Origin of the sequence: Leucobacter chromiireducens subsp. solipictus, assembly GCF_016758195.1 — a bacterium.
Classification (GTDB): Bacteria; Actinomycetota; Actinomycetes; order Actinomycetales; family Microbacteriaceae; genus Leucobacter; species Leucobacter solipictus.
The window spans coordinates 1-57,671 of record NZ_QYAC01000008.1 but is presented as its reverse complement, the minus strand read 5'-3'; the positions used below and the strand labels follow the sequence as shown (position 1 = coordinate 57,671).

Annotated in this window: 48 protein-coding genes (1 of these 48 running past the window's edge); 32 read left to right on the top strand and 16 right to left on the bottom strand. The window is 68.8% G+C overall.

Annotated features, from left to right (window positions below; translation table 11 throughout):
- The 3 genes from purB to D3230_RS14165 form a co-directional block, all read right to left on the bottom strand.
- Positions 1-1,170, bottom strand: partial view of an adenylosuccinate lyase gene (gene purB / locus D3230_RS14175; RefSeq protein WP_202345709.1) — the 5' portion only. The gene continues 216 nt to the left of window position 1, outside the view; only the first 1,170 of its 1,386 coding nucleotides appear in the window; the start codon lies at positions 1,168-1,170; its stop codon lies beyond the left edge, outside the window.
- 327 nt (positions 1,171-1,497) lie between these two features.
- The gene (locus D3230_RS14170) at positions 1,498-1,995 is read right to left on the bottom strand and encodes a low molecular weight protein-tyrosine-phosphatase (protein WP_202345708.1); all 498 of its coding nucleotides are present in this window, start codon (positions 1,993-1,995) and stop codon (positions 1,498-1,500) included.
- Positions 1,996-2,029: 34 nt separating this feature from the next.
- Entirely contained in the window at positions 2,030-2,437 is a 408-nt protein-coding gene (locus D3230_RS14165; protein WP_202345707.1) for a phage holin family protein, read from the bottom strand.
- A gap of 81 nt (positions 2,438-2,518) precedes the next feature.
- On the opposite strand from D3230_RS14165, the gene D3230_RS14160 reads away from it, so the two are divergent.
- Genes D3230_RS14160 through D3230_RS14145 form a run of 4 tightly spaced genes read left to right on the top strand, consistent with a single transcriptional unit; the run spans position 2,519 to position 7,178 of the window.
- Entirely contained in the window at positions 2,519-3,628 is a 1,110-nt protein-coding gene (locus D3230_RS14160) for a histidinol-phosphate transaminase (protein ID WP_202345706.1), read from the top strand.
- Complete coding sequence (locus D3230_RS14155) at positions 3,625-4,809, top strand: thiamine pyrophosphate-dependent enzyme (protein WP_337249197.1); 1,185 nt, start codon at positions 3,625-3,627, stop codon at positions 4,807-4,809. The genes D3230_RS14160 and D3230_RS14155 overlap by 4 nt, the downstream gene beginning before the upstream one ends.
- Positions 4,806-5,807 (top strand): alpha-ketoacid dehydrogenase subunit beta, encoded by a 1,002-nt coding sequence (locus D3230_RS14150; protein WP_202345705.1) that lies wholly within the window; start codon positions 4,806-4,808, stop codon positions 5,805-5,807. Before D3230_RS14155 ends, D3230_RS14150 begins: the two co-directional genes overlap by 4 nt.
- A gap of 18 nt (positions 5,808-5,825) precedes the next feature.
- Positions 5,826-7,178, top strand: coding sequence for a dihydrolipoamide acetyltransferase family protein (locus D3230_RS14145; protein ID WP_202345704.1), 1,353 nt, complete (start codon positions 5,826-5,828; stop codon positions 7,176-7,178).
- A gap of 90 nt (positions 7,179-7,268) precedes the next feature.
- On the opposite strand, the gene D3230_RS14140 is transcribed toward D3230_RS14145, so the two are convergent.
- From D3230_RS14140 to D3230_RS14125, 4 genes are all read right to left on the bottom strand, one after another.
- The gene (locus tag D3230_RS14140; protein WP_202345703.1) at positions 7,269-8,273 is read right to left on the bottom strand and encodes a cation diffusion facilitator family transporter; all 1,005 of its coding nucleotides are present in this window, start codon (positions 8,271-8,273) and stop codon (positions 7,269-7,271) included.
- A 79-nt stretch (positions 8,274-8,352) separates the two neighbouring features.
- A complete protein-coding gene (locus tag D3230_RS14135; protein WP_202345702.1) occupies positions 8,353-8,574 on the bottom strand; it encodes a heavy-metal-associated domain-containing protein in 222 nt (73 codons plus the stop codon).
- A gap of 96 nt (positions 8,575-8,670) precedes the next feature.
- Positions 8,671-10,071 (bottom strand): amidase family protein, encoded by a 1,401-nt coding sequence (locus D3230_RS14130; protein WP_202345701.1) that lies wholly within the window; start codon positions 10,069-10,071, stop codon positions 8,671-8,673.
- A gap of 252 nt (positions 10,072-10,323) precedes the next feature.
- A complete protein-coding gene (locus tag D3230_RS14125; protein WP_202345700.1) occupies positions 10,324-10,776 on the bottom strand; it encodes a hypothetical protein in 453 nt (150 codons plus the stop codon).
- A gap of 81 nt (positions 10,777-10,857) precedes the next feature.
- Here D3230_RS14125 and D3230_RS14120 point away from each other — a divergent pair, with 81 nt between their 5' ends.
- Genes D3230_RS14120 through D3230_RS14100 form a run of 5 tightly spaced genes read left to right on the top strand, consistent with a single transcriptional unit; the run spans position 10,858 to position 15,013 of the window.
- Positions 10,858-12,081, top strand: coding sequence for a metal ABC transporter substrate-binding protein (locus D3230_RS14120; RefSeq protein WP_202345699.1), 1,224 nt, complete (start codon positions 10,858-10,860; stop codon positions 12,079-12,081).
- On the top strand, positions 12,078-12,863 hold the full coding sequence (locus D3230_RS14115) for an ATP-binding cassette domain-containing protein (RefSeq protein WP_202345698.1): 786 nt from the start codon (positions 12,078-12,080) through the stop codon (positions 12,861-12,863). The genes D3230_RS14120 and D3230_RS14115 overlap by 4 nt, the downstream gene beginning before the upstream one ends.
- The gene (locus tag D3230_RS14110) at positions 12,860-13,756 is read left to right on the top strand and encodes a metal ABC transporter permease (protein ID WP_337249196.1); all 897 of its coding nucleotides are present in this window, start codon (positions 12,860-12,862) and stop codon (positions 13,754-13,756) included. The genes D3230_RS14115 and D3230_RS14110 overlap by 4 nt, the downstream gene beginning before the upstream one ends.
- Entirely contained in the window at positions 13,753-14,619 is an 867-nt protein-coding gene (locus tag D3230_RS14105; protein ID WP_202345697.1) for a metal ABC transporter permease, read from the top strand. Before D3230_RS14110 ends, D3230_RS14105 begins: the two co-directional genes overlap by 4 nt.
- Entirely contained in the window at positions 14,603-15,013 is a 411-nt protein-coding gene (locus D3230_RS14100) for a transcriptional repressor (protein WP_202345696.1), read from the top strand. Before D3230_RS14105 ends, D3230_RS14100 begins: the two co-directional genes overlap by 17 nt.
- A 113-nt stretch (positions 15,014-15,126) precedes the next feature.
- On the opposite strand, the gene D3230_RS14095 is transcribed toward D3230_RS14100, so the two are convergent.
- Together D3230_RS14095 and D3230_RS14090 are read right to left on the bottom strand one after the other, a co-directional pair.
- Positions 15,127-18,891 (bottom strand): efflux RND transporter permease subunit, encoded by a 3,765-nt coding sequence (locus D3230_RS14095; RefSeq protein WP_202345695.1) that lies wholly within the window; start codon positions 18,889-18,891, stop codon positions 15,127-15,129.
- 182 nt (positions 18,892-19,073) lie between these two features.
- Complete coding sequence (locus D3230_RS14090) at positions 19,074-19,862, bottom strand: SGNH/GDSL hydrolase family protein (protein WP_202345694.1); 789 nt, start codon at positions 19,860-19,862, stop codon at positions 19,074-19,076.
- A gap of 100 nt (positions 19,863-19,962) precedes the next feature.
- Here D3230_RS14090 and D3230_RS14085 point away from each other — a divergent pair, with 100 nt between their 5' ends.
- The 9 genes from D3230_RS14085 to D3230_RS14045 all read left to right on the top strand — a co-directional run bounded on the left by D3230_RS14085 (position 19,963) and on the right by D3230_RS14045 (position 27,480).
- Positions 19,963-20,592 carry a hypothetical protein gene (locus D3230_RS14085; protein WP_202345693.1) on the top strand — a complete coding sequence of 210 codons (630 nt, stop codon included), beginning with the start codon at positions 19,963-19,965 and terminating at the stop codon, positions 20,590-20,592.
- A 197-nt stretch (positions 20,593-20,789) separates the two neighbouring features.
- Entirely contained in the window at positions 20,790-21,026 is a 237-nt protein-coding gene (rpmB, locus tag D3230_RS14080; protein WP_130453229.1) for a 50S ribosomal protein L28, read from the top strand.
- Complete coding sequence (gene rpmG, locus D3230_RS14075; protein ID WP_025134216.1) at positions 21,026-21,193, top strand: 50S ribosomal protein L33; 168 nt, start codon at positions 21,026-21,028, stop codon at positions 21,191-21,193. Before rpmB ends, rpmG begins: the two co-directional genes overlap by 1 nt.
- A 2-nt stretch (positions 21,194-21,195) precedes the next feature.
- On the top strand, positions 21,196-21,501 hold the full coding sequence (gene rpsN, locus D3230_RS14070) for a 30S ribosomal protein S14 (RefSeq protein WP_202345692.1): 306 nt from the start codon (positions 21,196-21,198) through the stop codon (positions 21,499-21,501).
- Between the two features lie 221 nt (positions 21,502-21,722).
- Positions 21,723-22,001 carry an HU family DNA-binding protein gene (locus D3230_RS14065; RefSeq protein WP_087012842.1) on the top strand — a complete coding sequence of 93 codons (279 nt, stop codon included), beginning with the start codon at positions 21,723-21,725 and terminating at the stop codon, positions 21,999-22,001.
- A gap of 104 nt (positions 22,002-22,105) precedes the next feature.
- A complete protein-coding gene (locus D3230_RS14060) occupies positions 22,106-24,097 on the top strand; it encodes a cytochrome c oxidase assembly protein (RefSeq protein ID WP_202345691.1) in 1,992 nt (663 codons plus the stop codon).
- 71 nt (positions 24,098-24,168) lie between these two features.
- Positions 24,169-24,759 carry a hypothetical protein gene (locus D3230_RS14055; protein WP_202345690.1) on the top strand — a complete coding sequence of 197 codons (591 nt, stop codon included), beginning with the start codon at positions 24,169-24,171 and terminating at the stop codon, positions 24,757-24,759.
- 175 nt (positions 24,760-24,934) lie between these two features.
- Positions 24,935-26,194 carry a flavin monoamine oxidase family protein gene (locus tag D3230_RS14050; protein WP_202345689.1) on the top strand — a complete coding sequence of 420 codons (1,260 nt, stop codon included), beginning with the start codon at positions 24,935-24,937 and terminating at the stop codon, positions 26,192-26,194.
- Between the two features lie 86 nt (positions 26,195-26,280).
- A complete protein-coding gene (locus D3230_RS14045; protein ID WP_202345688.1) occupies positions 26,281-27,480 on the top strand; it encodes an MFS transporter in 1,200 nt (399 codons plus the stop codon).
- Between the two features lie 43 nt (positions 27,481-27,523).
- Here the strand turns inward: D3230_RS14045 and dcd are convergent, their stop codons facing one another.
- Complete coding sequence (gene dcd / locus D3230_RS14040; protein WP_202345687.1) at positions 27,524-28,129, bottom strand: dCTP deaminase; 606 nt, start codon at positions 28,127-28,129, stop codon at positions 27,524-27,526.
- Positions 28,130-28,373: 244 nt separating this feature from the next.
- Between dcd and D3230_RS14035 the strand changes: the two genes are divergently transcribed.
- The gene (locus D3230_RS14035) at positions 28,374-30,482 is read left to right on the top strand and encodes a hydantoinase/oxoprolinase family protein (RefSeq protein WP_202345686.1); all 2,109 of its coding nucleotides are present in this window, start codon (positions 28,374-28,376) and stop codon (positions 30,480-30,482) included.
- Positions 30,479-32,251 carry a hydantoinase B/oxoprolinase family protein gene (locus D3230_RS14030; protein WP_202345685.1) on the top strand — a complete coding sequence of 591 codons (1,773 nt, stop codon included), beginning with the start codon at positions 30,479-30,481 and terminating at the stop codon, positions 32,249-32,251. The genes D3230_RS14035 and D3230_RS14030 overlap by 4 nt, the downstream gene beginning before the upstream one ends.
- Here D3230_RS14030 and D3230_RS14025 read toward each other — a convergent pair.
- The 4 genes from D3230_RS14025 to D3230_RS14010 form a co-directional block, all read right to left on the bottom strand.
- Positions 32,248-32,970 carry a GntR family transcriptional regulator gene (locus D3230_RS14025; RefSeq protein WP_202345684.1) on the bottom strand — a complete coding sequence of 241 codons (723 nt, stop codon included), beginning with the start codon at positions 32,968-32,970 and terminating at the stop codon, positions 32,248-32,250. The two genes, D3230_RS14030 and D3230_RS14025, sit on opposite strands and share 4 nt — an antisense overlap.
- 127 nt (positions 32,971-33,097) lie before the next feature.
- The gene (locus D3230_RS14020) at positions 33,098-33,868 is read right to left on the bottom strand and encodes an SDR family NAD(P)-dependent oxidoreductase (RefSeq protein ID WP_202345683.1); all 771 of its coding nucleotides are present in this window, start codon (positions 33,866-33,868) and stop codon (positions 33,098-33,100) included.
- A gap of 18 nt (positions 33,869-33,886) precedes the next feature.
- Positions 33,887-35,521, bottom strand: coding sequence for a flavin-containing monooxygenase (locus D3230_RS14015; protein ID WP_202345682.1), 1,635 nt, complete (start codon positions 35,519-35,521; stop codon positions 33,887-33,889).
- 51 nt (positions 35,522-35,572) lie between these two features.
- On the bottom strand, positions 35,573-36,478 hold the full coding sequence (locus D3230_RS14010; protein ID WP_202345681.1) for an alpha/beta hydrolase: 906 nt from the start codon (positions 36,476-36,478) through the stop codon (positions 35,573-35,575).
- A 326-nt stretch (positions 36,479-36,804) separates the two neighbouring features.
- Between D3230_RS14010 and D3230_RS14005 the strand changes: the two genes are divergently transcribed.
- The 4 genes from D3230_RS14005 (at position 36,805) to D3230_RS13990 (ending at position 42,393) form a co-directional block, all read left to right on the top strand.
- Positions 36,805-37,950, top strand: coding sequence for a substrate-binding domain-containing protein (locus D3230_RS14005; RefSeq protein ID WP_202345680.1), 1,146 nt, complete (start codon positions 36,805-36,807; stop codon positions 37,948-37,950).
- Between the two features lie 116 nt (positions 37,951-38,066).
- On the top strand, positions 38,067-38,789 hold the full coding sequence (locus D3230_RS14000) for an SDR family NAD(P)-dependent oxidoreductase (RefSeq protein WP_202345679.1): 723 nt from the start codon (positions 38,067-38,069) through the stop codon (positions 38,787-38,789).
- A 47-nt stretch (positions 38,790-38,836) separates the two neighbouring features.
- A complete protein-coding gene (locus D3230_RS13995; RefSeq protein WP_202345678.1) occupies positions 38,837-41,371 on the top strand; it encodes an ATP-binding cassette domain-containing protein in 2,535 nt (844 codons plus the stop codon).
- A 2-nt stretch (positions 41,372-41,373) separates the two neighbouring features.
- Positions 41,374-42,393 (top strand): ABC transporter permease, encoded by a 1,020-nt coding sequence (locus D3230_RS13990; protein ID WP_202345677.1) that lies wholly within the window; start codon positions 41,374-41,376, stop codon positions 42,391-42,393.
- Between the two features lie 46 nt (positions 42,394-42,439).
- Here D3230_RS13990 and D3230_RS13985 read toward each other — a convergent pair whose 3' ends face one another.
- On the bottom strand, positions 42,440-44,179 hold the full coding sequence (locus D3230_RS13985; RefSeq protein WP_202345676.1) for a sigma-54-dependent Fis family transcriptional regulator: 1,740 nt from the start codon (positions 44,177-44,179) through the stop codon (positions 42,440-42,442).
- Between the two features lie 178 nt (positions 44,180-44,357).
- On the opposite strand from D3230_RS13985, the gene D3230_RS13980 reads away from it, so the two are divergent.
- The 4 genes from D3230_RS13980 (at position 44,358) to D3230_RS16465 (ending at position 49,266) form a co-directional block, all read left to right on the top strand.
- Entirely contained in the window at positions 44,358-45,836 is a 1,479-nt protein-coding gene (locus D3230_RS13980; protein WP_202345675.1) for an NAD-dependent succinate-semialdehyde dehydrogenase, read from the top strand.
- Entirely contained in the window at positions 45,833-47,083 is a 1,251-nt protein-coding gene (locus tag D3230_RS13975; RefSeq protein WP_202345674.1) for an iron-containing alcohol dehydrogenase, read from the top strand. The genes D3230_RS13980 and D3230_RS13975 overlap by 4 nt, the downstream gene beginning before the upstream one ends.
- Positions 47,080-48,030 (top strand): 3-hydroxyacyl-CoA dehydrogenase, encoded by a 951-nt coding sequence (locus D3230_RS13970; protein ID WP_202345673.1) that lies wholly within the window; start codon positions 47,080-47,082, stop codon positions 48,028-48,030. The genes D3230_RS13975 and D3230_RS13970 overlap by 4 nt, the downstream gene beginning before the upstream one ends.
- Before the next feature lie 99 nt (positions 48,031-48,129).
- Positions 48,130-49,266 (top strand): helix-turn-helix domain-containing protein, encoded by a 1,137-nt coding sequence (locus tag D3230_RS16465; RefSeq protein ID WP_202345672.1) that lies wholly within the window; start codon positions 48,130-48,132, stop codon positions 49,264-49,266.
- Here the strand turns inward: D3230_RS16465 and D3230_RS13960 are convergent.
- Positions 49,263-49,922, bottom strand: coding sequence for a TetR/AcrR family transcriptional regulator (locus D3230_RS13960; protein WP_337249195.1), 660 nt, complete (start codon positions 49,920-49,922; stop codon positions 49,263-49,265). The two genes, D3230_RS16465 and D3230_RS13960, sit on opposite strands and share 4 nt — an antisense overlap.
- 182 nt (positions 49,923-50,104) lie before the next feature.
- Between D3230_RS13960 and D3230_RS13955 the strand changes: the two genes are divergently transcribed.
- The 4 genes from D3230_RS13955 to D3230_RS13940 all read left to right on the top strand — a co-directional run bounded on the left by D3230_RS13955 (position 50,105) and on the right by D3230_RS13940 (position 57,534).
- Positions 50,105-53,008 carry an MMPL family transporter gene (locus D3230_RS13955; protein WP_202345670.1) on the top strand — a complete coding sequence of 968 codons (2,904 nt, stop codon included), beginning with the start codon at positions 50,105-50,107 and terminating at the stop codon, positions 53,006-53,008.
- Positions 53,005-55,266 (top strand): YhgE/Pip domain-containing protein, encoded by a 2,262-nt coding sequence (locus D3230_RS13950; RefSeq protein WP_202345669.1) that lies wholly within the window; start codon positions 53,005-53,007, stop codon positions 55,264-55,266. The genes D3230_RS13955 and D3230_RS13950 overlap by 4 nt, the downstream gene beginning before the upstream one ends.
- A 319-nt stretch (positions 55,267-55,585) precedes the next feature.
- Positions 55,586-56,551 (top strand): quinone oxidoreductase family protein, encoded by a 966-nt coding sequence (locus D3230_RS13945; protein WP_202345668.1) that lies wholly within the window; start codon positions 55,586-55,588, stop codon positions 56,549-56,551.
- Positions 56,548-57,534 carry a hypothetical protein gene (locus D3230_RS13940; RefSeq protein WP_202345667.1) on the top strand — a complete coding sequence of 329 codons (987 nt, stop codon included), beginning with the start codon at positions 56,548-56,550 and terminating at the stop codon, positions 57,532-57,534. The genes D3230_RS13945 and D3230_RS13940 overlap by 4 nt, the downstream gene beginning before the upstream one ends.
- The last annotated feature ends 137 nt before the right edge of the window (positions 57,535-57,671 follow it).

The window sequence follows — 57,671 nt, the reverse complement described above, 5'->3', positions numbered from 1 at the left end:
CACGGTCTGGATGGCCTCGCCGAGCACCTCCCAGTTGGCATCGAGATCCGCCGCGAGCACCTCGGGTGCCGCGTCGATCTGGCCGAGCCCCTTGAGGATGTTGTCGAGCGCGAGGACGGAGTGCCCGAGAGCCACGCCGATGTTCCGCTGCGCCGAGGAATCCGTGAGGTCGCGCTGCCAGCGACTCGTGACGAGCGTCGCCGCGAGCGAATCGAGGAGCGCGTTCGACAGCTCGAGGTTCGCCTCCGCGTTCTCGAAGCGGATCGGGTTGACCTTGTGCGGCATCGTCGAGGAGCCGGTGGCGCCCGCGACGGGGATCTGGCGGAAGTAGCCGATGGAGATGTAGCTCCAGATGTCGGTCGCGAGGTTGTGCAGGATCCGGTTGGCGTGAGCGATGCGCGTGTACAGCTCCGCCTGCCAGTCGTGCGACTCAATCTGCGTGGTCAGCGGGTTCCAGTCGAGGCCGAGGCCCTCAACGAACTCCTGCGACACCTGCGCCCAGTCGGTGTCGGGATCCGCGGCGAGGTGCGCGGCGAAGGTGCCGGTGGCGCCCGAGAACTTGCCGAGGTACTCGATGTCGTCGATCTGATTGAGCTGGCGCTCCAGGCGGTACACGAACACGGCGAGTTCCTTGCCGAGCGTGGTCGGCGTCGCCGGCTGGCCGTGCGTGCGGCTCATCATCGGCAGCTCGCGGTACTCCTCGGCCTGGCGGGCGAGCTCCGCGATGACGGCCTCGAAGCGGGGGCGCCACACGTCGGCAACCGCCTGCTTCACGGTGAGCGCGTAGGACAGGTTGTTGATGTCCTCGCTGGTGCAGCACACGTGGGTGAGCTCGGAGAGGTGCGAGAGCCCCTGGGTCTCGAGGCGGGCACGCACCAGGTACTCGACGGCCTTCACGTCGTGCTGCGTGGTCTTCTCGGTTTCGGCGAGCTCGTCGATCTCGGCCTGGCCGAAGTCGGCAGCCCAGGCGCGCAGTTCAGCGAGCTGTTCCGGGGCGATCGGGGTGCCGCCGAGCAGCGAGTGCTCGGTGAGGTAGGCGAGCCACTCGACCTCGACGTGCACGCGGGCCTTGTTCAGGCCGGCCTCCGAGAGCGTGTCGCCCAGGGGCGCGACGGCGGCGCGGTAGCGTCCGTCCAGGGGGCTAATGGGCTGCGGGGGCAGGGGCGTCATGGCATCTCCGTGCGTGTCGGGGCGAGCGGCTTCGGCGTGGCGCTGCCGCCGGCACAGAAACGTGGGCGCGCGCGATCCGCCCCCATTCTCCCATGCCCCGTGTGACACCCGGGACGCCGCCCTGCCCCGCCCGAGGCCCCCGGCTCGCCCCACCCCACCCCACCCCACCCCACCCCGGCAAATTATCTTGACCGAGGGAAATAAGTCAGAAAATGGCTCGGCGCAGATAATTTGCCGGGGTGGGGGCGACTGCCGGGGCGACGGCTGCGGCTGTGGTGGGGGCGACGGCCGGGGTGGGGTCGACGGCCGGGGTGGGGTCGACCGGAGCTAGGGGCGCGGGTGGGGCGGGGCGATCCGGGAGCGGAGCTCGTCGAGCAGCACCGCGGCACCGCGCTCCACCTGCGCGAGGACCTCGTCGAAGGCCGCCTGGTCCGTGTAGTACGGGTCGAAGACGTCCGGGTCTGCCGGGCGCTCGGGATCGAACGCGGTGAAGAGCGCCACCCGCGCTGGATCTGCGCCGCGATCGAGGAGCACCTCCTCGTGGTCGCGGGCGAGGGCGATCAGCACGTCGTGGTCCGCGATGTCGGCATCGGTGAGCTGCGCGGCGCGGTGTGCAGAGCCGTCGTAGCCCCGCTCGGCGAGGGCGACCACGGTCCGCGGATCAGCGGGCTTGCCTTCGTGCCAGCCCTGCGTGCCGCGGGAACTCACCTCGATCCGATCGGCGAGGCCGGCCTCGGCGACGAGTTGGCGCAGCACCACCTCGCCCATCGGAGACCGGCAGATGTTGCCCGTGCACACAAAACTGACGCGAAGAGGAGTGCTCATGCCTCCAGTGTGCCCGAGTTCTCGCCGCCGCGAACTACCGGCCGCGCTTCTTGCGGGTACCGAGCAGGCTGTTCATGAGGCCCGACAGGAGCGACAGCACGAGCGCGGCGAGCACGCCCCACCAGAACCCGCCCACCTGGAGGCCGAAACCTGCGAGGTCCGAGAGCCACGCGACGATCGCGATCATGATCCCGTTCACGATGAGCCCGAACAGGCCAAACGTGATGATGTAGAGCGGGATCGAGACGAAGCGCACGATCCGGCCCAGCGTGCCGTTGACGAGCCCGAAGACGAGGGCCACGAGCAGCAGGGTGATCAGGTGACCGTAGTTGTCGGTCTCGATGGGCGTGATCCAGACGCCGTGGTCGCCGCTGCCGCCGACGATCAGCGTGGTGAGCCACAGCGCGAAGGCGCTGACGAGAATTCGGATGATCGCGCGCATACTGACATTCTCGCACCCCGAGCTGGGGGATCCGCCGACTGTATCCCTGCCCAGAAATACCCCCTCGATACACTGGGACTCATGAGCGACAACGCCCCGCCGCCGGTCCAGATCCGCGCCGACGTGCTCGCCACACCCGCGTATCGGCAGGGTGCGGCGCCCACGAAGGCGGGCTTCAAACTCTCGAGCAATGAGAACCCGTTCCCGCCGCTGCCCGGCGTGCTCGAGGCGATCGCCGAGCGCAGCGAGGTGAACCGCTATGCGGCCGCCGCGATGCCCGAGCTGCGCGCCCAGATCGGCGCGGAGTTCGGCGTCCCGGGCGATCACGTGCACCTCGCCGCCGGATCCGTCGCGATCCTGTACCAGCTGGTGCACGCCGCGGCCGGTGCCGGAGACGAATACCTGTACGCGTGGCCCAGCTTCGAGGCGTACCCCGCGCTCGGGCTCGCCTCCGGGGCGGTCCCCGTCGCGGTGCCACTCACCGCGACGGCCGAGCACGACCTGGACGCGATGGCCGCCGCGATCACGGAGCGCACCCGCGTGATCCTGCTGTGCACCCCGAACAACCCCACCGGCCCGGCGCTCCGCCGCACGGAGTTCGACCGCTTCATGGCGCGAGTCCCGGCCGACACCCTCGTGGTGCTCGACGAGGCCTACCGCGAGTTCGTCACCGAGCCCGACGCGGTGCGGGGCGAGGACGTCCTCGCCGCACACCCGAACCTCGTGGTGCTGCGCACCTTCTCGAAGGCCTACGGGCTCGCGGCGCTGCGCATTGGATACGGCGTGGGGGATCCCGCGATCTTCCGCGCCGCCGCGAGCGTCTCCATCCCGCTGTCGGTGACCGGGATCGCCGAGAGCGCGGCACGCGCCGCGCTCGCCCCGGAGGCGCGCGCCGTGCTGAGCGAGCGGATCGCCGTGCTCGCGGAACGCCGCGATCGCCTCGCGGCGGCGCTGCGGGAGCTGGGGGTCGCCGTGCCCGAGGCGCAGGGGAACTTCGTGTGGATCCCCGAGCGTGCCACGGGAGGCGTTCCCGACGCGCTCGCGCTCGCCGCAGACTTCGCCGCCGAGGGCACGCTCGTGCGCCCGTTTGCGGGATCCGGCGTCCGCATTTCCGTCGGTGAGGAAGAGAGCCTCACCGTCATCATTGACATCGTGCGAGGCCACCTCGCGCAGCTGGGAGGAGCCGCGTGACGCAGTCCGCACTCACCATTGACCTGCAGGATCCGGAACCGGTTCGCTTCCTCGACGACGCGGGCACGTACGCCCCGTCGGCCACCGCGGCGGAGTACGCGGAGGAGCTCGAGGGCGTGGGCGTCGCCGAGTTCCAGCAGTGGTACCGCGACATGGTCTCCACCCGAGCCTTCGACGTCGAGTGCACGCACCTGCAGCGGCAGGGCCAGCTGGCCCTCTGGGTGCCGAGCATCGGCCAGGAAGGCTGCCAGGCGGGCATCGGACGGGCGGCGGAGCCGCAGGATCACATCTTCCCGGCGTACCGGGAGCACACGATCGCACACATCCGTGGCGTTTCCCGCGTCGATCTCGCGAAGCAGTTCCGCGGCCTGACGCACGGCGGCTGGGACGTGACCGATCCGGCGCACGGGAACTTCCACCTGTACAGCCTCGTCCTCGGCACGCAGACCCAGCACGCCACCGGTTACGCGCTCGGTCAGGTGCTCGACGCGAAGCGGGCCGCCGCGGACACCGCGCTCGACGCGGGCGAAGCGGGCACTGCCACGGGCGAGGCGACGCTCGTGTTCTACGGCGACGGCACCACGAGCCAGGGCGACGCGAACGAGTCGATGATCTTCGCCGCGAGCTATCAGACCCCCGAGGTGTTCGTGGTGCAGAACAACCGCTGGGCGATCTCGGTGCCGGTGGCGCGCCAGTCGCGCACCCCGCTGTACCGCCGCGCGCTCGGGTTCGGGATCCGAGCCGTGCAGATCGACGGCAACGATCCCCTCGCCGCGTACGCGGTGGCGCGCCGCTTCCTGAAGCTTGCCCGCACGGGCCACGGCCCCGGCTACATCGAGGCGCTGACGTACCGGATCGGCGCCCACACCACCAGTGACGATCCCACGCGCTACCGGGAGGAAGACGAGCTGGCGCACTGGGAATCTCGGGATCCGGTGGCCCGGCTCGAGGCGCACCTGCGCTCCCTGGGGGTCACTGACGAGTTCTTCGCCGAGGTCCGCGAGACGGCCGACCGGGAGGCGAAGGCCGCGCGCGATGCGATCCTGCAGCTGCCGCCGCCCGAGCCCGACTCGATGTTTGCGCACGTCTACTCCGAGGAACATCCCCGGATCGAGGAGCAGCGCGCCTGGCTGGCGCGCTACGAGGCCTCATTCACCGAGCAGGAAGGAGCGGGCGCATGAGCACCGTCACCACGCTGAGCGAGCCCACCACGCTCCCGATTGCGCGGGCCATCAACGAGGGTCTGCGCGCCGCGATGGCCGCCGACGACCGCGTCCTGCTCATGGGTGAGGACATCGGCCCGCTGGGCGGCGTGTTCCGCGTCACGGACAAGCTGCAGGCGGACTTCGGCTCCGCCCGGGTGCTCGACACGCCCCTCGCCGAGGCGGGCATTGTCGGCAGCGCGATCGGCCTCGCCATGCGCGGCTACCGCCCCGTCTGCGAGATCCAGTTCGAGGGCTTCATCTTCCCCGCGTTCAACCAGATCGTCACGCAGCTCGCGAAGCTGACCAACCGTCACGACGGCGCGATCTCGATGCCGGTCGTGATCCGGGTGCCCTACGGCGGGCACATCGGCGCCGTGGAGCACCACCAGGAGAGCCCGGAGGCGTACTTCGCGCACACCCCCGGCTTGCGCGTGGTGGCCCCGTCGACCCCAAACGACGCGTACTGGATGATCCAGCAGGCGATCCAGTCGCCGGATCCGGTGCTGTTCTTCGAGCCGAAGGCGAAATACTGGCAGAAGGGCGAGGTCGATCCGACCACGCCGCTCGCGAGCCTCCACGAGACGCGTGTTGCCCGCACCGGAACCGACTGCACCGTGGTGGGCCACGGGGCGATGGTGACCACGCTGTTGCAGGCCGCGGAGATCGCCCAGTCCGAGGGCACGAGCCTCGAGGTCGTGGACCTGCGGAGCCTCTCGCCCATCGATTACGCCCCGCTGATCGCGTCCGTGCGCAAGACCGGCCGCCTCGTGGTGGCGCAGGAGGCGCAGGGCGGCGTGAGCCTCGGCAGCGAGATCGCGGCCACCGTCACCGAGCACGCCTTCACGGCGTTGCAGGCCCCGGTGCTGCGAGTGTCCGGCTACGACGTCCCGTTCCCGCCGGCACACCTTGAGGGGCTGTATCTGCCCGACGCGGACCGCGTGCTCGAGGCCGTTGACCGTACACTCAAGTATTAATCCGACGGAGGAGCCGCAATGAGTGAAATGTCGTTTCCGCTGCCCGATGTCGGCGAGGGCCTGACCGAGGCAGAAATCGTGTCCTGGAACGTCGCCCCGGGCGATCAGGTCGCGCTGAACCAGGTGATCTGCGAGATCGAAACCGCGAAGTCCGTCGTGGAGCTGCCGTCCCCGTTCGTCGGGACCGTCACCGAGCTCCTCGCGGCGCCGGGCGAGACGGTGCCGGTCGGCACGCCGATCATGCGTGTCACGACCGACGCGGCGGGTGCCGCGCCCGCGGGATCGTCGGAGTCGGCGCCCGCTGAGCCGGCCCCGGAACTCGTGGCCGAGGCGCGCGACATCGCGGCTGACGCGGCCGCGAGCGTTGAACGGGAGGAGCCCGCCGGGGCGGTGCTCGTGGGCTACGGCACCACCGGCACCGCGAAGTCGCGCCGGCGTCGTGGGGGCGAACCCCTGCTGCCCACCGCGGATGGCGTGCCCGCGGCGGTTGCCGCATCGGGGACGGGGGCCGGAGCGGTGCTCGCGAAGCCGCCGATCCGGAAGCTCGCGAAGGATCTCGGCATCACCCTGTCCGAGGTCGAGGGCACGGGCCCGTCCGGGGAGGTGCTGCGCTCCGATGTGGAGCGACAGGTGTCGCAGTCCCGCGTGTTCCGCAACCTCGAGACCCCGGAACCCTCGGAGATCCGCGAGGAGCGGATCCCGCTGAAGGGGATGCGCAAGCAGATCGCGAAAGCGATGGTCACGAGCGCGTTCGAAGCGCCGCACGTGGGGGTGTTCACCGACGTGGACGCCACGCGCACGATGGAGTTCGTGAAGCGGCTGAAGACCTCCTCCGATTTCGCCGGGGTGCGGGTGTCGCCGCTCCTGATCTTCGCGAAGGCGATGCTGTGGGCGATCCGGCGCAACCCCGAGGTGAACTCGACCTTCACCGAGAGCGAGATCATTCGTCACAACTTCGTGAACCTCGGGATCGCGGCGGCGACGCCCCGCGGCCTCGTGGTGCCGAACATCAAGGAGGCGCAGGATCTCAGCCTGCTCGAGCTCGCGAAGGCGATCGAGCAGCTGACGTTCACCGCGCGCGACGGCCGCACCCAGCCCGCCGAGATGGCGAACGGCACGATCACGATCACGAATATCGGCGTGTTCGGCATGGACTTTGGGACGCCGATCCTGAACCCGGGTGAGTGCGCCATCATGGCGATGGGGACGATCCGCGAGAAGCCGTGGGTGGTGGATGGCGAGGTGCGCCCCCGCATGGTGACGACCGTGGGGGGATCGTTCGACCACCGCATCGTGGATGGCGACGTGATCTCCCGCTTTGTCGCGGACGTCGCCTCGGTGCTGGAGGAGCCCGCGCTGCTGCTGGACTAGTGCCGCGCCGCCCCAACGGGCCTGGCTGTCATGCGCGGAGAGCGTGACACCCAGGCCCGTTGGCGTGTGCGGAGGGCTGAGCCCGGAGCGCTACGGGTGCGCCCCGCTGTCGCCGTGGCTCACCGGCTCGATCTGGATCGTCGAGTGGTCGACATCGAAGTGTTCGTGCAGGCACGCGCGCAGTTCGTCGAGGATGTCGTGATAGCCGCGCTCATCCCAGCTGGCGTCGGTCACCGTGACGTGCGCGGAGAATGCGGGAACGCCCGAGGTGATGGTCCAGGCGTGGACGTCGTGGACCTCGGTGACACCCGGCACCGCGAGCATGTGATCGCGGGTGGCGTCGAGGTCGAAGCCCTTGGGGGTGCCCTCAAGGAGGACCGCTGCGACCTCGCGGAGCAGGCTGATGGCGCGCGGGAAGATGAGGAGGGCGATGCCGATGGAGGCGATCTGATCCACGGTCGTCCATCCCGTGAACATGATGATGATCGCCGCCACCACCACGGCCACGGAGCCCAGCAGGTCGCCGAGAACCTCCAGGTAGGCCCCGCGGACGTTAAGGCTTTCCTTTTGGCCGGATCGCAGGATCAGGAGCGAGACAAGGTTCGCGAGACCACCAAACACCGCGGCCCACAGCATGATCCCGGACTCGATCTCGACCTCGGTGCCGAACCGGGCAATGGCCTGCACGAAGATCACGACCGCGATCACGCCCAGCACGATGCCGTTGATGAGCGCCGCCAGGATCTCGACGCGGAGGTAGCCGTAGGTGCGCTGCGAGGTGGCCGGAAGCGTGGCGATGAGGCTCGCGATCAGCGCGATCGCGACCCCGGTCGCGTCGGTGAGCATGTGACCCGCGTCGGCGAGGAGCGCGAGCGATTTCGAGATCAGCGCACCGATGACCTGGATGACAAACACGCTGAGCGTGATCGACAAGACGATGATCAAACGCTTGCGGTGCTTCCCGGTTGCGGTGCTGGCACCCTCGAGGCCGTGGTCATGCGACCCGCCGCCGTGCGACTCGGGTTCCGGGCGTTCGGGGTGACCGGCACTGAACACCGGATCGCAGTTCGCGGGCTGCGCGTTCTCGCTCGTCATGGTGGGAACTGTAGCAATCGCCCCGGGGCGCACGGCCGATTTCGGCCCGGCTGTGCGGATCCGGTGGGGTGCCGTGGGGTTAGACCCGGACTGCTGAGTAGCCGGCTTCCGTGACGGCGGCGGTGATCGCCTCATCCGACACGGTGCCATCGGTCTCCACGCGCAGCTTCCCGGTCTGCGCGCTGACGGTGATACCGGATACGCCGGCGAGTTCTTCGATCTCCTCGCGGACAGACATTTCGCAGTGTCCACAGGTCATGCCGGTGACCTGGAAGTCGGCGATGGTGGGGGTGGCGTTCATGGTGCTCCTTGCGGTGGGGTGCCACCAGGGTATACCCCGCCGGGGTATGGATCAAGGCTGGTGCTGGGTGCGGGGCGTATTCCCCAGTGGGTCCTATCACGCGAGCAATTGCGCCGCGAGCTGCAGCAGCGTCTCCTCCGCGCCGGGCCGCCCAATGAGCTGCACCCCAAAGGAGTGCCCCGCCTCCGTGGTCAGGATGGGCACCGCGATTGCGGGAAGACCGGTCACGTTCACCATCGACGTGTAGGGCGCCCACTCGCACTGCAGCTGATAGTCGTCGTCGGGGGAGAGTGAGGTGAAGGCGCCGACCCGGGGCGGGAGCATGGCCAGGCCCGGGGTGAGCATCACATCGTGCTGGGCCCACTGCATGCGGGCGTGCGCGGCGAAGGCGCGCAGCTGCGCCGCCGCCGTGGTGTGGTCTTCGACCGAGCGGGCGAGCGCGCGTTCGCGGAACACCCGCGTCAGCGGGGCCAGGCGCTCGGCGGCGCCGTCGGGCAGCTCGAGGAGCGAGAGCCCCGCGGTCCACGCGCGCGTGAACGCCTGCGGGTAGATCGGGTCGTAGGTCACCGCGGCATCGTCGACGGTGTGGCCAAGCCCCGCGAGGATCCGCCCGGCGAGCTCGTATGCCGCGCGAGCCTCCGGGGACAGCGGCGTCGGGTACGCGGACGCAAATGGCGACGCGTCGGAGGCGCCGATACGCAGGCCCCGCAGCGATTCGGCGCGTGCGACAGCGGTGACCGCCGGTTCATCGTGGCCCGTGCGACCGGCCCCCCGCATCGTGTCGAACAGCAGGGCGGCGTCCTGTGCCGTGCGCGCGATCGGTCCCGTGACCGTCAGGCGTGGGGACCCGAACTCGTCGCGCACGCCGCGCAGCACATCGGTGGGGATCGCGCCGAGCCCGGGCTTGAGGCCCACGAGGCCGCAGGCGAGGGCGGGGATCCGGATCGATCCGCCGCCGTCACTGCCCGGGGCAACGGGGAGGAGCCCCGCCGCGACGGCTGCCGCGCTCCCGCCCGAGGAACCACCCGCCGTGCGTGCCGGATCGAGGGGGTTGCGCGCGGGCGGTGCGATGAGGTTCTCGGAGTAGCCCGTGAGCCCGAACTCCGGCACCTGTGTCTTGCCGAGCGAGATCGCACCCGCGTCCCGCAGTACCTGGACCCCCGGGGCGTCAGCGAGCGCAACGGCGTGGGGGAGCGCCGCGCTGCCGTGTGTGGTGGGCGCCCCGGCGACATCGGTGAGGTCCTTGTGGGCGATCGGGATGCCGTGGAGCGCGGGGAGGCGGTCCCGCTCGTCACGCGGGGTGGCGGCGTAGCGCTCGTCCGCTTCCGCGGCCGCCGTCCGGGCGTGCTCGGCGGTGACGGCAACGAACGCCCCCAGCTCAGCTCGCTCCGTGATCCGGTCGAGGAAATGCTCGGTCACCTCGCGCGCCGAGAGGGTGCCGGCGCGGAGCTCGGCCCGGAGGGCGTGTGCGGAGAAATCGGAGAGAGAGGCGCTCACGCCTCCACCCTACGCGCGAGTGTATGCCGGGTGCCGGGCGGCACCGGGCCCCGCGGGCCCTGTGGCCCGCGCCGCCCCGCGCCGGGCCGCGAGCCGCGGTCCGCGCCGGCCCCGCCGGCCGACGAACGCGCAGGAGATTCTCGATCGCACAGGAGAAACGTGCCCGGATTGGGGTCTTGGGCCGTGAATCTCCGTGGGAACGGTGGCGTCGGCGTGAGGGCTGGGCGCTGGGGTGAACGGTGCGCGCGCCGGCTACCCGCGCAGCGGTAGCTGCGTGATTCGGGTGCGGAAGCCGCTCGGGGCATCCGCGCTGCGCTGCGCCCAGGCCGAGTAGTGCCACTCGTCCGTGGTTGACGTGCACGAGAGTTCGTCGTTGGGTTGGTGCGACTCGCTCCCGCAGGTCATGCCTGCTCCGCGGGCGTCGACGATGCCGAGCATGATGCCGCCCACCTGGTTCTCGGCGGCGTAGAAGAACTCCTCGTCCCCGACGCGCTCGAGCGGTGTCATCGTTTCCGGCAGCGCCCTCAGTGCTGGCTCGGCCCCGAGCTGCTGTTCGACGATGCGCGCCCGTGTCGTTTCCCACTCGTCTGGGGAATGTGGGGGTGCCTGGATCGCGTTACTGAAGAAGAGAATCGCGAGCGCGGCCGCCCCGAGTATGCCGACCCACATCGCGACCGCGGGGGCAATGCGAGGCTGTGCGGTCATGGGTGCAGTCTAGCGATCGCTGTTGCGAACGGTTCTCACGAGCGGTTATAGTGATAGTCGTTCTCATTTAGAAAGTTGCTCATGCCACGTTTCACCCGCACCACCCCGCGCTCGCGACGCACGCTGCGCGCCGCCGCCGCGCTCGCCGCCGGCGCGGCGCTCGTGCTGTCCGGCTGCTCCGCAGACCACGGCTCCGCCTCGGCCGGCGAGGGGCTCGCGGTCGTCGCGACCACCACGCAGCTCGCCGACTTCGCGCGCGAGATCGGCGGCGACGACGTGCAGGTGCGCGGCCTCCTCACGCCCGGGGGATCGGCGCACCACTTCGACCCGACGCCCGCGGACCTGCTCGCGCTCAGCGAGGCGGACGTGCTCATCGTGAACGGCGCGGGGCTCGAAACCTTCATCGACGACGCCATCGAGGCCTCGGGATTCACCGGTGAGATCATCACGGCCGCCGACGGTATCGACATCGATGAGGCCACCGAAATCACCGCGGAGGGTGAGGCCGAGGCCGCGAGCGGGGTGCAGCCCGCGCACGATCACGCGGATCACGACCACGCGGCGGAGGAGCACGCAGCCGAGGACCACGCGGATCACGACCACGCGGCGGAAGACCACGCGTCCGACGAGCCCGCGGGCCACGACGGCGCGGCCGACGAGCACGCGGACCATGATCACGCCGAGGAAACACACGATCACGGCTCGGACGACCACGCGGGCCACGATCACGGCCCCACGAACCCGCACCTCTGGACCTCCCCGCGCTATGCCGCGGACATGGCACGCCACATCGGCGCGGAGCTTGCGCGGATCGACCAGGCCGATGCTGCAGACATCGACGCGCGCACCGCGGCCTACACGGAGCGGCTCGAGGCGCTGGACGCCTGGGCCGCCGAGCAGTTCGCCGCGGTGCCCGAGGCGAGCCGCGTGCTCGTCAGCGGCCACGACTCGCTCCGCTACTACCTGCACGACTACGGCATCGCCTTCGCCGGCGCGATCCTGCCGAGCTTCGAAGACAACGCCGAGCCGAGCGCCGCGGACATCGACGCGCTGGTGGCGGCGATCCAGGAGCGCGGGGTGACGGCGGTGTTCGTCGAGTCGTCGATGAGCCCGAAGCTCGCGCGTACGATCGCGAAGGAGGCCGGCGTGCAGGTCATCGATGCCGAGTCGCTCTATGCGGATTCGCTCGGGCCGGAGGACTCCGACGGGGCCACGTACATCGGCGCGACCGTCCACAATACGCGACTCATCCTCGAGGCGTGGGGCCAGGAGGCGGGCGAGCTCCCCGCAGCACTGCAGCCGTGACCGCCGCACTCACCCTCACGGACGCGGCCTTCGGCTACGCGGGGACGACTCGGGTGGACGAGCTGACGCTGAGCCTCCCCGCCGGGGCGGCGCTCGCGCTCATTGGGCCGAACGGGTCGGGTAAATCGACGCTGCTGCGCGGCATCCTGGGTCTCGCGGACCTCACGGCCGGGAGCGTGTCGGTGCTCGGCACATCGCCGGATCGCGCGCGCCGCCTGGTGGGCTCCCTCCCGCAGGCGGACACGCGGGACACGACCCTGCCGGTGACCCTGCGCCAGGTCGTCACCATGGGCCTCTACCGCGCGCGCGGGTCCATGCGCCCCATCGGTCGTGCGGGACGCGCCGCCGTCGCGGACGCGCTCGAACGCGTCGGGCTCGCGGGCTTCGCCGGGCGCCGCTTCGGCGAGCTCTCGGGCGGGCAGCAGCAGCGCGGGATCCTCGCGCGCGCGCTCGTGTCGGATCCGCAGCTCCTGCTCCTCGACGAGCCGTTCAACGGGCTTGACCGGGAAAACCGCGAGGTCCTGCTGCAGCTGGTGCGTGAGCTGCGCGCCGAGGGCCGGTCGATTGTCGTCTCGACGCACGATCTTGAGATCGCGCAGGAGGCCTGCACCCACGTCCTGTTGCTTGCGAGCGGACACTCGCCGAACGAGCCGGGCCACCCCGCGGGCTTCGGGCCGCTCGATGAGGCGCTCACGCTCGACGCCGTGCAGCACGCGTTCCACGGCACCACCGTTGAGCTCGACGAGCACACGGTCACGACCACCCGGGAGGGCACGGAGTGATCGAGGCCGCTACCGTGTTCGGCGCGCATCACCCAGTCGAGGTGTTCGCGCTGCCGTTTATGTGGCGCGCGCTCGTGACCGTGGTGATCTTGGCCGTTGCCGCGGGCATCGTGGGCCTGTTCATCAGTTTCCGCGAAATGGAATTTGTGAGCGACGGCCTGGTGCACGCCGTGTTCCCCGGGCTCGTGATCGGTGCGGCGCTCGGGGGATCCGCGGGCGTGCTTCCCGGGGCCGTGCTCGCCGCCATCATCTCCGCCGTGCTCTTCACCGTGCTGGAGCACCGGGCCGGAGTGGGGGCCGATGCCGCGATCGCCGTGGTGCTGACCGGGCTGTTCAGCCTGGGGATCGTGCTGGTTTCGCGGCAATCGGGCTACGTGTCGCAGCTGCAGGAACTGCTGTTCGGGCGCCTGCTCACCGTGACCGAGGCGCAGCTGTGGCAGATCCTCGCGGTCGCGATCGCCGCCCTCGCCGTCGTGGCGCTGACCTGGCGGGCTCAGCTCTTTCGCGCGTTTGACGCCGCGGGGGCCGAGGCGGCCGGGTTTCGGCCGCTCCGCTCGGATCTCGCGCTCGGGGTCGCCGTGGCGCTGCTTGTCGTCGCCGGCGTCCAGGCACTCGGCGTCTTGATGGTGCTCGCGCTCCTCACCGTCCCGATGGCGGTGGCCCGGCTCCTCACGCGCGGCTTTGCCCTGCTGATCCCGCTCGCGATCCTGGTCCCGCTGCTCGCGGGGGTCGCGGGCCTCTGGCTGTCGTTTGAATGGTCGGTCGAGGCGGGGGCGACGGTGTCGCCGGGCGCTGTGGTCGTGTTGCTGCTGGTCGCCGCCTACGGCGTCGCGGCCGCCGCGCGATCGATCCGGCGCGCCCGCGCGCACCCCCGCGGGGCGGTGCGCGCATGAGCTATTTTGCGGTTGCCGCCCTCGAACTCACCCTGCTCGGGCTGCTTGCCGGACTCGCGGGCACGCTGGTGGTGCTGCGTCGGCGCTCGTTCTTCGCGGTGGCGTTGAGCCACGCGACGTTCCCCGGTGGCGTCGTGTTTGCCATCGCCGGCTGGAACCTGCTGCTCGGCCAGGCCGTGTTTGCCCTGGTGCTCGTGCTGCTCATGACGCTGCTCGGCCGGATCCGAGGCCAGGGCCGTCAGGTCACGAGCGGGGTGGTGTTGTCGTTCGGGTTCGCGCTCGGCACCTTGCTCGCGAGCCTCAACCCGGATCTCGGGATCCCGGTCGAGGCGCTGCTCGTCGGTTCGCCGCTGAGTGTGGCGGGCAGTGACGTCGGTGCCACTGCCGCAGTGCTCGTCCTCACGCTCGTGGTGCTCGCGGCGAGCTGGCGGCGGATCCTGTTCCACACCTTTGACCCGGTGGGCTTCGCCGCGGCGGGATTCCGCAGTTGGCCCGTGGAGTTGATCGTGACCGGCGTGATCGCCGCCGCGGTCGTCGTGGCGATGCCCGCGGTCGGCGCGATCCTCGGCGTGGCCGTCATCATCGGGCCCGCCGCGACGGCGCGCGTCCTCACCGACCGCCTCGAGTGGATCCCGCCCATTGCGGCCGGTATCGGGGTCGGCGGGGGGCTCCTCGGACTGTGGCTCTCACGCGAGCTCGGGATCGCGGCAGGCGGATCCGTCGGCCTCGTCCTCGCCGGAGTCTTCCTCCTGGCGGTCGCCGTGCGCGCTGGCACGCGCGCGGCGTCGCGGCGCCGGGCGGAGTTCGCTACGGTGGGGGACAGGAACCCGGCAGTGGAGGTGAAAGGTGCAGCCCAAACGTAATACGTGGCAGCGTGAAGCGGTGCGTGCGTCGCTCGCGGAGGCCCACGGTTTCGTGAGCGCGCAGCAGCTGCACCAGGTGCTCCGCGACGCCGGATCGACGATCGGCCTGGCCACCGTCTACCGCAACCTCGCGAGCCTCGCCGAAACGGGCGAGGCCGACTCGCTGCAGTCGCCCGAGGGCGAGAACCTGTTCCGATCCTGCGCCACCCAGGGGCACCACCACCACCTGATCTGCCGCGGCTGCGGGGACACGCGTGAGCTCTCCGCAACGGTGGTGGAGGAGTGGACCAAGCGTGTGGGGGCCGAGCACGGCTTCACCGAGATCGAACACGTCGTTGACCTGTTCGGCACCTGCGAGCGCTGCCGAGCCCGCGGTGTCGCACCCGCGGGCTGACCCACACCGCGCATCACGCAGGAACGCCGAAGCCGCTCGGGCGCCAGATGATCCTGGAGCCCGAGCGGCTTCGGCGTGTGGCGAGCGTGGGGGCGGCGCGGCCGCCCCCACCACTACGTGAGCTCGGTGAACTCCGTCGGTTCCTCGGGCTCGCCGCCCGTTCGGGCGCGCTTGCGCTCGGCCCGCGACGGACGCGGCGCCCGCGCCTCGCCCGTGCCCGCCAGCTGGCGCTGCGTCTCGCGCATGTCCGCGCGCTCCGCCTGCCGCTCGGCACGCCGCTCCCGCCGGTCCGCGCGCTTGGCGAGCTTCCTGTCGCGGCGTCGCTCCACCAGCGTGTAGAGGATCGGCACGAGAATCAGCGTGAGCAGCGTCGAGGAGATGAGGCCGCCGATCACGACGATCGCGAGGGGCTTCGAGATGAACACGCCGCCGCCGGTCAGGCCGAGCGACATCGGGATCAGCGCGAAGATCGTCGCCGCCGCCGTCATCAGAATGGGGCGCAACCGCAACCGCGTCCCGTGTTCCACGGCTTCATCGAGGTCGGCACCCGCGGAGCGGAGCCGGTTCACGAGGTCCATGAGCACGATCGCGTTGGTCACGACGATGCCGATGAGCATCAGGAGCCCGATGAGCGCCGGCAGGCCGAGCGGCGTGCCCGTAATGAAGAGGCCCAGGATCGCGCCGGTCGCCGCGAACGGGATCGAGACGAGCAGCACAAACGGCCCGCGGAAGCTGCGGAACGTGGCGACCATCACGAGCAGCACCAGCATGATGGCACCCAGCATTGCGGCACCGAGCTGCGCGAACGCCTCGTCCTGCTCCGCGCTCACACCGCCGAGCTCGAAGCTCACACCGGCCGGCAGGTCCGTCGTGGCGATGGCGCGATCGATCGCGGCGGATGCCGCATCGAGCTGACCCTTCTTCGGCGTCACGGTGAGCGCGACCTGGCGCTCGCCGTCAGCGCGGGTGATGACCGGGGCGGTGAGTTCCTCGGAGACCTCCGCGATCGCGCTCAGGGGGATCGCGGTGCCCGTGACCTCGGTGGCGGCCTTCTGCTCGGCCTCGGCGGCCTGCGCCTCCGCGAGCTGGGTGGCCGCGTCCGTCTGGCTCTGCCGCAGGACGGAAAGCTGCTCGTCGAGCCCGGAGACTCCGCCCTGGGCACCGGCGAGGGCCTCCTGCAGCGCGGCGATCTGCTCGGCTCGCTCCTGCGTGGCACGCAGCATCGCGTCGTCCTCGGGGGAGAGCGGCGGCTCGGGCACGATCGGCGCGGCCATGAGCTGCGCGAGCTGCTCGGAGAGCGGTCCGATCTGCGCTGCGAGTTCCCCGCGCTGCGCGGCGGCCTCGTCGATCTGCTTCGTGAGCTCGGCGTTCGCCTTGAGGCGCTGCTCTTCCGCTTCGGCCTTCGCCTTCGCCTCGAGCGCGTCAGCGGCGATCTTCTGCGCCTGCATCGTCTGCTGCGGGGTGACGGGGAGCATGATCTCGCCGAGCTGCTCGGCGGTGCGTTCCGTCCCGGGGGTGCGCAGCACGATGTCGCGGTCGCGGCCCTCGAGCATGATCCGCCCCACGTTCTGGCCCTCGAGGGCCTCGGTGACGGCGCGCGCCACGGTCGCGGGATCGAAGCCGATGTTTGCGGCCTGCAGCTCGTTGAGACGCACGCGGACCACGGGCTGCTCGCCCGCGAGTTCGCTCGTGACCGACTGCACGCCGGGCTCGTCGGCGAGCTGCTTCTCGAGCTGCTCGCTCGCAGCGCGCAGCGCGGTGGGGTCGTTGCCGCGGATCTGCAGGGCGATGCCGGATCCGCCGGCCCCGCCGACGAACGCGTCCTGCGTGAGCAGCTGCACCTCGCCCACGTCCTTCAGCGTGTCGAGGGCGCGCTGCACGCGGTCGCCGACCTGCTCAACGTCCGCGCCCTCGTCCAGCTGGACGTCGTACGACAGTTCCGTCGGGGTCCCCGCGACGCTCACGGGGATCGTGGTGATCACATCGCGCACACCGGGGACCTTGTCCAGCGCGGCTTCGACGGGCTCCGCGAGCGCGACCAGCTCGGCCGTGTCGCCCGTCTCGGGCGGCGACTGCGTGAGCTGGATGCTCTCGTTGCCGGAGGAGCCGAGGAAGTCGGTCGGGATCATGGTCGCCATCGCGAGCGTGCCGACCAGGATCAGGCTCGACGACACCAGGGTGATCACCGGATGGCGGCGCGTCGCGTTCAGCGCGGGCATGATGGCGCGCTGCAGCCGATCCGGCGCGGTGTGGATCTCGTCGAGATCCGAGTGCTCGCCGCCGTCCGCGATCGCGGGAACCGGGCGCGAGAGCTCGATCGTGTCGTCGCTCGCGTCGCCGGAGGGCGCGATCGCCGGGCCCGCGGCGGGATCCTGCGCAGCCTCGGCCGCCGGCGCCGCGGCATCCGCGCGCCGCTCCTTGCCGCGAATGAACCAGTAGGCGAGCACGGGAACGATCGTGAGCGCCACCACGAGGGAAGCGATCAGCGCGATCGATACGGTGATCGCGAACGGGCGGAAGAGCTGCCCGGCCATGCCCGACACGAACGCGATGGGGAGGAAGACGGCGACGGTGGTGAGTGTGGACGCGGTGATCGCGCCGGCGACCTGCTTGACCGAGGCGACCACGCCCTCGACCGTGAGATGGCCCGCGCCGCGCCGACGCGAGATGTTCTCGATCACCACGATCGAGTCGTCCACCACGCGACCGATCGCGATGGTCAGCGCGCCGAGGGTCAGGATGTTCAGCGTGTTGCCGCTCCACCACAGCCCGGTCAGGGTGATGAGGAGGGAAAGCGGGATCGATACCGCGGCGATGATCGTTGAGCGCCACGAGCCGAGGAACGCGAGGATCACGAGCACGGCGAAGAGCAGCCCGAGGCCGCCCTCGACGGAGAGATCGTGGATCGACTGCTCGATGAAGGGCGCCTGGTCGAAGATGGTGACGAACTCCGCCTTCAGCGTGGGGGCGAGGCGGTCCAGCTCGGCGTTGACCCCGTGCGAGATGTCGACCACGTTGGCGCCCTGGCCGGGGGTGACCTGGAGGGTCAGGGCGGGCTTGCCGTTGACGCGTGAGATCGACTCGGCGGGCACGGTCTCGGTGTGGACGTCCGCGAAGTCCGAGAGGCTCACCACACCGGTCTCGACCGTGAGGGGGATCGCGGCGATCTCCTCGACCGAGGTCAGCGCGCCACCGACCGTGACCGAGAGCGGGCCGTCCGGGGAGTCCGCCTGACCGGCGGGAATCGCCGCGCCGCGCGCCTCGAGCGCGGGGCCGATCTGCGCGGGATCCACCTTCAGCCGCGTCACGTCCGCGGGGCGCAGATCGATCAGGATCCGCTGTTCCTCGGCGCCCGCGAGCGTCACCTTCTGGACGCCGTTGACACCCTGCAACGCGGGAACGACAGTCTGGGCGAGCGCATCGCTGAAGGCGTCGTGATCGCCGGAGGTCCCGGCGCTGAGCACCATCGCGGGCATGTCGTCGGCCCCACCCGAGAACACCGTGACCTCGGAGCCCTGCGGGAAGGTGGGCTTCAGCGCCTCTGCCGCCGCACGGATCTTCGGCAGCGTCTCCTCGTCGCCGTCAAACGGCCACTCGACCATGATGTCCGCGGCTCCGCTCGACGTCGTCGACGTGACCCGCGTAATGCCCGGGACCGCGCTGAGTGCCTGCTCGGTCGGTTCAGTGACGGCGCGGGAGAGCTCCTCCGGGGCCAGGCCGGGAGACTGCACGGAGACAAATGCCATGGGCACCTGCATCGACGGCATGAGCTCCTGCTTGAGTGCGCTCATCGAGAAGAGGCCGAGTACCGCAACGGCGAGGGTGATGAGCCCAACGATCAGCCGGTTGGCAAGACTCGTACGGGTGAGGAAGGACATGGTGCCTTTCGGGCTGGGCCTCGGAGCGCGACGGGAACCGCGCGGATGCGGCTCGCCCCAGGCGTGACAAAACGGTCGATGGTTCCAGTCTTGTCGGGGCCCGAGCCCAGCACATCATCCCCTGGTACGACACGTGTCATCCCCTGGGATGAACGTGGGAAGCGGCGGCCAGCGCCGCCGCGCTATGCGGCAGGGCGCGGTTCGACCCAGGTCCAGCTGCCGAACTTGGCGGATCGTCCGTCGCCGCTTGAACGCCCGGTGAGGCGGCGCTGCACCCACGGGACCACGTGCTCGCGGGTGTAGCGGAGCTGATCTCGGGCAGACGGGGCGGGCACCGCCGCCGCCTCCGTGATCCAGTCCGCGGGGGCGGCGTGGCCCAGGGTGCGCAGCACGTTCGCCGCGACCCGGTGGTGCCCCACCGGCGCCAGGTGCAGGCGATCGTGGGACCAGTACTGGCGGCCCGCGAGATCGGCGTCCGCCCAGTTGTTCGTGTACCGGATGCCGAGGCGCTCCGCGATCCCGCCGGCGACGCGTGCGAGCTCGTCGCCCTTCGCGCGCACCCGACCGCCGCCGGGGAGGCCGCCCGTGGGATTCGCCCCAGCCAGCAGCAGCGGCTCTGCCCCGGCGTCCTGGATCCGGCGCAGCGCGGCCTCGGTCTCGGCCGCGATCCAGGCCAGATCCGTGCCCGGGCGCAGCATGTCGTTGCCGCCGCCGTTGAAGCTCACGAGGGTGGGGCCGAGCGCGATCGCAGGGACAAGCTGCTCCGCGATGATGGGGGCCAGCAGGCGGCCCCGAATGGCAAGGTTCGCGTACTGCACCGGGGCACCCGTGGCGTCCGCGAGGCCCTGCGCCACAAGGTCCGCCCACCCGCGCACGGAGCCATCGGGTTGTTCGTCCCCGACGCCCTCGGTGAAACTGTCGCCGATCGCGACGTAGCGGATTGCGGCTCGGGGCTCCTGCGCTGTTGCCATGTGGCTCAGCCTATTCCTCGGGCCCGAACGCCGGGAAGTGGCGGGGTCGAATGCGGCACCTGTTCGGGGAGCGAGCGGCACGGCGTGCGAGGATGGGGCCATGGACTGGACGCAGCATCGCTTGTACGGAATCGTCGTCGGTGCCGTGCTCGGTGCCCTGCTCGGCGCGATTCTCTGGTCGTTCGGCACCGGGTCCCGGATGGGCGTGTGGGTGACGGCGCTGCTCCTGGGCGTGGTCGTCCTGAACCTCGTGGTGTCCCAGCGAATGCACGCGGAGATTGACCGCACGGTCGTGCAGCGCGCACAGGCGATGGCCGCCGGCCAGGTGCCGGGCGAGCCCGCCCCCGCCCGGGTGCACCGGGTCTACGGTCGGCCGCTCACACGGTCCGCCACCATGCTGTGGCCCGGCACCCCGGAGCCCGCACGCCTGGTCCTGCTGCACGTGTTGCCGCCGCACGGTGGGCCCCGCAGCGCCTACGCTGTGGTGCCGCTGCGCTATGCCGTCACGCGCGGCACGCCGGTCGCGGTCGTGCTCGATCCGGCGCACCCCGATGTGGCCGTGTTCGATGATCGCGCGCCGCACGAAACCCTCGCCGCGATCGGCGCGGATCCGCGCTGGCTGACGGAGCGGGTGCCGTCGATGTTTGTGCGTCAGGGCGGCCTGGGCACGCTGCTGGCCAGCGTCGGCGGGCTGCTCTTTGCGGCGCTGCTCGGGGCGATCCTGCAGTAGCGGGTCCACCAGGGGAGACACGCCCGGCTTGCGCCGAACGCCTCGGGCAAGTAAGCTTTCCCCTTGGCTGTGCGCCGTCCCAGTGCACAGACCGCGGGGGATCAAGACGCGCTGCGAATCACTTCGCGTGCGCGTGCCCTTGCAGACAAGAAATCTTGGGTGGGGCCGTCCGGCCTCACGGTATGAGAGGAAACATCATGGCAGCAGTGTGCCAGGTGACCGGAGCCGTTCCCGGCTTTGGACACAACATTTCGCACTCGCACCGTCGCACCAAGCGTCGGTTCGATCCGAACATCCAGAAGAAGACCTACTTCGTGCCCTCGCTCGGCCGCAAGGTGACGCTCACCCTGTCGGCTAAGGGCATCAAGGTGATCGATGCTCGTGGCATCGAGTCCGTCGTTGCTGATCTGCAGAAGCGTGGGGTGAAGCTCTAATGGCTAAGGATAAGGACGTACGTCCGATCATCAAGCTCCGTTCGACGGCAGGCACCGGGTTCACGTACGTGACCAAGAAGAACCGTCGCAACACCCCCGACCGCCTCGTGCTCAAGAAGTACGATCCCGTGGTCCGCAAGCACGTTGATTTCCGAGAGGAGCGCTAAACATGGCTAAGAAGAGCATGATTGCAAAGAACAAGCAGCGTCAGGCCATCGTTGAGCGTTACGCCGCGAAGCGCCTCGAGCTGAAGAAGGCCCTCGTCGACCCGAACGGGACCGACGAGAGCCGCGAGGCCGCGCGTATCGGCCTGCAGAAGCTGCCCCGCAACGCGTCGCCCGTGCGCGTGCGTAGCCGCGACGTCATCGACGGCCGCCCCCGCGGCGTTCTGTCGAAGTTCGGCGTGTCCCGTGTGCGCTTCCGCGACATGGCGCACCGTGGCGAGCTGCCCGGCATCACCAAGTCGAGCTGGTAACAGCGGACTCTCAGGCGGGCGCGAATCCTTCGGGGTTCGCGCCCGTTTTTGCGTCCCCGGGCGACACGCCACGCGGAATTACCGCGGGAAGATCCGCAGAAAACCGCCGAACTGGGGTAGATTCGTAGCGATCAACCGATCGGACCCTCCAAATCGGTGGGGATACCTGAACCAGATCAGGGGCTCGGCCAACTGCTGTCGTCGCCCTGGAAGGACACAACATGGCACTCAACAAGACCGAGCTTGTCGCGAAGATCGCCGCTGAGACCGGCCAGAGCCAGGCCGCTGTTTCCAGCGTGCTGGACGGGCTGTTCGCCGCTGTTTCCGAGACCGTCGCCGGTGGCGAGAAGGTTTCGATCCCCGGCTGGATCTCGTTCGAGACCGCAACCACCGCGGCACGCACGGGCCGCAACCCCCGCACGGGCGAGACCATCGACATCCCCGCGGGCAAGCGCGTCAAGGTGTCGGTTGGCTCCAAGCTGAAGGCTGCCGTGAAGTAACTTCACCACCGCGCGACACCCCTGGGGCCACGGTCCCGGGGGTTTCGTGTCTCTGCGGGTTCGCGCTGATCTGACACTCATCGAGCAGGCCGTAGGCTAGATGCGTGCCTCGCTCTCTTCGTGTACTCGCGCCTGCCCTTCTCCTCGCGGCCACCATCGCCGCGTTGTTCCTCGGGCTCGCGATCGGCGGGGCGGCCAACCCCCGCGCACTCGCGGATCCGGGAACGTTTGTGCGCATCGCGGTGCCGTTGACGCGGACCCTCGTCAACGTCGCGATGGCCGGGCTGATCGGCTCGGTGGTCATGGCGATCTGGGCGCTCGCGAGCGACCGCGCTGAGGCTCGCACCGCGCTCGACGTGGCCGCCGGATCCGCGGCGATGCTCACCGTCGCCAGCGCCGCAACGCTGCTCGTCACCTACGTGGATCTCTCCGGTCTCCCGTTCTCCGGGGACGCGGCCTTCGGCGCCGGCCTGGCACAGTTCGTCACGGAGATCGAGCTGGGCCGCCTGTGGCTGATCGAGCTGCTGCTCGCCGCCGCGACCACGGTCATGGCCTTCGCGATCCGGGATCGACGGCTCACCCTCCTCGTGCTGCTTGCCGCGCTCACGACCACCCTGCCGCTCGCACTGCAGGGGCACGCCGCGGGCTCGTCGAACCACAGCCAGGCCGTGAACTCGCTCCTGGTCCACCTGATCGGCGCGGCGGTGTGGCTCGGTGGCCTGCTCACGCTCGTGTTCCTCGCGCGCGTGGTCGACCGGCAGCGCCTCTCGGTGCTGACGGCTCGGTACTCCACGCTCGCGCTGTTCGCGTTTGTTGGGGTCGCCGCCTCTGGCGTCGTGAGCGGGTGGATGCGCGTGGGGAACCTGGACGCGCTCTTCGGCACCGGCTACGGCCAGCTGCTCATGTGGAAGACGGGTGCGCTGCTCGCGCTCGGTGTGTTCGGCGCGGTGCAGCGGACGCGGCTGATCCCGCGTATCGCAGATTCCGTCTCCGGGCAGCGCGCGTTCATCTGGTTCGTGCTCGCGGAGCTCGCCGTGATGGGCCTCGCGAGCGGCATCGCGGGTGCGCTGGGGCGCACCGCGACGCCCGTGTCGTTCGAGCCCGCGCGCGATCAGGGCGGCGACATCAGCCCCGCGGAGTGGCTCACCGGCGACCCGCTGCCCCCCGAGCTGACGCCGATGAGCTACCTCACCGAGTGGAAGTTCGACCTCGCCTGGGTGCTCGTAAGCGTGTTTGGGCTCGCGCTGTACCTCGCGGGTGTGATCCGACTCAAGCGCCGCGGGGACTCCTGGCCCATCGGCCGCACGATCGCGTGGGCCCTCGGTCTCATCGGGCTTTTCTACACGACGAACGGCGCCCTCAACGCGTACGAGCAGTACCTGTTCAGCGTGCACATGCTCGCGCACATGATGCTGACGATGCTGATCCCCCTGCTGCTCGTACTCGGTGCCCCGATGACACTCGCGCTGCGCACCATCGAGAAACGCACCGACGGCTCCTGGGGCGGCCGCGAGTGGATCATGTGGGCGATCCAGACGCCGTACTCAAAGGTGATCACGCATCCGGCCGTGGCGGCCGTGGTGTTCGCCGGATCCCTCTGGGTGTTCTACTTCACCCCGATCGCCCGCTGGGCCGCCTCCGAGCACCTGGGGCACCAGTGGATGATCATCCACTTCCTCATCGCCGGCTATCTGTTCAGCCTGTCCATGATCGGCGTCGACCCGGTGCCGTACCGCTTCCCGTACCCGCTCCGCCTGGTGACGCTGTTCGCCACCATGGCGTCACACGCCTTCTTTGGGGTCACGATCATGACCGGCGACGGCCTCATGCTCGCCGACTGGTACGGCGCCATGGGACGCACCTGGGGGGCCACCCCCATCGAGGATCAGGCCGCCGGCGGCGGGATCGCCTGGGGGATCGGCGAGCTGCCCACTCTCGCCCTCGCGCTCGTGGTCGCGGTGCAGTGGTCGCGCAGCGACACGAAGGAGCAGAAGCGGAAGGACCGTGCGGCGGACCGCTCGGGCGAGGCCGAACTGCACGCCTACAACGAGATGCTTGCCGCGCAGGCTGAGCGCGACGCGAAGGTGAAGCGGTAGCTCGGGTGAGCGAGCGCGAGCGCAGGTCTCCGGGGCGACCGCGGGCCGACATGCCGGTGACGGACCGGGCCATGATCGGCGCGGCCGCCGTGAGTATCCTGTGCGAGGCTGACGCGCAGAGCCTGACCATGACCAACGTGGCCAAGCGGCTCGGCGTGCGCTCGCAGACCCTCTACCATCACGTCCGCAGCGTCTCGGACATCATCGATGCTGCGCGTGCGGTGTTGATCGGGCAGATCGACCTCGAGTGTCTGGACGAGGCTGTGCCGCTCGCGGAGGGCTTCACGGCGTTTGCGGTCCGGTACGCGGAGGTCTTTCAACCGCTCGCCGGAAACATCTGGGAGTTCTTTCGGCACCCGATCACGGACGCCACGACGATCGCCATGTACGAGCGGCTGCTCGCGCGGGCACTTGCCTCCGGATTGTCGGACGCGCGGGCGCTGACGCTGATCCTCGACGTCGAGTACGCGATTTTCATGGGGGTCTTCGAGCACGCCTCGCTGCAGTCGATTCTGGCCCCCGAGCTGCTTGAGGAACGCGGCGCAACGGCATTGGCGCGGGCGATCCGAGCCAGCGGATCCGCGACCGCGGTCGGATTACGCGCGCGGCTCGCGGAGCGGATCGAGGAGCTGGTCGCTCACGCGGAGGCGGCGTCCCGCTAGCGGCGTCCTGCTCGGTGCGTCCTGCTCGGTGCGTCCCGCTCGGTGCGAGTCCCGCTCGCTGCGCGTCCGAACATGCGCGGCGGCTTGATTATCTACACATTGAAGATATGATCGAAAAGCCGGGTCGGGCCACCGACCCGCGAACACCGATGTTCAGCACGCAAGGGAGCATGCCATGCAGGAAGCCACGCCGTTCTCGGCGGACGTTATTGTCGTCGGTGCAGGGCTCGCCGGGCTCGTGGCCGCTGACCGGCTGCGGGCCACCGGCCTCGACGTCACCGTGCTCGAGGGGGCGGACCGCCTCGGCGGACGGACGTACGGCGCGCACTGGGCCGCGGCGGGGCGCGAGATCGACCTCGGGGGCACCTGGCTGCTCCCCGGCTTCACCCGGGCGCGGGAGCTGCTCGCGGAGCTCGGTATCCCCTGCCACGAGTCGCCCGAGGTCGCGGCACCCCTGACGCACCTCAGCGACGGTGTTCGGGTGCGCCGCACCGCCGCCGGGACGGAGGCCGCCGAGCTCGACCGCGCCGCCGTGGAGATTGCAGAGATCCTCGCGCGCAGCCCGCGCCCGCTGAGCGCCGCCGAAGCGCTCGCCCGGGTGCCGCTTTCGCGGTTCGCGGGCGACTGGCATCGCGCCACCCAGCGCTACCTCGCGGGTGCCGAGCTCTCCGACATTGACGCCCGCCACCTGCTCCTCGACGCCGCGGACCTGCGCGACCCGGACCACTATGCGACGCAGATCACCGGCACCACGAAGGCGCTCGTTGACGCGCTCGCGGCCCGCTCCCAGGCCGATATTCGGCTGGGCGCGAGCGCGGCCGCGGTCGCCACCGAGGGCACTGGCTACCGCGTCACGACGCACGCGGGGGAGTCCTGGCGAGCACCCGCGCTGATTCTCGCGGTCCCGCGCAACGTCCTCGCCACGCTGGAGATCGACGGCCCGATCCGCGGGCCGCTCGCGGACCTCGCGGCGCGGCGGCACCCGGGAGCCTCGCGCAAGGACTGGTTTGTCCTCGACGGGGTGCACGATCACTTCCGAGTCTTCGCCTCGGAGGGCCCGTTTGGATACTTCCGCTCCGAGGCCCGACTCCCGGACGGGGGCATGCTGGCCGTGGGGCTCGCGCCCGGAGCCGGCGCGGTGGACCGAGCCGGGCTGGAACGCGGGATCCGTGCGTACCTGCCGGGCGCGGAGATTCGAGCGCACACGAGCCATGACTGGCGTGGGTCGCCCTGGGCGCGCGGCACCTGGTTCGTCCCCGCCCCCGGCGACCCCGAACGTCTCGCCGCGGCGCAGCAACAGCTCGCCGCCCCGGGCCGCGCCCTCTACCTCGCGGGGGGCGATGTCTCCCCGGACTACCCGGGCACGATCGAGGGTGCCATTCGCACCGGCATCGACGCCGCCGAGCGGGCGGCGCTGCAGTTGCTGCCGCGATAGCCGGACCCTCGCCGACCCGCGGGCCCGCGGGCCCGCGCCCGTCAACGCGAGAACCCATCACCTGACCGACTCACTGAGGAGTACCGATGACCCAGACCACAGCCTCGCCCGCCGCGGGTGTCAAACCACTCGCGAGCATCATTATCGTGTGGGTGTACGCGTTCCTCCCCGCGAACCTGATCCCCAGCGTCATCGGACGGCTCGTCAGCGACTTCGGGATGGATGTGACGCGGGCCGGGTTGCTCGCGACTGGCATGACCCTGCTGAACTCCGCAACGGTGCTCGCCGTCAGGCCGCTCGTGCGGCGCGGGCTCCGGGTGCCCCTCGCCCTCCTCGGGGCGGGCATTCTCGTGGGTGTCTGCGGGATCGGCATCGCTGCTCCGCTGCCCGCCGTGATCAGCGTGTTGCTGCTGGTCGCGGGGGTGGGCTCGGGGCTGGCGCTCGCGGCGGCGTCCGCGTCGATCTCGGCCACGCCCGCGCCGGAGCGGTCGACGAATATCGCGATGATCTTCAACCGCCTCGTCGTCGCGCTCGCCTACTTCCTGGTTCCCGTGATTGGGACCTCAATCGAGACGATCTTCCTGCTCATTGGCGTGCCCGGCCTGCTCGTGCTGCTCACCGCTCGGTGGCTCCCGGGGGTCCCCGCGACCGCGCATTCGGCCGCGACGGCGGGTGCCGCGAGCGCGGGCCGCCTGGCCTGGGTCCTTGCCGCCGGGATGGGCCTCCTAGCGGTCACTGACGACGGGATTATCGGCATCTCAGAGGTGATCGGGACCGGCTACTTCGGGGAGTCCGGATCCACGCTCGTCCTCAACCTGTACGCGTTCGCGATTCTCGCGGGCCTCGTCGGTGCGCTGGCCGCGCCCGTCATCACCCGCGGCCTGGGCCGGGTGGGAGCGCTCACCGTGGCGTTGGTGCTGAGCCTGCTGGGCAAGCTGTGTATCCTCGTCTTCCCGAGCGTGGGGCTGTTCTCCGCCGGGTACCTCATCTGGGGATTCGCGTTCGGGCTCTGCCTCCCGGTGATCTTTGGCCTCGCCGCCGCGATGCGTGCCGACGGCTCTGCGAGCGTCGCGGTGAACGCGACGTACGTGCTGGGGGTCGCACTCGGGCCGACGATCGCGGCCCAAGTCTTCGACCTCGGCGGCACCGGGTCGCTCGTTCCCGTCATGGGCGGGCTCGGGGTCATCGCCAGCGTCATGATGATTCTGGTTGCCCGCGCCGTGACGCGCGGTCGGCCGGACATCCCGGCCGCGCCCGCGGAGTCAGTCGCGCTCACCGACGCGTAACGCGGCACCGCGTGTGCCGCGCCCACGGGCACGGCACACGCGGCTACGCGCCCGGCGCGCCAGCCTCGGTCGAGGTGACGTCGGCGCGGTGGAAGTTCTGGAACGAGCGTGAGGCCGTCGGCCCGCGCTGCCCGAGGTAGCGGGAGAACGTCGCGCCCGCGCCGTAGGGCCGATCGGACGGCGACGTCAGGCGGAAGAAGCACAACTGCCCGATCTTCATACCGGGCCACAGCCGGATCGGCAGGGTGGCGACGTTCGACAGCTCGAGCGTCACGTGCCCCTCGAAGCCGGGGTCGATGAAGCCGGCGGTCGAGTGCGTGAGCAGCCCGAGGCGGCCGAGCGAACTCTTACCCTCCAGGCGCGCGGCGATGTCATCGGGGAGACCCACCTGCTCGAAGGTCGACCCGAGCACGAACTCGCCGGGGTGCAGGATGAAACCCTCCGCGGGATCCACCTCGATGAGGCGGGTCAGTTCCGGCTGCTCCTCGGCGGGGTCGATGACCGCGTACTTGTGGTTGTCGAAGAGACGAAAGTAGCGGTCGAGGCGCACATCGACGCTCGACGGCTGCACCATCGAGGGTTCGCTCGGGGAGAGGGAAATCCGGCCGGACTCGAGCTCGGCATTGATGTCACGATCAGAAAGCAGCACCCGCCCAGTCTAAGGGAATGACAAGGCACTTGCTCGGGTCGTGGGCGCTCGCCGCGCGGTGGATCCGCGGGTCGGGCCGGCTGAGGCGCGTGCCGCACCGGACCCCGTGCCCGAGGGGTGGATGATGCATCAATATGAGACACCCTGCCCACCCGACCGTGTGGCCAGGCTTCGGCCGCTCGTATGCTGTGGCTTCCGGAGACGGGATCACTGCGGATCCCGCGGCCCCAGAAAAGGAGCACACGTGTACCGAGTATCAGTCGACACGGGGGGAACCTTCACCGACGTGGTGGTTCGCGACCCCGACAACAACGTGTACATGTCCAAGGCCCTCACGACACGTGATCGGGCATACCGCGCCATTGCTCACGCACTCGAGGACATCGCGGGACAGATTGGTGTGAGTGTGGCCTCGCTCATTCGTCGTGCCGCACAGATCAACTACGGGACCACCCGGTCCACCAACCTCGTCGTCACGGGGCAGTCCGCGCGGACCGCGCTGCTGACCACCGCGGGTTTCCCCGATGTGCTGCTGCTCCGCGAGGGCGGAAAGCCTGACCCCTTCCGGCGGCTGCACTATCGCGGGGCCTATGTGCCGCGGTATCTCACGTTTGAGGTCTCCGAGCGGATGACGAGCACGGGAGAGGTGTACCTCCCGCTCGATGAGGAGACCGTGATCGCGGCCCTGCGAGACTGCCGCGACGCCGGGGTCGAAGCGATCGCCGTGTGTTTGCTCTGGTCCATCGCCGACCCTCAGCATGAGATCCGTATCGGTGAACTGATCGGGGAGCATCTTCCTGATGTGCCGTTTACCCTGTCGCACCAAGTGAATCCCAGTATCCGCGAGTATCGCCGGGCTTCTGCGACGGCGATCGATGCCTCACTCAAACCGGCCATGCAGCAGTTCTTCGCCGATCTTGAACTGGACCTGGCTGCGGCTGGATTCACGGGCACGCTGCTGATCTCGACATCCTATGGCGGAGGCTGGCATGCCGATCGGATCGCGGAGCAGCCGGTCTACTCCATCGGGTCCGGGCCGTCCATGGCACCGCTTGCCGCGATCGACGTCGCGGAACGAAACCTCCCGGGTGGTGCTGCCGCGCAGACCATTCTGGTCACAGACATGGGTGGCACGACCTTCGACCTCGCGGTGGTTGAGCACGGGGAGATCGCCCGGACCAACGATACGTGGCTCGGGGGAAAATGGGTGGGCGACATTACTGGCACCCGGTCCGTTGATATCGAGAGCATCGGAGCCGGCGGCGGATCCGTGGTGTGGGTAGACGGCGGCGGGATGATGCGCGTGGGCCCTCTGAGCGCAGGGTCCGAACCCGGGCCGGTGTGCTATGGGCGAGGTGGGAGCGAACCGACGGTGACGGATGCGGCACTGGTGCTCGGATACCTGGACTCCTCGAACTTCCTGGGAGGCCGTCTGACGCTTGACCGGGCCGGAGCACAGGCCGCGCTCACGCAGATCGGGGACCGCACCGGGCTTTCGCTCGAGGAAGCAGCGCGTGCGGCCCTGCATATCTCGGTCGACAACATCGTCACGGCCATTCGCGAGAAGACGGTGGCGCGAGGCATTGATGCGCGGGAGCTCGTGGTCGTCGCCGGCGGCGGCGCCTCGGGTCTCACCGTTGGGCTCATCGCCAGAGAGCTGGGTGCCGCCGTCGTCATCTTGCCGAAAGCTGCGGGCGCTTTGAGCGCCTACGGTGCGCTCGGCTCGGACATTGTCAGCGAATTCGACGCCCCCACGTTCATGAGTACTGAACACCCCGACTTCTCGGTCGACAACGCCGCGGTGTCGCGCGTGGAGCGGGCCGCGGCCGAGTTCTATGGGACGCTCGATGCGCGCACTGCGTCCTCCGGGACGACGGAATACTACATGCAGGCTCGGTATCCGATGCAGGCGTGGGAACTCACGATCTCGCTCGGGGATGCGCAAGCGCTCCACCGCCTGGACGCCGCTGCCGTCGAAGCTTGCTTCCACCGCGAGCATGAGCGGGTATTCGGGGTCCAAGAACCGGACGAACACGTCGAGATCGTATCGTGGGGCGCTCGGGCACGGGCACGCATGCAGACGGGGTCCAGTCCGAGCGTCTTCGTGATGTCGGAGGGCGAATCGGCGCGGGCGACGCGGCCGGCCTACTTCGCGGATGTGGGCTGGCGCGATACTCCGGTGCTGGACGCAGGCGAGCTTGCCCGCCGGGGCAGCATCACCGGTCCCGCGATCATCCGGGAAGACATCACAACGATCGTTGTGTATCCCGATCAGACACTCGCAGTACTTCCTTCCGGAGACTATCAACTGTCTACGGAATCATTCATCACCCGGTCAGGAGCGCAGTCATGAGCCACTCGTACGCCACAAGTATCGTCGAAATGTCCGTCATCGCGAATCGACTCGATGGAATCGTGCGGGAGATGGAGAACACGCTACTGCGAGCCGGTCGTTCGGCGGTGTTGAATATGGCGCGGGATTTCTCGTGCAGCATCATCACCGGCGACAACAGGCTCCTCGCCACAGCGGAGGGGCTGCCCGTGCACGTGATCGGGAGCGACCGACTCGGACAGGCGATGACCGAGATCCATCCGGATCTTCGTGAGGGTGATGCGTTCCTGCACAACGATCCGTACGCGGGGAACACGCATGCTGCGGATCACACACTCATGGTGCCGGTGTTTGTGGGTGGGCGCCATCTGTTCACGGCGCTCGCGAAAGCGCATCAGGCCGATATTGGTAACTCGGTGCCCACCACGTACATGCCGTTCGCGCGCGACGTGTACGAGGAAGGTGCGCTCGTGTTCCGGGCCACACAAGTGCAGCGAGACTTTCGCGACATCGATGACATCATCACTATGTGTCGCAGCCGTATCCGAGTGCCCGGTCAGTGGTACGGCGACTACCTTGCGATGGTCGGCGCCGCGCGTATCGGTGAACGCGGGTTGCAAGAGCTCACCCAGAAGTATGGTGTAGAACGCATCAGCGCCTTCATCGATGACTGGTTCGACTATTCCGAGAGGCTGATGCGCGACACGATCGGGCAGATGGCTCCGGGTCGTGCACAAGGAACGGGCGTCCACGACCCCGTCGGAGAGCTCGCCCCAGAGGGTGTGCCAGTGAACGTGACGGTCGACGTGCTGCCCGAGGAAGGCCGCATCGTGATCGACCTGCGGGACAATATCGATTGTGTGGATGGAGGGATTAACGAGTCGGAGACCTGCGCCATCAACAACTCGATGACCGGGGTGCTGAACTGTCTCGACGCATCCGTGCCGCGGAACGCCGGGAGTTTCCGCTGCATCGAAGTGCTCTTGCGCGACAATTGCATCGTGGGACGTCCCAGGTTTCCGCACTCCACCTCGGTCGCGACGACGAACGTTGGCGAGCGTCTCGTGATGACGACACAGCGGATCATTGCCGAGCAGTGGCCCGGGCAAGGCCAGGCTGAGGGGTCGAGCGGGCTGGGGGCCGGGTTCGCGGTCGTGTCTGGGAAGGATCTTCGGGGCGCTGAGCCAGTGGAGTACATCAATCAGCTATTCCTGGGGAGCCAAGGGGGACCTGCGAGCCCGGGCTATGACGGATGGGTGACCTATGGAAACTCCGTCACGAATGGGCTCATGTTGCGCGACAGTGTGGAGGTGGACGAGCAGAAGTATCCCCTGCACGTCCGGCAGCTCCGCATCCGACCCGACTCTGGCGGTGCCGGGCAGTGGCGCGGTGCCCCGGGTACGATTCTTGAGTATGGGCCTTCGCACGCGCCACTGACGGCCTACTATGTGACTGACGGCTGCGTGAATCCTCCGCGTGGCGTGGTGGGTGGTGGCGACGCCGCGGCATCGGAGCCGTACGTGGTGAACGAGACGGGCGGGACCGGCGATGCTCCCCTCATCGGGAGTATCGGCCTCGGGGTCGGAGAGTTCCTGGGCCACCGCCTGAGCGGTGGGGGCGGGTACGGGGATCCGTTGCGACGTCCCGCGGCGCGGGTACGCGATGACGTGCTCGCCGGTTTCGTCAGTTTTGCCGGCGCGCGGCGGGACTACGGGGTCGTCTTCGTCGACGAGACGATGTCCGAAGAGCTTCGCGTCGACGAGGCAGCGACCGCTCGTCTGCGAGGCTAGGCCTCGGCCGAGACGCCGGTCGTCGCATCCGAGGCCGGCCCAGCCCCCGAGAATCGCTTGGTGTATTCGAGGATCGCGAGCTGGCTCGCGTGCGCGATATGGCTCACCGCGAGGGCTCGGGCGGCCGCGGCGTCGCGATCGCGCGCCGCGGCCTCAGCGATCGCGACGATCTCCGGGTATGAGATCTGTACCCGGTCGAGGTCGACGAACGAGATCTGCCGGAAGATACCGATGCGGGCATGAATGCCGGCCAGCTGTGCGGAAAGCACCGGATTCCCGGCTCCGCTGAGTAGGAGACCATAGAACGCGTCCTTGCTGTCTCCACGAGTCTCCAGCGTGCCGTGGAGATAACTCTGCTCCATGTTGGCTACGAGTTCCAGCATGGCGCGAGCTTGTTCGGGAGTGGCGCGGCGGGCGAAGAGTTCGGCTGCCAGTCCCTCGAGCTCCTGACGAACCTCATAGAGCGCCTCGATGTCTGCGGGCGTCAGCACCGTGACCATGGGCCCGTGACCGGGTTTGACGGTCACGAGGGCCTCGGACTCCAACTGCCGGAGTGCCTCGCGAACGACGGTTCGGGACACCGTGTAGCGGTCGCAGAGATCCTTCTCGTAGAGCCGTTCGCCCGGTGCGAGTGCACCGTCGATGATCTCGGTGCGGATCGCCGTGGCGACCTGCTCCCGGAGCGGGGCCGCGTGGCGTGTCCCCATGGTGCCCGACATAATCCCACTTTCTGTGCTGAGAGCGACGTGTCACACGGTCGTCCTCGTTCCTCAACGATTCTAAAGACTTCGGCGACGAGTCGCGTATGCGACCCGTCGCCGAAGCCTATCTGAGTGCGGACGTGCGCTAGCGGGCGGTATACCCGCCGTCGATGGGGAGCGCCACTCCTGTGACCCAGGCTGATTCGTCCGATGCGAGGTAGAGCACGGCATACGCCACGTCCTCTGGCCGACCGAGCCGCTTCAAGGACTGATGCGCGGTCATCAGCTTCTCGTATGCGGGGAGACCGCCTTCGTGCGCCGCCGCAACACCCTCAACGAGAGGAGTGAGGACGGTGCTCGGGTGTACGGAGTTCACCCGAATGTTATATGCACCGTAGCTTGCTGCATCCTGCTTCGTCATCATCGTGACGGCCCCCTTCGCAACGTGGTACGGCGAGTACTCGTCGTTCCCCACGAGCCCGTAGATCGAGGAGAAGTTCACGATGCTGCCCGCTCGCTGCGCGATCATGTGCGGCACGACATGTTTCGTGAGGAAGAACACCCCCTTCACGTCGATGCCGAAGAGCGTGTCCCATTCGGCCTCGGTGACCTCGTGGGTGTGCTTGTTCGGGCCGATGACACCGGCGCAGTTCACGAGGACATCGATGCGGCCGTTCTCCCGCATTACCTGCGCAACGACGTCCGCGACCTGTGTTTCCTGTGAGACGTCGAGCGGGATGAATGTCGCTTGGCCCCCGGCCGCGACGATGGCGTCGACAGTGGCTTGCCCCGCAGGCTGATTCACGTCGGTGAGCACGACCCGCGCGCCTTCCGATGCGAACAGCTCTGCGGTCGCACGCCCCATGCCCATCGCTGCGCCGGTGATGAGCGCCACCTTGCTGGTCAATCGTGACATGAGTGATCGACTCCCGGCCTAGGCGTTGACCACGGAGGCCTGGAACAGGAAACTGGGATAGCCTGCCTCGGCCTCGGCCTTGCAGAACTCCTGATAGGTCCCGTGTCCGCCCATGTATACGTTGACCTCTTCTCGCTTCCCTGGGATGTTGTCGCCCATGAACCAAGCGCCAGCCTTCTTCCCTTCCTCGTACATGACGGTTGCCCGTGCGGCTCGCTCGGTCTCGTCACGCCACGCGTCCTCTGCCTCGGGTGTCGCCTCGAGCCGATCGATCCCGCGATCCTGCGCCCACAGCAGAAACTTCTGGAGCCACTGCGCGCCCATCTGAATCGGGACGACGAGGTTGGAGTAGGGCGTCTGAACGCCGAGGGACATGAAGAAGTTCGGGAATTCGTGTACGGAGATGCCCAAGTTGGACTTCAGTCCCTCTTCCGCCCACTTGTCGGCAAGCGTGCGGCCCTCCCGGCCGACGATATCGATCGCGGTCAGCGTCCCCGTCATCGCGTCGAAACCGGTCGCGAAGATCAGGACATCGAGTGGGTACTCGGTGCCGTCCACGACGACCCCGCGCTCGGTAATCTCGGTGATTGGCGTGCTGAGCGTATCGACGAGGCGGACATTGTCACGATTGAACGTGGCGTAGTACTGGTGACCGGTGGGAACGCGCTTGCCATTGAAGCTGTAGTTCTTTGGGCACAGCAGTTCGGCGGTGTCGGGATCGGTGACGGTCTCGCGGATCTTCCCTCGGATGAACTCGGCAGCGAGTTCGCTTGCCTCTGGGTTCGTTGCAAGGTCGGTGAAGCACTCGTTCGCGAAGTGGAACCCGCCCTCGTTCCATTTGCTCTCGAAGATGCGCTGCCGCTCCTCCGGGCTGACCTCGAGCGCGCTGTGCTGCGCCGGCTCCATTGCAACGCCGAAGGGATGCCGCGCGGCCTGCTCGAAGATCGCGTCGTAGTTCTCGCGGAGATGCTGCATCTGCGCGGGCGTCACCGCCTCGTTTGTGGTTTCAACGATGTAGTTCGGGGTGCGTTGGAAGACAACGAATTCCGCCGCCTGGGGCGCTACAACCGGGACAATCTGAATCCCGGACGCCCCGAGGCCGATGATGCCGACTCGCTTCCCCGTGAAATCGACCTGCTCACGCGGCCAACGGGCTGCGTGGTATTTCTCACCGGTGAAGGATTCGAGCCCGGGAATGGCCGGGAACACCGGCTGGGAGAGCACGCCCATGCCGCTGATCAGGTAGCGCGTCGTCACGGTCCGGCCATCGCGATACCGCACCTCCCAGAGATTGTCGGCCTCCCGATACTCGGCCCGATCGACGAAGGTCTCGAGTTCGATATCGCGGCGGAGGTCCAGCCGGTCCGCGACGAAGTTCAGATATGCGAGGACCTCTTCTCCGGATGGGTAGCGCTGCTTCCAGACCCACTCTTCCCGGACTTCACGCGAGAATGAGAAGGAGTAGTAGCTGTATTCGCTGTCTGTACGCACCCCGGGGTAGGTGTTGATCCACCAGGTGCCGCCGATACCGTCGGCACCGTCGACGACGTGAGTGTTGAATCCCGCCTCCCGCAGGTGGTGCAACATGGCGAGTCCGGAGAACCCGGCGCCGATGACCAGGGCGTCGTAGTCGGTAGGGGTCTGGTGTGACATGAGTTTCTCTTTTCAATCGAGGTCGGTGAGCGGGAAGGTGCGTGTGGCGGGCTAGCGGCCCGCGCGGTACCAGTCGGCAATCCGCGCAATCTCTTCGTCGGCGCGCGGGTGGCGGCCAGCGAGGAACGGAAAGACGTGCTGCATGCCGGCACCGACGGAGAAGGTGACATCAACGCCGGCGGCTCGTGCTCGAGCGGTGAGCTGGACGCTGTCGTCGAACAGTGACTCGGTGTCAGCGGCGCATACGTAGAGGCGGGGGAATCCCCGCAGATCAGCGTGCAAGGGGTTCGCGAGCGGATGCGTCGCGCTGGTCACCCCTCCGAGGTAGCGGTCGATGTTCGCCTGCAGGCCGCTGCGCGTGATGAGGAAGTCGGTTGCATCGTTGCTGTCGATGGTGGCACCGGTGTTCTCCATGTTCAGCCAGGGAGACATGGTGATCACTTGCGGTGGGAGAGGCTCGCCAAGCTCTCGGAGCCGCAGGGTGGTCGCGATGGCGAGGTTGCCACCCGCACTGTCTCCCACGAGCGTCACGTCAGACACGCCATGGCCCGCGTCCCGCAGGCCGCGGACGACAGCCACACCATCTTCGATCGCCGCCGGGAACGGATGCTCCGGGGCGAGTCGAAAATCAGGGACGAATGCGGTCGTACCCGCGGCCCGCGCGAGATGGCCGGCGAGCTTGCGGTGGCTTCGCGAGGAACCCAGGGCGAAGCCGCCGCCGTGGAGCAGCACAAGTACTTGTGCGGGATCGCTCTGGAGCGGCGTCACGAGTATGCCGGGGACCCCGCCGATCTCGGTCTCACGGTACGTCACGTCTTCGGGCTCCACGGTGACGCGCTGCCAGTCGTCGAAGATGATGCGGAGCAGTTCGGTCGACATCTCCGGGTCGTGCTCCATTTCGACGGCCCACTCGGCGTAGACCGCGCCGAGAGCATCGGTAGGGCGGGGTGCGGGCATGTGAGATCTCCTTTGAACTGGGCCGCCAGGGGCGTTCCACCGGGTGGAATGCACCCAGCTTCCCGTGCGGGGACCGTGGCGCAGCCGGGGGAGTCTCAAAATGAGACCGCAGTGTCTCACAATGAGGCAACCCACTGGCTCCCGCGCGATGGCTGCGTAATCTTTCGGTGAGTCCAGCCCGATTCCGGTGTCTTTTCCGGGCCCTGGGCAGCGCTCAACCTCAGCACAGCGCACGCATCTTCCCTATCCGTACTCAGCGGTGAGTACGGGGGTCGATGCCCCGAGACGGGTCAGTGCGCGACCACACGAGAAGGGTGTACACACGCATGATTCGGAGAAAGGTACTTCAGGGCGCCGCACTGTTCGCAGTCGCTGGACTCGCGTTCACTGGATGTTCGTCCGGAGACGGGTCATCCGGCGGTGGAAGCGCCGCGGCTGTCATCCCGGAGGGGCAGGAACTCGGCCGGGTTGGCGTTGAAGCGGAGATCAGCGATATCACTGACTACTGCGGCACGGAGCCGGTCAAGGTGGCACTCGCGGACGGGTTCGGCGGAAACTCTTGGCGTCTGATCACGCGCGCTATCTTCGAGGATTGGGCCGCGAACTGCGACAACGTCACCGACGTGCTCTACACGGACGCGCAGGGCGACACCCAGAAGGCGATTTCGGATATCAACTCCCTCGTCGCGCAGAACGTCGACGTGATCGTGAGCTTCGTCGACGGCGGCGAGGCGCTGCTCCCCACGATTAAGCAGGCGACGGCGCAGGGCGTGAGCTTTGTGCCGTTTGTCGGCTCTCCGGGCGGTGAACCGGGCGTCGACTACGTCGACTTTGTTTCGGAGGATATTGGCACATACGGTGAGGGCCTCGCCCGCTGGACCATGGAACAAATGGGCGGCAAGGGCAACGTCGTCATGCTCGGCGGTATCGCCGGAAACTCCTACTCGCAGGGAGTGTACGACGGGGCGGTGCGCGCCCTGGAGGACTTCCCCGATGTGACGTTGCTGAACGAGGACGGCCCGGTCTCAACCGACTGGGAGCCCGGCAAGACGCAGCAGGTGGTCGCTGGGCTGATCACCGCGCACGGGGATATCGATGGCATCATCGCTGATTACGGCGGCGGTTCCGTCGGAGGGATCCGCGCGTTCCAGGCGGCCGGCAAGGATATCCCCGTGTGGAGCGCAAACGACTCGAACGAGTTCGCATGCCTGTGGGGAGAGTACGGGACTTCGGATTCTAAATACCAGATCGCCACGATGTCCTCCCGTAACTGGGTCGTGAAGGCCGCCCTGAACAAGGGACTCGCTGCGCACAACGGGATCGTGAACACCGACCCCTCGATGTTCAGCCTGGAGATCATCGAGGACTCCACGGATCCACAGAAGCAGCCGCGCTGCGAACCAAGCCTGCCGGCCGACGCGATCCTCTCGTCGGGGCTCAGCGTCGAACGCCTGCAGGAGCTGTTCAACTAACCCACCTCAGCAAGTATCGCAGCGGCGCGAGCGGGACCCCGGGGGACGTGTGTGTGCGCCCCCGGGGGGCCGTCTCGGCGTCACAACGGAGTGACTTCACCAAGGAGAGCAGAACAATGAGCCGACTCGACGGCAAAGTCGCCATCGTCACGGGAGCAGGCCGGGGCATTGGCCGGGCGATCGCGGAGGTGTTCGCGGGTGCCGGTGCCACGGTCTACGCAACAGCCCGGTCCCCTCACGAAAGCTATGACTCGGCGGACGTGCAGTACCGGCCGCACGACGTGGCGGATGCCACAGGCTGGCAAGCCCTCATCGACGAGGTGATCACGGAGCACGGTCGAGTGGACGTCCTCGTGAATAACGCCGGAATGATCGAGTACGAACCGGTTGACGAGCTGTCCATTGAGGCTTGGAACCGGGTCGTCGCCGTGAATCAAACCGGCCCGTTCCTTGGCATGCGGGCGGTGATTCCGCACATGGTGGCACGTGGTTCCGGGTCGATCATCAATGTCTCCTCTATCTGGGGAAACGCGGCGGTTTCCGGGGCGCACGCCTACCACGCGACGAAAGGTGCGGTCAGGAACATGTCGAAGAACGCCGCCATCACCTATGCGGCATCCGGGGTCCGTGTGAACTCGCTCCATCCGGGGTTCATCTGGACGCCACTCACGCAGAACCAAGACCCCGCAGTGAATGAGTTCGTGATCGGGCAGACCCCGATGGGACGCCCCGGCACGCCTGCCGAGATTGCCCATGGCGCACTCTTTCTCGCGAGCGATGCGTCGAGCTTCATGACGGGCAGTGAGCTCGTGATCGACGGTGGCTACCTTGCCCAATAGGAGCTGCGCACGTGTCCGACCGCGACGATACGAGGAGAGCACAGAGCATGAGTGAAGTGACGAGCCCGGTTCGGGCGGAGGAGACCGGCGTAGAGTCCGGTTCGGGCGGGGCTACCCTGCTGGAGATGCGGGGGATTGAGCGCCGCTTCCCCGGCGTGCACGCCCTGAAGAATGTGATGCTGCAAGTGACCGCGGGGGAGGTGCATGCCCTGGTCGGCGAGAACGGCGCGGGAAAATCGACGCTCATGGCGGTGGCATCCGGCGCGCTTGCCCCGAACGAGGGTACCGTCCACATCGGCGGGGTGTTGCTCGCCGAAGCGTCCCCGGAGGCCGCACGCGAACTTGGTCTGGGGATCGTCCGTCAGGATCCCGCGCTTCTCCCTGACCTCACGGTCGCGGAGAACATGGCGGTCGGCGTCGGGTATGAGCGAGTGGGCGGGATCCGGCGCGCTCCGGCCTGGGCCCGGAATGAGCTCCACTCCTGGGGCGTCGCGATTGACCCCACAGCTCGGGTTGCGGACCTTCCCGTGGAGCACCGGTTCATTGTGGAGATCGCGAAGGCGCTTGCGCTCGAGCCGAAGGTATTGATCCTTGATGAGCCGACAGAACACCTCAACGCGGATCTGGTCGAACGCCTATTTGACCGCGTGCGGGAGCTCGCCGCTCAGGGCACGGCCGTGGTGTACATCTCCCATCGCATTCCCGAGGTGCAACGGATTTCTGATCGGCTGACTGTGCTGAGGGATGGGGCGATCCGGGGGACCTTCGACGCGGGCTCGGTGACCGAGGACGAAATCGTCGAGCTGGTCGTCGGACGAGCGCTGGAGGCCGTGTTCCCGCCGAAGGGAAGCGCGGTGGGGAGCGTGGGGAGCGTTGACCGCCTCGTGGTGACGGGCTTGGAATCCGCGTCGTTCACCGGGATCGACCTCGCGGTGAAGTCCGGTGAGATTATCGGTATCGCCGGGGTGCAGGGGAACGGCCAGACGGAGCTTATTCGCGCGCTCGCGGGCATCGGCCCTTCAGCGGGAAGCGTGTCAGTCGAGGACCGCGTCGTTCGCCGCGGCAGCAACGTCGCCGCGGCGCGTGCGGGGATCGCGTACGTCCCCGCGGATCGACACGGCGAAGGCGTGTTTCTCCCACTCTCGGTGGGAACGAACATCGTTGCCCAGACGCTCTCGTCTGTTTCGCGGGCGGGGGTCGTGAGCGACGTCCGCAGCGCCAGAGTCGCTCAGGACCGGATTGCGAAACTCGGTATCAAGACGCCCTCCGCGCGTACGCCCATCGCATCGCTATCGGGCGGAAACCAGCAAAAGGTGGTCCTCGCTCGCACCCTGCTTGCCGAGCCGCGCGTCGTGCTCGCGGAAGAGCCCACCCAGGGGGTGGACGCCGGGGCCCGCGTCGAGATCTATCAGATCCTTCGAGACGCCGCGGACGCGGGCGCGGCCGTGGTGATCCTCTCGTCGGACGGCGTTGAACTCGAGGGGCTTTGCGACCGGGTGCTCATCATGTCGCGCGGTCAGCTCGTGAAAGAACTTGTCGCAGACGAGGTCACCGAAGCGGGTATCGCACGTGCGGCGCTGACCGCCACAACCTCGCGCATTGAGGTCGTGGGGAAGCCTCGCCGACGTCGGAATCCGCGAGTTGCAAAGTGGCTCCGCGGCGACCAGTCTCCCGCGGCCGTCCTTGCGCTGGTGATTGCCGCACTCGCCCTTGCGGTCGGTGCCTCGAATGCCGCGTACTTCTCAGCGTTCAACGTCGCCAACCTGCTGTTCCTCGTGGCTCCTTTGATCCTTGTGGGATCTGCCCAGCTGGTCACCGTGCTCGGGGGCGGCTTCGATCTCTCGGTCGGACCGTTGATGGGTTTCCTGGTGGTGGTGGGCTCGTTCTGGATCATCGACGGCGGCAACCTCTGGCTGGGATTGGGGCTGGTTCTCCTCGGTGCGCTGGGAGTCGGGTTCCTCAACGGCTTCCTCGCCTCACGGTTCCAGATCAGTCCGATCGTCGTGACCCTCGCAACCTACATGGGGTTACAGGGAGCTTTCCTAGCGCTTCGACCGACGCCCGGCGGCTTGATCTCATCGGGCCTCACCCAGGTCGTGACGATGAAGATCGGGGTGATTCCCGTGGTGTTTATTGGGGCCGTTGCCATCGCGCTCTTGCTGGAGTGGTGTGTGCGGCGCACGCGCTGGGGGGTGGAGCTCCGCGGCTACGGTTCTCGCGCGGATGCCGCGGAGCGGCTCGGAATTCCGATCCGTCGTGTCCAACTGTGTTCGTACGTCCTATCGTCGTTGCTGGTCCTTCCCGCTGCGCTCATCATGATGGCCCAGGTGGGGATCGGTGATGGCGGGCCGAGTCTTGCCTACACGCTGTCGTCGGTGACGGTTCTGGTGCTTGCCGGCGCAAGCATCTTTGGGGGGCGCGGTTCCTTTTTCGGGATCGTCATCGCTGCGGTGCTCGTGCAGCAGGTCATCAACGCGATGCCGTTCTTCGGGCTGTCGCAGGCCTGGTCGTATCTGCTTCCGGGACTGATCACCGTCGGTGCCGCGGTCTTCTACGCGCAACTGCGCAGAGTCAGGAGTTGATCATGAACACGCGAAACTCGGAACCTATTCCTCTCTGGACTCGAGTACTCTCCGGTCGTTACACGGCGATCTGGCTCGCGACCCTCGCGCTCTTCGCCGTCAGCCCGCTGATCGCTCCGGGAAGCCTGGGATTCGCTCCACTACTGAGCATGCTGCCGTTCGCTGCGGTGCTCGCAATCGCGGCCGCGGGCCAGACGCTCGTGGTCCAACAGCGCGGACTCGATCTCTCCGTTCCGGGAATGATTGCGCTCGGCGCGGCCCTCGTGACGAAGCTCCCGCAGTCCTATGGGTGGGACGTGCTGCCGGCTGTGCTCGTGGGGATCGGGGTGCCGTTGGCCTTCGGGCTCATCAGCGGTGCGATTGTGGTCTTCTTCCGGGTGATGCCGCTGGTGGTGACGCTCGGGATGAACAGCGTGCTGCTCGGGGTAGTCTTCGCGATCTCGAAGGGCACTCCCGCGAGTGCGCCGAGCGTGTTGAACCAGGTCACACTTGACCGGACGTTCGGGGTCCCGAACACCCTGCTGATCGCAATCGTGGTCCTCGCGGTCGCCGGGTTCATCGGTGGACAGACGGTGGTGGGGCGGAGGCTCACTGCGGTCGGCGTTAGCGAGGCGGCGGCGCGGATCGTCGGAACGCCTGTGGGTGCGTATCAGATGCTCGGTTACGGTGTTGCGGCCGCGCTGTACGGCGTTGCGGGGATACTGCTGGCCGCGTACACGAAGACACCAGCGCTTTTCCTCGGGGACTCGTACCTGTTGCCGACCGTCGCCGCGGTCGTGCTCGGCGGCACCGCGCTCACCGGGGGTCTTGCAAGCGTGGTGAGCTCCGGTGTCGCTGCGCTCTTCCTCACTCAGCTCGGACAGCTCTTTCGGGCGCTCGGATGGCCTGACTCCTGGCAGCTCATCGCGCAGGCGGCGGTGCTCTTGCTCGTGGTCCTCGTCCGGGCGTTGGCCCCGGTGCTCGGGGCCGCCATCAGAGAACGCCAGAATCGCCGCTCCGATGCCGTGCCGTCGCCGGTCTAAGCAGTGCGGCGGTGGCCGCTCGCGCGGGCGCGGTGCCGCCGCACTGCTACGACGACAAGCGGTAGCTCTTCATCTTGCGGTACACGGTGGCCCGCGAGATCCCCAGGATCTCTGCGGCACGCCCACGATTTCCCCCGGCCTCGCGCAGCGCGCGAGTGATGGCCTCGGCTTCGGCGCGTTCAATGAGGCCGGTCGTCTGCGGCGCGCGGAGGCTGGCTGGAAGCTCCTCCGGCTCGATAACGCCGAACCGCTTGCGTGCGACGATGTCGGCGACGACCGCCTGCAGTTCGCGGAGGTTCCCCGGCCAGGCGTGTCGCTGCAAGAGGCGGAGGGCCTCAGCGGAGGGACGCACGTGCGCGCCCGGGACTTCGGCGTCCGCGAACCGAGCCCAGAGCTCGGCGAGGTCGGCTCCGCGGTCGCGCAACGGCGGCACCTGGACCAGGTGAGCGCCGAGACTCAGCGCAAAAGACTCGACCGCAGTTGGAGTGTCCGCGGTCATCGTGAGCATCACGCGGCCGGCGTGGGCGTGCGCGGCGATCACCGAGCGTGTCGCCTCCCTCGCAGCGCGATCGAGGACTTCAGCGTTCTTGATGATGATCTGGGGTTCCGTCGCGAGAAAGTGCTCCAGCCGTGCGAACCAGCGGTGCGTGCCGAGGATCGGCAGGCCTGCAGCCTCGAGGATCGCCGCGCCTGTTGCTGGCCCGTGGACATCAGCGGCTGCGCCGAGCGCAAGCGATGTCTTTCCGGTCGCGGCCTCTCCCGCGATGATCGTTGGCCGGGAGGATCTCCGGGCGCTCGTGACGAGCTGCACGGTCTCGCGCCATTCCGGGGAGGCTCCGAGCAGGGGCAGTGTTGGACGGATGGGCGGCGGGGTGACGGGCCGCGCGGGGGCGACTCGCACGAGTACCGTTCCGGCTCCCGGGAAACGATCGACCAGGAGATCGATGTGGCCGAGCGAAGTGTCTCCTCGGGACCTCCCGCGGGCGTCCGCATTCGCGGCCGCCTGCTGGATCGCGACCAGGTCCTCGGGGCTGAACCGCGCGGCGGATGCATTCTGCACAAGCAGCCCGGCCGAATCGAAGCCGAGGAGCGGGGTGCCTCCCTGGCGCGAGTGGCGGAGGAACTCGTCCAGCAACTGCCGGGTTCCGGGCTGTTCAAACGTGAGCATGTGGTGTTCGAGGTTCGTCGTCAGCGTTCGGATCAGCGCTTGCAGCAATTGCGATTGATGGGCGGTGTCACACGAGAGCGTCACCGCACCAAGCAGCTCTCGGGTTACCGGGTGAAAGATGGGCGCACCGGTGCAGATCGCCGCACGATAGAGCTCAGAGAAGTGTTCGTTCATGACGACTTGGGTGGGGCGACGTGTTGCGAGTACGGTCCCCACGCCGTTGGTACCGACCGCGCCTTCGGAGAGGACCGAGCCGCGGACCGTCCCCACGCGATCGAGGTGCTTCTTGCCGTGGGACCCGCCGGCCCAACGCTCGAGGATGCGCCCCTGCGCGTCGGCAAGCAGCAAGCCGACGCCGGTGCCGTCGAGGGAGCGCGCGAAGCTGGCCATCGGAGTGTGCAAGACCTCGAGCAGCGTGTCATCCAGTTCGTCCTCGGTGACCACGGGAACGCTCGTGATCCGGTCCGGCATTCCGAGTGCGCTCTTCGAGCGCACCCAACTATCGACGATGTGCTGCCGTGCAGCGACCGCCGAGGCGCGGACTGGCGGGCCATCTCCGCACAGCACGGTCTCTTTGGCGAAATCGATCTGGGCGGGGCGGGTTCGAGGTGACGTCATTGTTCCTCCAGGCGGGCGTGTGCCAGACGCGGCTGAGCGCACAGCGTGACGATCAGCATAGCTCTGGTCATGGGGCCAACACATCTTGTGATTCCGATACTACCGTAATACGAGATGATTGTATTACGATTACCTCACGCTGGGGTCGACGTCCGACCCGCATCGCTAAGGAGACTTCATGATCACGCGCAGTGCCGCCCCACGCGGACATACCGTTCCTCTCGACCTCTTGATCGGCGGCGAGTGGGTCACGACCGAAGAACGATTCCCCGTGCTCAACCCGGCGACTGGTGAGACGATCGCCGAGCCGACGAGCGGTGGCGTCGATGAAGCGCTGCGGGCGCTCGCCGCAGCGCATGCGGCGCAGGAGAGCTGGTCCGGCTGGTCGCCCCGAGCGCGAGCCGATCTGATGCACCGGGCGCACCGGCTCCTGCTCGAGCGGGAGGACGCCATCGTCGAAACGATGACGCTCGAGAGTGGAAAACCCCTAGCGGAAGCTCGAGGCGAGTTCGCGCTCTCCGCGTCGTTTTTCCTCTGGTTCGCAGAACAGGTGGCGCATCTGAAGGGGAGCTATGCTGAGGGCTCCAACGGCGGGTATCGCGTGATCGTCGGGCACCGCCCGGTGGGTCCGAGCTACCTGGTCACACCGTGGAACTTCCCGCTCCTCATGAGCGCGAGGAAGGCCGGGGCCGCCCTGGGCGCGGGGTGCACTGTTGTGATGAAAACCGCACGAGACACGCCGCTGACTCAAGCGCTGTTCGCCGAGGTGCTGCACGATGCCGGATTCCCCGCCGGGGTGGTCAACCTGATCCACACGCGAGAATCCGGCGACGTCTCCCGCGCGATCATGGCAGACCCTCGCCTGCGGAAGGTCAGCTTTACTGGCTCCACGGGGGTGGGCGCAACGTTGTTGTCGCAGGCCGCGCCCGGCGTGGTGAACTCCGCGATGGAGCTCGGCGGAGACGGCCCCTTCATCGTGCTCGAGGACGCCGACATTGATCTCGCAGTGCGCGAGGCGATCCTCTGCAAGTTCCGCAACGCCGGGCAAGCCTGTGTGGCGGCGAACCGGATCATTCTTCACGAGGCGATCGCGGAGGAGTTTACCCAGAAGTTCGTCGCGGCGGCGGCGGAGCTTCGCGCGGGCGACGGATTCGATCCCGACACCACCGTGGGGCCGCTCATCTCCGCTCGACAGCGCGATCGGGTCGTGTCGCTGCTTGAGCGGCTCGTGCAGCTCGGCGGGAGCGTGCTCCTCGGCGGGTCGCCTCGTGCCGGCGACGGGTTCTTCTTTGACCCCACGGTCGTTCAGTTCACCCAGGAGCGGCACGCACTCAGCAATGAGGAACTCTTCGCGCCGGTGGCCGCGCTCTACACGGTGGATTCCGCGGCCGCTGCATTGCGCCTGGCGAATGACACCCCGTACGGGCTCGCCGCGTATCTCTTCACCCGAGATATCTCGCGGGCTATCACACTGGGCGAGCGCCTTGAGTTCGGAATGGTTGGGCTGAACCGCGGCATCATGGCGGATCCCGCTGCGCCATTCGGGGGAACGAAAACCTCCGGTGTGGGTCGGGAAGCGGGCCACGACGGGATCTACGAGTTTTTGGAGCCCCACTACATGGCGCTCAGCGTCGATACCGAAGGAGCGGTTGCATGACCATTGAGAACACGAACCAGCTGGGGCTCGGCCTGCTGCGGCAGCCGCATACGGTCGTATTCGGCCCGGGGCAACGCGCACAATTGCCGCACCTCGTCGCGCAGTATGGCGCGCGGGCCCTGATCGTCACGGACGCCAGGATGGGGCAGACGGCAGAGTTCGCAGAGGTGATCCGCAGCCTTGAGGGCGCGGGCCTCGAGGTGCGCGTGTATGCAGAGGTCGCGCCCGAGCTTCCGCGCGAGAACGTGCGGACAGCAGCCGAGGCGTTTCACGATGCGGGGATCGAGGTGGTTGTCGGGATCGGTGGCGGAAGCTGCCTAGACATGGCAAAGGTGACCGCGCTAGTCCTCGCACGAGGCGGGGATATCCGGGATTACTACGGGGAGAACCAGGTCGCCGGGCCAGTGCTCCCTATCGTCACGGTTCCGACCACCGCGGGAACCGGGGCGGAGGTCTCGTGCATCGGAGTCGTATTCGATGCCGAGCGCGGCGTGAAGGTAGGGGTCGCGAGCAACTGGTTGGAGCCCGTGGCGACGGTGATCGATCCGGACTTCACGCTCTCGGCCCCTCCGGGGCTCACCGCGGCCACGGCGGCTGACGCGCTCTCGCACCTCGTGGAATCCTTCACTGATCTCGCGAAGAATCCGGATCCCGATGAGATCCGAGAGCACCTGTACGTCGGGAAGAACCTGCTGACCGATATCTATTGCCGGCACGGGTTGGAACTGCTCAACCGCTCCATCGAAGGCATCGTCGCGGACCCGCTCGACCGTGCGGCCCGGGCTGACACGATGCTGGCGGCGTTCTGCGGCGGGATGGCGTTGAATACGGCAGGCACGGCGGCGGCGCACGCACTTCAGAGCCCGATCGGCGGCCTCACGCATACGCCGCACGGGTTCGGTGTCGGCGCACTCTTGCCGTACGTGATGCGATTCAATCTCCCCGCTCGGCTCGCGGTGTTCGCTGAATTGGGCAGGCTTCTGGGCGTGGCCGATCCGGCAGCTCCGGAACTGGAGCAGGCCCGCGCGGGAATCCGCCGGATCGATGCACTGCTCGCGGCGCTGGGCGTTCCCGCAGACCTGACAGAGCTCGGGGTCGCCGAATCGGATCTCCCACACATCGCGCAGCAAGCGATGCTCTCGACGCGGCTCCTCGCGAACAACCCGCGTGCGGTGACCGAGGCGGATGCCCTGGCGCTGCTGCGCCGTGCGTTCCGCGGGGACCGGTCGTTCCCGGAGGCCCTGTGAACGGCGCGAGAGTAGCGATCCTCGGGGCTGGCTCCATCGGCGTCGCGTTCTCCATTGTCTTCGGCCTCGGTGGTGCCAGGGTCCGGCTTTGGGACCCGTTCCCCGCGGCTCGGGAGCGCGCTATCACTGAGTTCCGCAGCAGGATCGAAGTACTTGCGCGTGAGGGGTTCTGGGAGGGGGCGGTTGAAGACGTGGCCGCCCGCGTCGAGGTGGTGAGCGAGCTGCGCGATGCCGTATCGGAGGCCGACCTGGTGCAGGAGTGCGTGCCCGAGGATGGTGCGCTGAAGCGCGCACTGTTCGCAGAGATCTCTGAACTCGTCGGCGACACCGCGGTGCTCGCGAGCTCGAGCTCGGCGATCGTCCCCTCGGAGCTTGCGGCTGGGTACCCGCGTGCAGCGCAGATGATTGTGGGGCATCCGGGCAATCCGCCGTATCTGATCCCGGTCATCGAGGTTGTCCGTGCCCCGGAGACCAGCGATGCCATCGTTGAGCGCGCGACCGAACTGTACCGTTCGGCGGGGTTATCGCCCGTGGTGGTGCGTCGAGAAGCGGAGGGCTTCATCTTCAATCGTTTGCAGGGGGCTGTGCTTCGGGAGGCGTATTGCTTGGTGCGCGATGGCGTGGCGACGGTCGAGGACATCGACACGGTGATGAGCAAAGGGCTCGGGCGACGGTGGGCGTTCATCGGCCCGTTTGAGACGGTGGACCTGAACACACGTGGGGGCATTGCGTCACACGCCAGCAAGATGGGCCCCGCGTATGCGCGGATGGGGGCCGAACGAGGCCAACACGATCCCTGGACCGATGACCTTGTCGATCTCGTGGCGGAGCAGCGACGGGCGCTGCTTCCCGAGCGCGACTGGGCAGAGCGGGTGCTCTGGCGCGACCGCCAACTCATGCGGTTCCGCCGAGAGTTCGACGGTCCCGGGTCGGCTGCAGGCGAGTAGCGGAGCGGAGGGTGCGATGGCGGGCCACGGTGCGTGCAACGGAGCGGATGTATCCGGCGTGCGTTCCTGGTGGGCCCGTGTCGGTGGGGTGGTGCGGTCGTGAGCGGCGCGTTGCAACCGGGGGCGGATCGGCTGATCTACGAGTTCCTCCGACGCTCCGGCCTCAGTGCCGAGCCAGTGATCGCCTTTACCTCGCAGGGCACCGTGATGCAGAACAGTGCAGCGCGGCGATTCAGCCCGGAGGACGTGCGGGCTATTCAGGGCGCCTCGCAGAGCAGTGATAGCCGGGGGCACGCGATCGTCGCGACCAGCCTCGGGCCGGTGCAGCTCAGCGTCGAACAGCGTCTCGGGAGAGAGAATCGCGTGGTGCGCATTGTCTTTCCCGATCCGGGCCGGGAACCGTGCTCAGATCTGGCCGTGGCGGGGCCGATCCCCCTGGCGGGGCACTCGGCGCACTGGCGGCGCACGCTGGACGCGGTGCGGCGCGCGCAAGGAGGACGTCGTCCGCTGCTCGTGAGCGGTGAAGCCGGCGTGGGGAAAGCGTCGCTCGCCGCGGGTGAGGCCTTGCGTGCGTCGCGGGCGGGGCAGGGGATCAGCATCGTAGACGCGCAGGCGATCGTCGCGCTGGGCCCCGGGCGCTGGTTCGATCGGGCTGATGAGGTCGTGCGTTCCGGGGATCGGGTGGTGGTGACCCGCGTCGACGCCCTCGAGCCACGGCAGCTGGGGGGACTGCGTGCGCTGGTGCGTACCGCCCCCGCCCCGCACCGGATCGCTCTGACCATCGCGGCCGACTCGCCGGCTGCTGCCGGCGAGATCGGGTTCATGCTCGACGCGGAGTGTGTTGCGATCCCCGCACTCCGCTCCCGGGGCGAGGACCTGGCCGAGCTCTGGCGAAGCTTTGCGTTGCGGGCTGGGGCTCCACGCGGCACGGCATTGACCGATGCGGCGCTGGCAGCGCTGCGAGAGTATGCCTGGCCGGGAAACCTGCCGGAACTGCGTGCGGCCGCGATCCACTCGGTCTCTCGGGCAACCCACCCGGTGGTGCGGCGGCGTGACCTTCCCAGCTATCTTCCCGGCCGGCCGCAGCGGGGCCTGATGGAGCGTGCCGAACAGGATGCGATCCGGCGTGCCCTCCTGGTCGCGGACGGGAACCGGAGTCGCGCAGCTGAGATCCTGGGTATCTCGCGCGCCACCCTGTATCGCAAGATCCGCGTTCCCGGGCACGGCGGGACCTAGCCGGAGACCTCCTCGGTCAGCGCGAACAGCAGTTCCGCGAGGCGGCCGCCGAGCTGTTCGAACGGCACGGAGGAGGTGGAGCCCGAGAGGGCGTTCGTGCGCAGGGCGTGCTCGTACACGCTGCTGAGCACGGGCATGGTGTGTTCGACCGGGATCACGAAGCGCCGCCCCGCGGCCGCGATGACGCGCTCCACGTTGCCCGCAATGCTCTGGTAAAACCCGTCCATGAACTCGTGGTGACCCGGGGCGATCGAGGGATCCCGCATGGCGAGGAGCAGGAACTCCGCCTCCAGCACGAACCAGGCGGTGGCATCGGGGGCGGGCGCGAAGAACTCGACGATGTAGCTTGCGGCCTGCTCGGGGGAGACGCAGCCGGCGTTCTCGCGGAGCGTGGGTTCGAGGGCAAGCGCCTTTTCGGCGAGGTCGGCGGCGCGGCGGTCGAACTCGCGCCGCAAGAGCTCAAGGAACAGCTCTTCCTTGCTGTCGAAGTTTGAGTAGAACGCTCCGCGCGTAAACCCGGCCCGAGCGCTGATCGTTTCGACGGCGGCACCCTGTAGGCCGTCCTCGGCGAACACCTCAACTGCAGCGTCGAGGAGCCGGGTCCGCGTTTCTTGGCGGCGGGAACTCACGGGTGCCTCGGGGGAGGGCGTCGTCACCGGATCACCTGCCTTTCGCGCGGAATGGAGCGAGCGCGCGGTCGCTGAGCGTCTCCTGAATACACTACTGTATCGAATCGGATACACTCGTGTATCGACGCTGTGCATGGGGGCCGGCGATGCACTCGCGTCGCCGTTTCCGCGTGTTCCGCGATCTGCCCGCGACCGGAAGGCCTCACCGCATGTCGACCCTGCTCTACTCGCTCGGCCTGTGGGCCGCGCGCGCACGAAAGCTCGTGTTGATCCTGTGGATCGCCGTACTTGCGCTGCTGGGTGTGGGGGCCGCCCTGTTCTCGCAGGGGGCGAACGCGCCGATCACGATCCCGGGCACCGAATCCCAGGAAGCGATCGACACCCTGGGCCGCACCTTCCCCGAGGTCAGCGGCACGAGCGCCACGATCATCGTCGTCGCCCCGCAGGGCGAGCGCGTCGACGCGGGAGAGACCAAGCAGGACATCGTCGCCGCGGCCGAGGAGCTCGCGGACCTCCCGAAGGTGAACGGGATCTCCTACCCCTTCGCCGAGCAGGGCGCGAGCGGCCTCAGCGATGACGGCCGGGCGGCCCTGCTCACGATCCAGATCGATGCGACCCAGAGCGACGCCCCGGCCGACACGAGCGACGGGATCATCGCCGTCGCCGCGGATCTCGAGGACACGCTGCCCGCCGGATCCGAAGTGTCCTACGGCGGTGACCTGTTCTCGGTGGCCATCCCGGGCTTCACGATCACCGAGGCGATCGGCGTGGTGGTCGCGTTTATCGTGCTGCTGTTCACGCTCGGCTCGCTCGTCGCTGCCGGGATGCCGCTCCTCATCGCCATTCTCGGCGTGGGCGTGACCATCGCGGGCCTCTTCGTGACGACGGCGTTCGCGGACATGACTTCGACGACCCCCATGCTGGCGCTGATGCTGGGACTCGCGGTGGGGATCGACTACACGCTCTTCATCGTGAGCCGGCACCAGGAGCAGCTGCGCTCGGGCCTCGGCATGACCGAGTCCATCGCGCGCGCCACCGCGACGAGCGGATCCGCGGTGGTGTTTGCGGGGCTCACGGTGATCATCGCGCTGGCGGGCCTCGCCGTCGCGGGGATCCCGTTCCTCACCGCCCTCGGTGTTGCCGCCGCGGCCGGCGTCGCGATCGCGGTCCTGATCGGGGTCACGCTGACGCCCGCGGTGCTCGCGATGGCGGGGGAGAAGATCCTGCCGAAGAAGCAGCGCGCGCTGCTCCACGCGAGCGCCGCGCCGGGTGCCGGAGCTTCGGGTGCCGGAGCTTCGGCCGCCGGAGCTCCAGAGGCCGCGAAGGGCACCGATCCGGCACCCGCCGCCGTTCCGGCCGCCCCCACCCAGAGCCGTGCGGACCGATTCTTTGCCCGCTGGGTCAAGATCGCGACGGTGAAGCCGATCATCACGATCCTCGTGGTCCTCGTCGGCCTCGGGGCCGCCGCGATCCCCGCGATGGATCTGCGCCTCGCGCTGCCGGGGGCGGAGACGCTCGAGAAGGAGGATCCGGCACGGGTCACCTACGAGCTCACCGGCGAACACTTCGGGGAGGGCGCGAACGGCCCGCTGATCCTGACCGGCTCGATCATCACGAGCACGGACCCGCTCGGCCTGATGGAGGATCTCGCGGACGAGGTGCGCGCGATCCCCGGCGTCGCGGATGTGCCGCTCGCGACCCCGAACCAGAACGCCGACACCGGCATCATCCAGGTCGTGCCCGAGGACGGCCCGCAGTCGGTGAGCACCGAGGAACTCGTCGCCGAGCTCCGTGCGCACCACGACGAGTGGCAGGATCGCTACGGTGTGAGTCTCGCCGTGACCGGGTTTACCGCGGTCGGCATCGACGTCTCACACCTGCTCGGCGAGGCGCTGCTGCCGTTCGGGATCCTGGTCGTGGGGCTCTCGCTGATCCTGCTCGCGATGGTGTTCCGCTCGGTGTGGGTGCCGATCAAGGCGACGCTCGGCTATCTGCTGTCGGTGGGGGCCGCGTTCGGCGCGGTCGTCGCCGTGTTCCAGTGGGGCTGGCTGGGGGATCTCCTCAACGTGCACTCCGCGGGCCCGGTCCTGAGCTTCATGCCGATCATCCTGATGGGCGTACTGTTCGGGCTCGCGATGGATTACGAGGTGTTCCTCGTCGCCCGGATCCGAGAGGAGTACGTGCACGGCGCCGACGCCCAGACCGCGATCCAGCGCGGCTTCGTGGGCAGCGCGAAGGTCGTGACGGCCGCGGCCCTCATCATGTTCGCCGTGTTCGCGGCCTTCGTGCCCGAGGGGGACCCCAGCATCAAGGTGATCGCGCTCGGGCTCGCCGTCGGCGTCTTTGTCGACGCGTTCATCGTGCGGATGACCCTCGTGCCCGCCGTGCTCGCGCTGCTCGGGGATCGCGCCTGGCGCATGCCGCGCTGGCTGAGCCGGATCCTGCCCTCCTTCGACGTCGAGGGCGAGGGGCTGGCGCGCGAGATCGCCCACGCCGACTGGCCCGCCGATATGCCGGAGGCCGTGATCGCTTCGGAGGCGCTCCAGGTCTCCGGCGGAGCGCGGCTCCCGAACGTGCGGGTCGCGCCGGGCGAGACACTGCTGCTCGACCCGCAGGATCCGGCGAGCCTCCCCCTCGCGACGGCCGTCGCCGGTCGGGCGCCCGTGACCCGCGGCACCCTGAAGGTCGGCGGGCTCTTGCTCCCCGAGCGCGCATCGTCGCTGCGGGCGCGCGCGGCCTGGGCGGATCCGGCGTCGCTGCGCGACGCGTTGCAGGATCGCCCCGTCGTGCTGCTGCTCGATCTGCGCGCCGCCGCGGATGGGCCGATGCCGCTCGCGCAGGTCGACGGCATGCGTTCCGCGCTCGCCGCACAGACCGCCCTGGCGGATCGCGGCGCGGCACCCGCGCTCACGGTGGTCGTGCTCGGCTCGCGGGACATCGCGGGCCGGATCCTGCCTGAGGGCACCCGCTACGCGCGGCCCGGTGCCGTGCCTGCCGCCCAGGCCGCCCACGCGGTGCCGGATCCGGCGCACGATGCCGCACACGATCCGGCATCCGGGCCCCATCTCCCCAGCTCCGCAGCCCCGCTGATTTCCGAAGGAGGCGCCCGATGAGCGCCGCACTGACCCGCATCTCGAGCCGCAAGCCCGTGCGCTGGACCACGCTGCTCGGCCTGATCCTCGTGCCGCTCACCGTCGCGGGAGTGCTCCTGTGGGGGCTGTGGAACCCGACCGAGCGGCTCGACTCCGTGACCGCCGCCGTCGTGAACCACGATGAGGCCGTGGAGCTCGACGGCCAGCTCGTCCCGCTCGGCCGGGTGCTTGCGGGCGAGCTGATCGGCGAGGCCGGGGCGGCCGCCGACACCGAGGACACGAACTTCACCTGGGTGCTCACCGACGAAGACGATGCCGACGCGGGCCTGAAGGACGGCCGCTACGCGACCGTCGTGACCATCCCGAAAGACTTCTCGGCCGCCGCGACGTCCCTCTCCGGCGACCCCGACAAGGCGACGCAGGCAAACATCGACATCCGGGAGAGCGACCGCGGCCGGCTCATCGACACCGCGCTGTCCGGGATCGTGACGCAGACCGCGACTTCGGTGCTCAACCAGCAACTCGGTGAGCAGTTTGTCGGCAGCGTGTTTGTCGGCATGACCGAGCTGCACGGCGGGCTCAGCGACGCCGCCGACGGTGCGACGAAGCTCGCCGACGGCGGCACGCAGCTGTCCGACGGCGCGACCCAGCTCGCCGATGGCACACAGCAGCTGGCGGACGGTACGCAGCAGCTGTCCGCGGGCGCCGGACAGCTGTCGAGCGGCGCGGGGCAGCTCGCGGGCGGCGCGGGCGAATTGTCGAACGGTGCTGCGCAGCTGTCCGGAGGCGCGAACGCACTCTCGGGCGGGATCTCCGAGCTCGCCGCGGGAACCGGGGCGCTCGCGGGTGGGGCGAACGAGCTCTCCACCGGTGCGGCCGGACTCGCCGGCGGGCTGCGCGTGTTCGCGAGCGGCGACGGGGCGGATAATCCGGGTATTGCCGGGTATGCCGCAGGTGCGCAGGAGTACGCCGCGGGCGCCGAAACGCTCTCCGCAGGGATCGGGGAGTACACGGGGAACGTGAATGCGATCGTCGGCCAAGTGCTCGCGGGCGGCGGGCAGCTGGATACGACGCTGCTCCAGGTACACACCGCAATTTCCGACGGCACGATTCCCATGCCGAGCGAGGAAGCGAAGCAGCAGGCTCTCGACGCGATCGCAACGACGCGCGGCGAACTCGCCGGAATCGGCGGGAACCTCACGTTGCTGCAGGAGGCGGGGAACAAGCTCGCGACCGGAGCCCAGCAGTCTGCCGGGGGTGCCGCAGGGCTCGCCAGTGGCGCGCAAGATCTCGCCGGGGGAGCCGCCGAACTTGCGGCCGGTGCTGAGGGGCTCGCCGGGGGCGCGGCGGAACTCGCCGCCGGGGTCGGCGGGGTGTCCGCGGGAACCTCGCAGCTTGCCGCGGGAGCATCGGAACTTGCGACCGGTGCGTCCGGCGTCGCGAGCGGCGCGTCCGGCCTCGCGCAGGGGGCGACAGGGCTCGCCTCCGGCACCGCGGAACTCGCCTCGGGCACCGCGGAGCTCGCTGCGAACACCCCGGAGCTCGCCGACGGTGCCGCGCAGCTTGCCGACGGCGTCGGCCAGTCCGCCTCCGGGGCGTCCGAACTCGCGACGGGCCTCGGCGCGGCCGTGAACGGGATCCCGAACTACACCGAGGCCCAGCGCGACAAGATCGCCGAGATCGCGCTGACCCCGGTGAAGTCCGAGGGCGGCAGCGACGAGCTGTTCAACGCCTCCGGGGTCCCGCTCTTCGCGGGCATCGCGCTCTGGGCGGGCGCGCTCGCCGCGTTCCTCGTGCTCGCGCCGCTGTGGCGGCGCACCCGCGACGCCGCACGAGGGATCGGCGCGATCACGCTGCGCAGCGCGCTGCCCGCGATCGGCCTCGGTGCCGCGCAGGGCGCGATCGCCGGAATCGTGTTGCCGATCGCGCTCGGCTACGACTTCGCGCAGGCCGCCGGATTCTTCGGGCTGGCGCTGCTCGCCGGCATCGCGTTCACGCTGCTCGTGCAGGGCCTGTCCGCGCTGCTCGGCGGCGTGGGGCGCTTCATCGCCTTTGTGCTGCTCGTGGTGGCCTTCGCCGTGGGCATCGTCTCGACCGTGCCAGGCCCGCTCGCCGCGCTCGGCGACGCGAGCCCGGTGGGGGCAGCACTTGCCGGGTTCCAGGCCGTCGCGACCGGTGCCTCCGGGGCCGGCGGATCCGCCGTGCTGCTCGTGCTGTGGGGAGCGCTCGGCCTCGTGCTCACCGGGCTGGCGGTACGAAAGGTTCGCGCGGCGGCGTAGTTCGCACCGCGGCGTAGCCCGCGTAGCCCGCGCCGCCCGCCCCGTGTGTGCCGCTCTTCCTGAGCGGGGCACACGGGGCGTTGCTGTTGTGGCCAGGATGTTCGTTTTGTCGCTTTGTCGTTTCGGCGCCTCCTCACTGGGTGCTGGGTGCTGGGTGCTGGCCGTTGGGCACCGGGTACAGGGTGCAGCGCACTTGGCACTTGGCACTTGGCACTTGGCACTTGGCACTTGGCACCGGGCACCGGGCACAGGGGGCCTGGCGCGAGGGATCCGGCACCTGAAACTGGGCGCCGGGCATCGCGCCGCGTAGGCTCAGAGCATGACGCGCACAATCATTGCCCAGACCACCGGCGGACCCGACGTACTGCAGCTCGGCGAGGCCGCCGAGCTTGTGGCTGGACCGGGAGAGCTGCTCGTTGAGACCGCGGCGGTCGGGGTGAACTTCGTCGAGACCTACCAGCGTTCGGGCCTGTACACGGTGCCATTCCCGTTCACGCCGGGGGAGGAAGCCTCAGGCCGGGTTCTCGCTGTCGGAGAGGGAGTCGCGGGCTTTGCCGTGGGCGACCTAGTGACCACGAGCGAGGCGCGAGCCACCTATGCGGAGCGATTCCTTGTGGACGCCGCGCGGGCGGTGTCCGTGCCCGCCGGGATCGACGCTGAAACCGCGGCGGCGATTCCGCTCCAGGGGCTCACCGCACACTACTTGGCGACCTCCGCGGCGCAGCCCCAGCCGGGAGAAACCGTGTTGGTGCACGCCGGCGCGGGCGGGGTGGGGCTGCTGTTGACGCAGCTCTTGACTGCGCGCGGGGTGCGGGTCATCACCACCGCATCGACGCCGGAGAAGCACGCACTGAGCCGGGAGGCCGGCGCTGCGGAGGTGCTCCCCTACGCGGGCTTCGCGGAGGCGGTGCGGGATCTGACTGACGGTGCTGGAGTGTCCGTGGTCTACGACGGGGTGGGCAGGGACACCTTCGACGACTCCTTGCGTGCCCTCCGCGTGCGCGGAACCCTGGTGCTGTTCGGTGCCGCCAGCGGGCCGGTGCCTCCATTTGATCTGCAGCGGCTCAACGCGGGCGGCTCGCTCTCGGTGACGCGTCCCTCGCTCGGCCACTTCCTCCAAAGCTCCGAGGAACGGGCCTGGCGGTACGGTGAGCTGTTCGCGGCGATCGCCGCGGGGCAGCTGCAGCTCCGGATCGGTGCCCGGTTCCCGCTGGAGGAGGCCGCAGCCGCTCACCGGGCGCTCGAGGGTCGGGCCACCACCGGCAAGGTGATTCTGCTCCCGTGATCGAGCCGTTTCCCTGGGTGCCGGGAGCGGCGGGTGCCTGGCTCACGGAGCGTCTGGGCAGCGGAGACGAGGTGCTCGACGACACGGTGCCGGATGGCTTCGACGTCGTGATCCGGATCCTGCCGCCGTTCACCCGGGATCGGCCCGAAACCGGGACCTTCGCTGAGTGGGAGGCGCAGGCGGAGTCCGTTGACTGGGCCTCGGCCCCGGAGCTGTTGACCGAGCCGGTGAGCTGGGCTGATACTGCGGCTGCGCTGGGTCGTGACCTCGAGGATGTCCCCCGCTCGTGGGAGCTGCTGGGTGCCGCGTACGGTGAGCGTGATGACGCGCTCGCCGCAGACGGCTGGCGGTACTCGATCCCACGCGAGGGGACGCTGCCGCCTGAGCTGTTTACGCGAGTGCTCGACGTGCTTGCGCGACAGACCGCGACTCCGGATTCCGGGGTCGCGGGCGTCTGGGAGGGGTACGGCGGGCTCGTGAGCGCGCAGGGTGTGGGCTGGTTCTTCGCGGTGCCGGATCCACCGCGCTGGATCCCGCGGCCCCTGCTGCACATTGGCCTGCGCGCGATGCAGCACGTGCTGAGCTTCCGGGAACGCCGCCGCCGCTTCGGTACCGCGGCAGCCGTGCGCAGCGTGTTTTTCCCTGCGCTCGAGCAGCCGCCGGGCTCCGGTGTTCTGCCTCGGGAGGCGGCGCGGGGTGAACGGATATCGCTGCCGGGTCGAGACTACGTGTGCTTCGCGGCGGGACCGCGGGAGTTGGCCGAGCAGAGCTGGCCCGTGCGCGCGCCGTGGATTCCGGCAGATGAGCGGGCCGAGCCGCAGAGCCCCAACATCGTGTGGCCCGAGGGGCGTGAGTGGGTGCTCGTGAGCGAGATTGATTTCGATTCGACGCTTGTGGCGTGCAGTGCGGCCTGCGCCGGGGCGCTCCTCGCCGACCCCGAGATCGAAGCCCACCGGGTCTGGCGGAGCACTTCCCTGTTCTAGTGGGACGGCATCAGAATCATTCGAATAAAGTTTCGAATCGTTACCTTTCCGTGTCCTCTTCGGAAACGTACTACACCCATCAGGACTTCCTCCTGCACGCGTCCCCGAGCGGGTCAACTTCCGCGTGTTTTCAACGG

Bases quoted from the DNA above. Each gene is read 5' to 3' on its own strand.
- D3230_RS14170 (WP_202345708.1), bottom strand. From the start codon at position 1,995: ATGAGCACTCCTCTTCGCGTCAGTTTTGTGTGCACGGGCAACATCTGC.
- D3230_RS14165 (WP_202345707.1), bottom strand. From the start codon at position 2,437: ATGCGCGCGATCATCCGAATTCTCGTCAGCGCCTTCGCGCTGTGGCTC.
- D3230_RS14160 (WP_202345706.1), top strand. From the start codon at position 2,519: ATGAGCGACAACGCCCCGCCGCCGGTCCAGATCCGCGCCGACGTGCTC.
- D3230_RS14150 (WP_202345705.1), top strand. From the start codon at position 4,806: ATGAGCACCGTCACCACGCTGAGCGAGCCCACCACGCTCCCGATTGCG.
- D3230_RS14145 (WP_202345704.1), top strand. From the start codon at position 5,826: ATGAGTGAAATGTCGTTTCCGCTGCCCGATGTCGGCGAGGGCCTGACC.
- D3230_RS14140 (WP_202345703.1), bottom strand. From the start codon at position 8,273: ATGACGAGCGAGAACGCGCAGCCCGCGAACTGCGATCCGGTGTTCAGT.
- D3230_RS14135 (WP_202345702.1), bottom strand. From the start codon at position 8,574: ATGAACGCCACCCCCACCATCGCCGACTTCCAGGTCACCGGCATGACC.
- D3230_RS14125 (WP_202345700.1), bottom strand. From the start codon at position 10,776: ATGACCGCACAGCCTCGCATTGCCCCCGCGGTCGCGATGTGGGTCGGC.
- D3230_RS14120 (WP_202345699.1), top strand. From the start codon at position 10,858: ATGCCACGTTTCACCCGCACCACCCCGCGCTCGCGACGCACGCTGCGC.
- D3230_RS14105 (WP_202345697.1), top strand. From the start codon at position 13,753: ATGAGCTATTTTGCGGTTGCCGCCCTCGAACTCACCCTGCTCGGGCTG.
- D3230_RS14095 (WP_202345695.1), bottom strand. From the start codon at position 18,891: ATGTCCTTCCTCACCCGTACGAGTCTTGCCAACCGGCTGATCGTTGGG.
- D3230_RS14090 (WP_202345694.1), bottom strand. From the start codon at position 19,862: ATGGCAACAGCGCAGGAGCCCCGAGCCGCAATCCGCTACGTCGCGATC.
- D3230_RS14085 (WP_202345693.1), top strand. From the start codon at position 19,963: ATGGACTGGACGCAGCATCGCTTGTACGGAATCGTCGTCGGTGCCGTG.
- rpmB (WP_130453229.1), top strand. From the start codon at position 20,790: ATGGCAGCAGTGTGCCAGGTGACCGGAGCCGTTCCCGGCTTTGGACAC.
- rpmG (WP_025134216.1), top strand. From the start codon at position 21,026: ATGGCTAAGGATAAGGACGTACGTCCGATCATCAAGCTCCGTTCGACG.
- rpsN (WP_202345692.1), top strand. From the start codon at position 21,196: ATGGCTAAGAAGAGCATGATTGCAAAGAACAAGCAGCGTCAGGCCATC.
- D3230_RS14065 (WP_087012842.1), top strand. From the start codon at position 21,723: ATGGCACTCAACAAGACCGAGCTTGTCGCGAAGATCGCCGCTGAGACC.
- D3230_RS14055 (WP_202345690.1), top strand. From the start codon at position 24,169: ATGATCGGCGCGGCCGCCGTGAGTATCCTGTGCGAGGCTGACGCGCAG.
- D3230_RS14050 (WP_202345689.1), top strand. From the start codon at position 24,935: ATGCAGGAAGCCACGCCGTTCTCGGCGGACGTTATTGTCGTCGGTGCA.
- D3230_RS14045 (WP_202345688.1), top strand. From the start codon at position 26,281: ATGACCCAGACCACAGCCTCGCCCGCCGCGGGTGTCAAACCACTCGCG.
- D3230_RS14030 (WP_202345685.1), top strand. From the start codon at position 30,479: ATGAGCCACTCGTACGCCACAAGTATCGTCGAAATGTCCGTCATCGCG.
- D3230_RS14025 (WP_202345684.1), bottom strand. From the start codon at position 32,970: ATGTCGGGCACCATGGGGACACGCCACGCGGCCCCGCTCCGGGAGCAG.
- D3230_RS14020 (WP_202345683.1), bottom strand. From the start codon at position 33,868: ATGTCACGATTGACCAGCAAGGTGGCGCTCATCACCGGCGCAGCGATG.
- D3230_RS14015 (WP_202345682.1), bottom strand. From the start codon at position 35,521: ATGTCACACCAGACCCCTACCGACTACGACGCCCTGGTCATCGGCGCC.
- D3230_RS14010 (WP_202345681.1), bottom strand. From the start codon at position 36,478: ATGCCCGCACCCCGCCCTACCGATGCTCTCGGCGCGGTCTACGCCGAG.
- D3230_RS14005 (WP_202345680.1), top strand. From the start codon at position 36,805: ATGATTCGGAGAAAGGTACTTCAGGGCGCCGCACTGTTCGCAGTCGCT.
- D3230_RS14000 (WP_202345679.1), top strand. From the start codon at position 38,067: ATGAGCCGACTCGACGGCAAAGTCGCCATCGTCACGGGAGCAGGCCGG.
- D3230_RS13995 (WP_202345678.1), top strand. From the start codon at position 38,837: ATGAGTGAAGTGACGAGCCCGGTTCGGGCGGAGGAGACCGGCGTAGAG.
- D3230_RS13990 (WP_202345677.1), top strand. From the start codon at position 41,374: ATGAACACGCGAAACTCGGAACCTATTCCTCTCTGGACTCGAGTACTC.
- D3230_RS13985 (WP_202345676.1), bottom strand. From the start codon at position 44,179: ATGACGTCACCTCGAACCCGCCCCGCCCAGATCGATTTCGCCAAAGAG.
- D3230_RS13980 (WP_202345675.1), top strand. From the start codon at position 44,358: ATGATCACGCGCAGTGCCGCCCCACGCGGACATACCGTTCCTCTCGAC.
- D3230_RS13975 (WP_202345674.1), top strand. From the start codon at position 45,833: ATGACCATTGAGAACACGAACCAGCTGGGGCTCGGCCTGCTGCGGCAG.
- D3230_RS13955 (WP_202345670.1), top strand. From the start codon at position 50,105: ATGTCGACCCTGCTCTACTCGCTCGGCCTGTGGGCCGCGCGCGCACGA.
- D3230_RS13950 (WP_202345669.1), top strand. From the start codon at position 53,005: ATGAGCGCCGCACTGACCCGCATCTCGAGCCGCAAGCCCGTGCGCTGG.
- D3230_RS13945 (WP_202345668.1), top strand. From the start codon at position 55,586: ATGACGCGCACAATCATTGCCCAGACCACCGGCGGACCCGACGTACTG.